Source organism: Rhodococcus sp. SMB37, assembly GCF_004345605.1.
Classification (GTDB): domain Bacteria; phylum Actinomycetota; class Actinomycetes; order Mycobacteriales; family Mycobacteriaceae; genus Rhodococcus.
The window spans coordinates 1-57479 of record NZ_SLVY01000010.1 but is presented as its reverse complement, the minus strand read 5'-3'; the positions used below and the strand labels follow the sequence as shown (position 1 = coordinate 57479).

Below are 57479 nucleotides of genomic sequence, written 5' to 3'. Positions count from 1 at the left end.
CCGCGTCGGGCGCTGCGCTTGCACGAGTGCGCCGGGGTCCTCGCCGCCGAGCACGACGACCGGGTTCCCGACGACGTCGACGTCCTGCTGTCGCTGCCGGGGATCGGCGCGTACACGGCGCGGGCAGTCGCATGTTTCGCGTACGGGCAGCGTGTTCCCGTGGTCGACACCAATGTGCGGCGCGTCGTCGCGCGCGCTGTCCACGGCAACGCCGAACCCGGGAACCCTTCCACCCGAAGGGACCTCGCAGACGTCGAGGGTCTGCTCCCTCGCACCCGCGCGCGCGCCGCAACGTTCTCGGCCGCGCTGATGGAACTCGGCGCAACCGTGTGTACCGCGCGCAACCCGGATTGCGATCGGTGTCCACTCCCCGAATGCGCCTGGGTGCAGGCCGGTCGTCCGGCCCATGACGGCCCGGCCCGGCGCGTGCAGAAGTTCGCCGGAACCGACCGTCAGGTGCGCGGAAAACTGATGGCCGTCCTCCGCGACAGCGACACACCCGTCGAGCGCCCGGCACTCGATCAGGTGTGGCTCACGGACCCGGGGCAGCGCGACCGGGCGCTACATTCGTTGCTCGTCGACGGACTGGTCGAACAGACCGACGACGGGCGCTTCGCCCTCGCCGGGGAGGGCGCTCGCTAGCCGCGTGACTCCGGTCGGTCGAGAGCTCTCAGGAACCGCTCCACTTCCGTGCGGTACTCGTCGGGCCTGTCATCGTGAACGAGATGTCCGGCGCCGGCGATACGTACATATTCGGTGCCGGGCCGGTCTTTCATCCGACGCATCTGCCCTTCCGGGGTGATGGTGAACTCGCCCTCGATGAGCAGCGCGGGCACCCGGATCGAGTACCACTCGTCCCAGAAGGCGCGAGTGCCCCATTCCTCCGAGATATCACGAAAAGTCGCGACCTCGCCGTGCAGATGCCAGCCGTCGTCGCGGCGTTCGAACGAGTCCAGGAAGTACTGTCCTGCCACCGGCCCGAAGAAGTCGATCATCGCCTGCTCGGTGGGGAACGGCTGCGGCCACTGCTCGATCATCGCGGCCCAGTTCGCTGCCGTACGCCCCCGGAAGTCCGGGGCCATGTCCTCGAGCACCAGAGCCGCCACACGGTCGGGATGTGCCGCGGCCAGGCACCACGCGTGCAGTGCGCCCATCGAGTGCCCGATGACCACGAGCGGATCGTCGAACCCGCCGAGATGGGACGCCAGGTCCGCGACGAACGCGTCGGTGGTCAATTCCGGGGGCATGGGGCGTCCATGGCCCGCCGCATCGAACGTGTGGACGTGGCCGTGCTCACGTAGCCACGGCACGTGACTTCGCCATGTGCGCGCGCTTCCCATCAATCCGTGCAACAGCAGGATCGGACGTCCGCTACCACCCTCGTCGTGCAACACAATCGCCCAAGGTAACGGAGTACGCTCGCGCGCATGGCAGTCGTGAAGATCAACGCAATCGAAATCCCCGAGGGTGCTGGCCCCGAACTGGAGAAGCGGTTCGCCAATCGCGCGCACACCGTCGACAATTCCAAGGGCTTCCTCGGATTCCAGCTCCTCCGCCCGACCGCGGGCGAGACCCGCTACTTCGTTGTCACCCAGTGGGAGACCGAAGAGGACTTCGCTGCGTGGCGGGACGGTGATGCCCGCGCAGCCCATGCCGGCGAGGCCAAGAAGCCTGTTGCGTCGGGCGCGTCGCTGCTCGAGTTCGAGGTCGTCCTCGACGTCAAGAAGTCCTGATGCCCGTGCCCGGCGGATCCGGGCGCGAGTTCAACTATCCCGATGTGGGCACCGGCCGGGGAGATGTTCCCCCGGCCGGCTACCGGTCGTTGGAGATGATGCGTGAACTGGGCACCGGCGACCAGATTTTCGATGTCGCAGCCGGCCGGTTGTTCGGCTGGCAGATGCATCGCGCCGCCGGTATCCGGGTGGCTCGCGGAACCCCGCCACCTGCTCCCGGAGTCGATGTACGTCTCGCATGGGGCGTCGGACCGATCCGTGGGTCGGCCTGGTGCCGGGTGGTCGACGTCGTCGACGAGCCCGACCGCCGAGGTTTCGCCTACGGCACGCTGGCCGGGCACCCAGAGAGCGGCGAGGAGACTTTTCTCGTCGAACGCGACGCCGACGGCCGCGTCACCGCGCGCATCACTGCGTTCTCCCGCCCGGCACGCTGGTACACCCGGATCGCGGGCCCGCTCGGTCGCCTGGTGCAACGCAGAATCACGCAGCGCTACCTCGACGGGATCGCCGGCGATCAGTGGTGAGCGTGCGGATCGACACCGTCGGGAGCACGGTCCAGAAACGTCGTCACACCGCGTACCCGGCCCCGATCGTCCATGACGAGAATGTCGGTTCCCGTCGCGAACGGATCCGCATCGGGGGTGATCAGCTCCCAGACCACCCGCGCCCGATCGTGATGCACATCGGGCTCACCGCGAAGTCTGAATTCGTAGCCCCTCATGTGTTCACCGAACTGCTTCCGGAAGTCGACGAGCGCGCCCGGACCGCCGAGTACCCCCACCGGTGCGCAATATTCGACGTCGTCGGACCACGTGTCGCGGATGAGCAACTCGTTGTCGCCGGAATTCCAGAACCGCACGTACCGCTCGATCGCGGCCGCAACGTCGGTTCCCTCGAGGTTCGTCGTATCGGTCATGTCGTCCTCCTGTCGGATCGTGGTCGCGAAGTACTGCGACCGACTCGAGCCTGATCCATCCGGAGACCGCAAGTCGATGACGTCGGAGGTCATTGCTGCACCGCACGCCATCACGGATCGTGGAGACATGGCCGGTCACCCCGCGACACGTACAGACCCCGCCACACGTACAGACGATGTCGGACGGCTTCTGAAGTCGTGGCGGGAGCAACGCGGACGCTCCCAACTCGAACTGTCGATCGCTGCAGACCTGTCCACCCGGCACCTCAGCTACATCGAGACCGGCCGATCCGTTCCCGGCCGCGGTGTGATCGAACGACTGTCGGAAGAGCTCGGGATCCCGCTCCGCGAACGTAATCGGCTGTACCTCGCGGCGGGTTACGCGCCTGCCCATCCCGAGCATCCGCTCGAGGATCTGGGGGCCGCGCGGGATGCGGTGGAGGCGGTACTCAGGGGACACGAGCCGAATCCGTCGATGGCCGTGAACGCACGCTGGGAACTACTCGCGGCGAACGGGCCTGCGAGCGGCCTGCTCGCGGGCATCGCGCCCCATCTGCTCGAACCGCCCGTCAACATCCTCCGGGCGACGCTCCACCCAGAGGGCCTGGCGCCGGCCATCCGCAACTTCGTGCCATGGCGCGCCCACGTCCTCCGGAGGGTCGAGCGCCAACTGTCGCACACCGCGATGCCGGAGCTCACGCAGTTGCGCGATGAACTCGCGGAGTATCCGGTGCCAGAGGGACAGCGCGACGCCCACACGGTGCCGAACGATCTCGCGATGCCTCTCGTGTTCGCAACGGCTCACGGCGATCTCGCCCTGCTCTATACGACGACGGTGTTCGGGTCCCCGCACGATGTGACACTCGACGAGATCGCGGTCGAGACGTTCTTCCCCGCCGACGCCTCGACCGCAAAGATCCTCCGGTCGATGTGACCTGCGCTCACACGACGCAGTTGTCTCCCGCGCATCCGTCAGCGTCATCGGCAACCGGATCTACCACGGGCTCGGCACTGTCGGCGTCGGCGATCGCACGTTCGAGCAATACGAGGAACACGTCTTCCGGCTGGGCACCCGACACCGCGACCGCGCGGTTGGCGACGAAGAACGGCACTCCCGTGACACCCAGCTGCCGGGCTTCGAGGAGGTCGGCACGCACAGCATCCGCAGCGGCGTCGGAGTCGAGATCCGCACGGATCTGATCCGCATCGAGCCCTATCGAGGCGGCGATGCGCACAAGCGCCTCACGATCGTCCACGATCTCACCGCCGACGAAATGCGCACGGAACAATGCCTCGAGCAGCTCGTCGCGCTTGTCGCCGGCGAGGTGCAGGAGCCGGTGCGCGTCGAAGGTGTTCGCCGCGATCACCGTGTCGAAGTCGATGTCCAACCCGACCTGCGCGGCGGTGGCAGACACCTGGGAGAACATCTGCCGCACCTGCTCGGCGGGCATGCCCTTCATCTCGACCAGCGCGTCGATCTCGGGCTTGTTCAGGCCCGCTGGGGTGTCGGGCGCGAGCTGATACGACCGCCACGTCACCGCGACCCGATCACGCTGCGGGAATCCGGCGAGGGCGTCGGTGAATCGGCGCTTGCCGATGTAACACCACGGGCACGCGATGTCCGACCAGATCTCGATATGGGCGGTGGGAAGGGCGACGTCGGCAGGTGTGCTCACGAGTCGAACAACAGCATCGTGGTCGCGAATTGTTCCCCCATCAAGGGAGTCGCGCGGGCCCCTGCAGTTTGGTTATCCTTCCCTCTCCATAGTTTGCAGGCCGGCGCGCCCGTCGGCGTCGATGCTCTCGCCGATTCGGCTCGTGCATGTCCCACAGAGAACAGGAAGTTCGATGAGAATGTCCGGGAGGTACTGGCGTCGAGCCGGAATCGTGATGATTGCGGCAACAGCGCTGTTCGCGGGTGCCTGCGGCAGCGAGTCGAGTTCCGACTCGACCGGCGCAGCGGAATCCACCACTGGGCAGGCCGACGCATCCGCCTTCCCCGTGTCGATTCCGTCGGCGCTCGGTACAGCCGAGATCCCGGAGACCCCGGAGCGGGTCGTCACGCTCGGCTGGGGCAGCGAGGACGCAGCACTGGCGCTCGGCGTCGTACCCGTCGGTGTGCAGAACATGCAGTCGGACTCGGGAACCGACGACGGCCTGCTGCCGTGGTCGCGAGCGAAGCTCGAAGAGCTCGACCCCGACGCGGAACCCACGCTACTGACGGCATCCAGTCAGGAGATGCCGTACGAGCAGATCGCGGCACTCACCCCCGACGTGATCCTGGCTGTGCATTCCGGCCTGAGCCAGGAACAGTTCGACCAGCTCTCCGAGATCGCGCCTACCGTGGCGTACCCGGAGCGTCGCTGGGCAACCGGCTGGGAAGACCAGATCACCACCGTCGGCAAGGCTCTCGGTCGGTCGGCAGAGGCCGAAGCGCTGGTAACGCACACCGAGGACACCATCGCGGAAGCGAAGTCGCAGCACCCCGAGTTCACCGGCAAGACGGTGGCATTCGGTAGTGCCACCGAGGCGGCGTCGTACAACTTCTACTTCGACACCGATCCTCGCCTGAAGCTGCTGGCAAGCCTCGGTTTCACGGTCGACCCGCTCGCTCAGCAGCTACGCGAGAGCAGTGACCGGACGAAGTTCGCGGCTCCGGTGAGCCTGGAACTGCTGCCGACGTACAACCCCGACGTGCTTCTCGCCTGGTACCTGACGCCCGATCTGCAGAGCGAGGTCGAGTCGAACCCGCTGTTCACCGGCATCAAGGCGGTGCGCGACGACGCCTACACGGCTCTGACCGCCCCGCCGCTGGTGTATGCGTCGAGCACACCGAACGTACTCAGCATGCCGTGGCTGCTGAACGAGTTGCTCCCACAGCTGTCGCAGGCCGCCGACAACGCCCAAGTCGGCTAGTTCGACCTGGCAGAGTCCCAGTTCGACGTGACAGAGTCACCGTGCCGCTGCCGAGAGCTTCTCCATGCTCGGCAGCGGCATTCTGGTCAGGACTCGAGCGCGGCGTCGAGCGTGATGTCGACACCGGTCAGCGCGCGGCTCACCGGGCAGGTCTCTTTGGCGTTCTGTGCCGCCGCCGCGAAACCGTTGGCGTCGAGGCCTGTGACTTCCCCGCGGACCGTCAGCTTGATACCCGTGAGCCGGAACCCGGATTCCGGGTGCGGCCCGAGTGACACGTCGGCCTTGACCTCGAGACTCTGCGGGGTACCACCGGCTTCGGCGAGGACCGCCGACAACTGCATTGCGAAACACGCCGAGTGGGCTGCAGCGATCAGCTCTTCGGGGCTCGTCGTGCCGTCGGCGTCGTCGGCCGCCCGCTTCGGGAACGACACATCGAATGTGCCGCGCCCCGAGCTGGTCAGTTCGACCTGACCCGACCCGTCTTCGAGTCCACCGTTCCATGCGGTCCGCGCACTCCGTGTCGGCATGGTTTCTCCCTCCATATGGCCCGGAACAACAGTCTGGCCCGAACCTACGCCGCCGAACGCGCCACGGTCTCCGGTTCGCCGACAATCGGCGAAAGCTTCACCGCCCGGTCATCCGTGGCGGGCCGAAAGCGTCAGCGCTCGCGCGCGGATCTCGTCGCGCAGGGCCGAGGGCGCCAGAAGTTCGGCGTCGCCGGCGAGTTGCCACATCACCGCCCCGGCGTGGCTCGACCCTCCGAACTCCACCTCGGCGCGACACCATCCGTTCCCGTCCGAATGACAGCCGTCCGCATGACACTCGGCTACGGAGATCACGAGCGCAGCGAGTTCGTCTCGGCGACTTTCACGTATCTTCACGGTCGCGGAGACGGTGGACATGCCCGCGCGGAATCGTGTCCTCCTGCGATGCCAGATCTCGGCGAGATCGACCTCGGCGGGTCGTTCGGCCGGGACATCCAGTACCTTCACCTCGTCGATACGCGATAGCCGGTACGTGCGTTCGTCGCCGCGGTGCAGAGCCACCAGATACCACCGTCCGGCAGCACTGACGACACCGATCGGGTCGACGGTCCGCCACGCGGCGTCCCGGTCGCGTGGGCAATACCGGATTCGTAGGCGTACGCCGTCGAACACAGCCTGCTGCACCGCGCCGAGGTGCGGATCGACCGATGCCTCCGTGATCCATCCGGACCCGGTGACCAGGATCCGTTCCGATGCCCGGATCGCCGCCGTGCGCCCCGCCTCGGGCAATGCATCGGTGACCTTCCGCATCGCGGCTGCGAATGCAGGGGCCATGCCGAGGACAGCGGTGTCGGCGGAGGTGCTCGAGGCGAGCAGCGCGGTGGCCTCGTCGACCGTCAGCCCGGTGAGGTCGGTGGTGAATCCGGGCAACAACGCAAATCCTCCGTCACGCCCTCGTTCCGCGTACACAGGGATACCGACAGACGACAGTGCCTCGACATCGCGCAGGACCGTCCGCACCGACACCTCGAGTTCGCGAGCAATCGCCGGGGCGGTCATCCGGCCCCGGTTCCTGAGCATCAGCACCAGCGACAGCAACCGTTCAGCGCGCATCAGCGAATCATCGCACCGATACCTGACAGGGAGTGTCGTGTTCGATGCCCGGATCAGGACCGTTCACTTGCGCTGCGGTGCCGGTACGACGACGGAGACTGACCGCAGAAGTCGCTGAATGCCCGGGCGAACGAACTGCCGTTGTCGAATCCGACGGCACGGGCGGTTTCCTGAACAGATTGCTCGGGCGACGCGAGGAGCGCCATCGCGCGCAGCATCCGGGCCTGGAGCAGGTAGGTACGCCAAGGCATCCCCACGTGCTCGTCGAACAGTCGACGCAGGGTGCGTTCGGATACCGACACTGCCCTGCCGACCTCACCGATTGTGACGTCGTGGAGATTCTCCTTCGTGAATGCCATCGCGTTGTGCACCACGGGATGGTCCGACATCGGAAGGCTGAGCATCGCTTCGTCGGAGTCGATCGCTTCGAGGACGAGACCGCCGAGGGTCGCGAAGAAGCGCTCTGCCGTGGCGTCGTCGGAGAGCCTGCCGACCGGCCACCGCTGCGCGTAGATGATCATTTCCCGGATCAGCGGAGAGACATCGAGGACAGCGGCGCGTTCGCCGTGGAACTGCACCAGTTCCGGATCGAACATCACGGCGATCGAGCGCACCCGGGGACTCATGGTCGCTTGATGCCGCAGTCCCGCCGGTATCCACACGGCTTGCTGAGGCGGCAGCAGATAGTGAGTGGTCGCGGTCTCCACTTCGACCACGCCGCCCACGGCGTACTCGATCTGATGCATGTCGTGACTGTGCCAGTCCGTCACGAGGCTCCCGCCCTCGTAGAGGTAACTCCCGGCGGTTACTGCTGCACTGCGACGCAGACTCTTGAGGTTGTCCGATTTTGCACGATGCATGGCCGATTGTGTGGAGACGGTCATGACTATGAACGGTACAACAGGAGTAAGCACTATGTGATGAGCAGCACTCAGGAGTGAATATGCACCTCGACGACATGATTCTCGTGAGCATCGATGACCACGTAGTCGAACCACCCGACATGTTCGCCCGCCACGTTCCGGCGAAGTACAGGGACGAGGCACCCAAGGTCATCGTCACCGAGCAAGGCATCGACCAGTGGGTCTACCAGGGGAAGCCGACCGGAGTCAGTGGGCTCAACGCGGTGGTCTCGTGGCCCGCAGAAGAATGGGGCCGCGACCCCGCCCGCTTCGCCGAGATGCGTCCCGGCGTGTACGACATCCACGAACGCGTCCGCGACATGGACCGCAACGGCATCGTCGGTTCCATGTGCTTCCCCACCTTCACCGGATTCTCGGCCCGCCACCTGAACCAGCACCAGGCCGAGGTGACCGTCGTGATGGTGCAGGCCTACAACGACTGGCACATCGACGAATGGTGCGGTGCCTACCCCCACCGGTTCTTGCCGCTCGCCCTCCTGCCCACATGGAACGTGCCGGCGATGTGCGAGGAGATCCGACGTGTCGCGGCGAAGGGCTGCCGCGCTGTCACCATGCCGGAACTCCCCCACCTCGAGGGACTACCCAGTTATCACGACATCGAATACTGGGGCCCTGTGTTCCAGACCCTGTCCGACGAGGGCGTCGTGATGTGCCTGCACATCGGTTCGGGGTTCGGTGCGATCTCCATGGCGAAGGACGCGCCGATCGACAACCTGATCGTCCTCGCCACCCAGATCTCTGCCATCGCAGCACAGGATCTCCTGTGGGGCCCGGCCATGCGTTCCTATCCCGATCTGAAGTTCGCCTTCTCCGAAGGCGGAATCGGCTGGATCCCGTTCTTCCTGGACCGCTGCGACCGGCACTACACGAATCAGCGCTGGCTCCGCCGCGACTTCGGTGGCAAGCTGCCCAGCGAGGTCTTCAAAGAGCATTCGCTGGCCTGCTACGTCACCGATCCCACCGCGCTGAAGCTGCGTCACGAGATCGGCATCGACATCATCGCGTGGGAGTGCGACTACCCCCACTCCGACTGCTTCTGGCCCGATGCGCCGGAGAAGGTGCTCGGCGAGCTCGACGCCGCCGGTGCGACCGATGCGGAAATCGACAAGATCACCTGGCAGAACTCCTGCCGCTTCTTCAACTGGGACCCGTTCTCGAAGATCAAGCGCGAGGACGCGACCGTCGGAGCGTTGCGAGCCAAGGCGACCGACGTGGACGTGTCGATCCGGTCCCGCGCCGAGTGGGCGAAGCTCTACGAGGCCAAGCACAAGGATTCTGTGACGGCGGGCTGATCCGCACTTCCGAATCGCGCTGCCACGCAGGTGGCATCGACGACGCCGAAATACATGACAGAGGGTGTCGTGTTTCGGGCGCATGCTGGTGTCATGACGACGATGCAGACAGACCCACGCCCCCTCTTCCGTGACGCCCTCGACTGGGTGGCCGGACTCATCGACGGAGTCCGGCCGGACCAGTTCACCGATCCGACACCGTGCCCGGAGTTCGACGTGAGCTCCCTCATCGGACACCTCGTGTCCACCATCGACCGGGGCCGCGTCATCGGCGCCGGCGGCGACCCTCTGACCGTCCCCGAAACAGTCACCGAACCGGATGACGGATGGGTCGCGGCACTGCGCACGAGCGCCGACCGCTACTGGGAGGTGTGGAACGACGACGCAATGCTCGACACCGTGGTCACCGCACCCTGGGGCACCTTCCCGGGACGCGCCTCGGTGCTCATCGCACTCAACGAAGCACTCGTGCACGGTTGGGACCTGGCGGCTGCAACGGGGCAGCCCGCGGAGGCCGACCCGGCTCTGGCGAACGCAGCGCTCGGCATCATGCAGCATGCACTCCCCGAGACCCCGCGTGGCGGACCCGTCCCATTCGGCCCGGTGGTGGAATCCGCTCCGACCGCGGGAGCGACCGAACGCCTCGCCAACTGGTCCGGGCGGCCGACCGCCCCGTGGAAGCACTGACACCTGGACGAACAACGCAGGGATCCACAACGCCGAGGGCGGCACTCCTTCCGGAGTGCCGCCCTCGGCGTATGCGTGTTGTTACTGGGCTTCTGCTTCGCCCTCGCCGCTCTTGGCGAGCGCGACCGCCGGGGTGTCGGGCACCTCGGCCGGCTTCTCGCTCGGCGTGAACGTGAACTTCGCGTTCTCGCCGGCGCCTTCGCCGTCCCAGCCCTCGACGTCGACCAGGATGATGTGGCCGGCACCGATCTCGCCGAAGAGGATCTTCTCGGAGAGCTGATCCTCGATCTCGCGCTGGATGGTGCGACGCAGCGGACGTGCACCGAGAACCGGATCGAATCCTCGCTTGGCCAGCAGCGACTTCGCCTTCTCGGTGAGCTCGATCCCCATGTCCTTGTTCTTGAGCTGGGTCTCGACGCGACCGATCATCAGGTCGACCATCTCGATGATCTGGTCCTGAGTGAGCTGGTGGAACACGATGATGTCGTCGATACGGTTGAGGAACTCAGGTCGGAAGTGCTTCTTGAGCTCGTCGTTGACCTTGTTCTTCATCCGCTCGTAGTTGGACTCGGCGCCGGTGCCCTTGGTGAAGCCCAGGCCGACAGCCTTCGAGATGTCCGACGTACCGAGGTTCGACGTGAAGATCAGCACCGTGTTCTTGAAGTCCACCGTGCGGCCCTGACCGTCGGTCAGGCGACCGTCTTCGAGGACCTGCAGGAGCGTGTTGTAGATCTCCTGGTGGGCCTTCTCGATCTCGTCGAACAGCACGACGGAGAACGGCTTGCGGCGGACCTTCTCGGTGAGCTGGCCGCCCTCTTCGTATCCGACGTATCCGGGAGGTGCACCGAACAGACGCGACGCAGTGAACCGGTCGTGGAACTCGCCCATGTCGATCTGGATGAGCGCGTCATCTTCGCCGAACAGGAAGTTCGCGAGCGCCTTGGACAGCTCGGTCTTACCGACACCGGACGGGCCGGCGAAGATGAACGAGCCCGAGGGACGCTTCGGATCCTTGAGGCCGGCACGCGTACGACGGATCGCCTTCGCGACCGCCTTGACGGCGTCCTCCTGGCCGATGATCCGCTTGTGTAGCTCGTCCTCCATGCGGAGCAGACGGGTGGTCTCCTCCTCGGTGAGCTTGAACACCGGAATACCGGTCCAGTTCGCGAGAACCTCCGCGATCTGCTCTTCGTCGACCTCGGCGACCACATCGAGATCGCCTGCTCGCCACTGCTTCTCCCGCTCGGAGCGCTGAGCGACGAGCTGCTTCTCCTTGTCGCGCAGGCTCGCGGCCTTCTCGAAGTCCTGCGCGTCGATCGCGGATTCCTTCTCGCGACGGGCATCGGCGATCTTGTCGTCGAACTCGCGCAGGTCCGGCGGCGCGGTCATCCGGCGGATGCGCATACGGGCACCCGCCTCGTCGATGAGGTCGATCGCCTTGTCCGGCAGGAAGCGGTCGTTGATGTAGCGGTCGGCGAGGGTTGCCGCAGCCACGAGCGCCTTGTCGGAAATCGACACGCGGTGGTGCGCCTCGTAGCGGTCGCGCAGGCCCTTGAGGATCTCGATGGTGTGCTCGACCGTCGGCTCACCGACCTGGACGGGCTGGAAGCGGCGTTCGAGCGCGGCATCCTTCTCGATGTACTTGCGGTACTCGTCGAGGGTGGTCGCGCCGATCGTCTGAAGCTCACCGCGAGCGAGCTTCGGCTTGAGGATCGACGCAGCGTCGATCGCGCCCTCGGCTGCACCCGCGCCGACGAGCGTGTGCAGCTCGTCGATGAACAGGATGATGTCGCCGCGGCTGTTGATCTCCTTGAGGACCTTCTTCAGGCGTTCCTCGAAGTCGCCGCGGTACCGGCTGCCGGCCACGAGGGAACCCAGGTCGAGCGTGTAGAGCTGCTTGTCCTTGAGGGTTTCCGGAACCTCGCCGTTGACGATTGCCTGAGCCAGGCCCTCGACCACAGCAGTCTTACCGACGCCGGGCTCACCGATCAGCACCGGGTTGTTCTTGGTACGACGGGACAGCACCTGCATGACCCGCTCGATTTCCTTCGCACGACCGATGACCGGATCGAGCTTGCCTTCGAGAGCGGCCTGCGTGAGGTTCCGGCCGAACTGGTCGAGCACGAGGGACGTCGACGGGGTGCCGGCCTCGCCGCGGCTGGTGCCGGCTTCCTGCGGTTCCTTGCCCTGGTAACCCGAGAGCAGCTGGATGACCTGCTGACGGACCCGGTTCAGGTCGGCGCCGAGTTTGACGAGCACCTGAGCGGCCACGCCTTCGCCCTCACGAATGAGGCCGAGGAGAATGTGCTCGGTGCCGATGTAGTTGTGACCGAGCTGCAGCGCCTCACGGAGGCTGAGCTCGAGCACCTTCTTGGCACGTGGAGTGAACGGGATGTGCCCGGACGGGGCCTGCTGTCCCTGGCCGATGATTTCCTCGACCTGACTGCGGACGCCTTCCAGGGAGATCCCCAACGACTCGAGCGACTTCGCCGCCACGCCCTCACCCTCGTGGATGAGGCCCAGGAGGATGTGCTCCGTGCCGATGTAGTTGTGGTTGAGCATCCTGGCTTCTTCTTGAGCCAGGACAACGACGCGCCGCGCGCGATCGGTGAACCTTTCGAACATCGCACTCCCTCACACTCTCGGCCGACGGATCCGGTACGAGGTTGTCCCGGACCCCGGCAGCCGCTCTTCGCTCCGGCACTCGAGTCGTTCACATCGAACCAGCGAAGGTTCCACGATCCCACTCGACACTCTAGTTGGCGTGCATTCCACCCGCTTCCCCTCCACCCCGGAAGGTGCTAGCGGAAAACACGACTACAAGAGGTAACGCTGCACGTGACGCATACGTTTCCGCAACCTGTACGCCAGAAGCGAACAGGCGGTCAGCGAGTGAGAACCTGTCGGATCCGCCGAGCGGCACTCTTCGGCGCCCGCTCCGGATCCATGAGCGCGTTCTCCGCGAGGGGACTGTCCTCATTCCCAACCGTACCCGGTTCGAACGGGCGCAGGGAACGACCCGAACCCCGCAGGCGCTCGATCGCCGCGAGCAACGAGCCCTCGTCGTCGACCGTCCGGTCCAACGTCTCCACACCGACGTCGAGGTGCTCGGCGAGAAGCCTGCTGCGCAGTTCGGCCGCTGCACGGGAGACGGGGTCGCCCGCGCGGGCGGACTCGAGTGCGAGGTCGCATTCGGTGTCGAAACCCATGGACCGGTTGTTGAGGTTCGACGATCCGATCCGCACCAGGGTGTCGTCCATGACGACGACCTTCGCGTGGACGTAGATCGGCTCCCCGGCCTCGGTCACTGGGTAATAGGCCTCGAACCTGCCGTGGACGTCGGCGTGCCACAGTATGTGCAGAAGAGAGCGGCGGGCACCGTCCATCGCCTTCTGTTCGAGCCAGCCGTCCGCGTTGCGGGGTATCACGAGCACGATCTCCGGACCGCTGTCCTCTCGTAGACGCGCGGCGATCGCCTCCGCGAGGGTGCGGGACGCCAGGTACTGGCTCTCGAGGTACAGGCTGTGCCGGGCGTTCTCGATCACCGCCAGATAGAGCGCCTCGATCTCGTGGACACCCTCGCGTCCGTCGTACTCCGGCAGAGTTCTGGCGATCGACACGTCGACGTCGGTGACCGTGGGGTCGAGCCCGTCGGGCCAGATCGCCTCGCGGGGGCCGACCGGGTCGAGGTCCGTCCCTGTGGCCGACTTCCACCGAGCACGCGCCTGCTCGCCGAGTGCTCGCGCGGCCGCACCGTCCACCGCGGTGGTGACGTCGTGCCACGGGCCGTAGCGTCGCCCACTCGGCTCGCGTCGATATCGGCTGCGGTCGGGATGGTCGGAGGTGTCCCAGCGGTCGACTGTCATATCGATTCCGCCGCAGAATGCAATGGCGTCGTCGATGACGATGATCTTCTGATGGTGGGCTGCGCCGATCGGGTGTGCGCCGTCGATCTCGAAATGCACACGTGGATCGCTGAGCCAGTCGAGGACGAACACCGGCGTCATTCCTCTGCCGATCGCCGTGAGTGCGCCGATGTTCCATTTGAGAAGGTGGATGTCGAGGTCGGGGTTCTGTTCCGGGAGCCATTTCAGAAACGCACCGAGCCGGTTGGGTCCGTCCAGGGTGCGGCCTTCGGGTTCGAACTTGATCCGGGTATCGAAATCCCACCCGATCAACATGATGCGTTCACGCGCCTGCAACATCGCCGATTTCGCGTGACGAAAATAGTCTGCCGCGTCGACGATGAAGCTGAGGCGGTCGGCGTGATCCGTCCGCCAGCATGTTTTTCCCGGCACCAGCACACGTTCGACCATGAGCAGAGATGTTACGCCGGAAGATACCCCGAAACAGTGCACGCCAACGGAATACGACAGCACCGTCGGCGTCCGCAGTTGCGGACGGCGACGGTGCGGGTCGGCTGAGGTGGGAAGAAACTCAGTGCGCGTTGTTGTACTGCTCGATGATGTCGGCGGAGATACGTCCACGCGCCGAGACCTGGAGATCGTTGTTTCGCGCCCATTCACGGATAGCCGCGGTTTGCTCGCGATCCGTAGTTCCCCGCGACGACTTGCTTGCCGCCGGTACACTTTGAACGGCCTTGCTGCGCTTACGGCCGCCGACCTTGCGCGCGTGCTGAATCCAGTAATCCAACTGTTCCCGCAACGCTGTCGCATTGTCTTCCGACAGATCGATCTCGTAGGTCACGCCGTCGAGACCGAACTCTACCGACTCATCTGCCGCCGATTCCTGGTCGACATCGTCGATAAGTGTGACGGTGACCTTCTTTGCCATGTGCTGGAAACCCTCTCGATCAAGAAATGCGCTTTCCCCCCACGGGACGAGACCACAATACCTCGCAATTAACGCATGTCTATACCGAAAGCTTTCCTGCCTATTCAGCGAGTGGTCGGGCGAACAATCGGGAAGAGGATAGTTTCCCTGATTCCCAGGCCGGTCAGCGCCATCAACAACCGGTCGATTCCCATCCCGGTTCCTGTGGTAGGCGGCATTCCCTGTTCCATAGCGGCAAGGAAATCCTCGTCGAGGGCCATTGCCTCGTCATCACCCTCGGCCGCGAGACGCGCCTGATCCATGAACCGCTCACGCTGGATGACAGGATCGACGAGTTCCGAATAACCGGTAGCAAGCTCGAACCCTCGCACGTAGAGGTCCCACTTCTCGGTGACGCCGCGCACAGTGCGGTGATCGCGGGTGAGCGGCGATGTCTCGACCGGAAAATCACGGACGAAAGTCGGCTCGTTCAGCTGGTCACTGCACATGTGCTCCCACAGCTCCTCGACGAGCTTGCCGTGGCCCCACCCCTTACCTTCGGGAATTTCGAGCCCGACCTTGCCGGCCAGGGCGGTCAATTCCTCGATCGTGGAATCGGGTGTGACTTCGGTTCCGATCGCCTGCGACAACGACGGATACATTTCGAGGACTTTCCATTCCCCGCCGAAGTCGTATTCGGTGCCGTCCGCGAGAGTGACGACATGGCTGCCGAAAACCGCGAACGCAATCTCCTGGATCATCTCGCGAGTCATCCTCGCGGAATCGTCGTACGTGCCGTAGGCCTCGTAGGTCTCGAGCATCGCGAATTCCGGCGAATGGGTCGAGTCGGCGCCCTCGTTACGGAAATTTCGGTTGATTTCGAAGACCTTGTCGATGCCTCCGACGACGCAACGCTTGAGGAACAGTTCGGGCGCGATACGCAGATACAGATCGATGTCGAGCGCATTCGAATGCGTCACGAAGGGACGCGCCGCAGCACCCCCGTGCAGCGTCTGCAGCATCGGCGTCTCGACCTCGAGAAAACCGCGACGTTCGAGCGCGTTACGCAGCTCACGCACCACCTCGACCCGCATACGGGCATTCTTGCGAGCCTCCGGGCGGACGATCAGGTCGACGTAGCGCTGCCGAACGCGGGATTCCTCGTTCATCTCCTTGTGCGCGACAGGGAGCGGGCGCAGAGCCTTGGACGCCATCGTCCAGGAATCGGCCATGACGCTGAGCTCGCCGCGTCGTGAGCTGATCACCTCGCCGTGCACGAACACGAAATCACCCAGGTCGACGAGCGCCTTCCACTCGGCGAGGGACTCCTCCCCCACGGCAGCGAGACTGACCATCACCTGCAGCTGCGTTCCGTCGCCCTCCTGCAGCGTGGCGAAGCACAGCTTGCCGGTGTTACGCATGAAGATCACACGTCCGACCACACCGACCTGCGCACCGGTCGCCGTGTCGGGTTCGAGGCCGGGGTACTCCGCACGGATCTCCGCGAGCGTGTGCGTGCGCGGCACGATGACGGGGTACGCATCCTTGCCTTCGGCGAGGAGTCGTTCGCGCTTGTCGCGGCGGACCCGGATCTGCTCGGGGGTATCGTCGGGCTGCTGAACGCTGGCATCACTCACGGGTAACCAGACTATCCGAGAGCTCCGCGCCACAACGTCGCAGCCGTGCAGTTACTTCTGTGACGATGCGCTCCACGTAAGTCAGTGCGCGGTGACCCGCTCCACATCGGCGAGAATGTGCTGAGCCTGTGTGACGGCCCGAACCATGTGCGCCGACTTGATCGCGTCGTACCCGCCCACCATGTGGGTCACACGACGCAACCCCTGCTGCTGCAGGCCCGTGACGAGGCGGTGTGAGTCGGCGCCCTCGGCGGACACCAGGATCCATTCGACATCCTGGTCGACGGCGACGGCCAGGCGACCCGGATTCGAGGGGTCGAGCCGGTCTGCGACCAACTCCGCGGAAATCGCGAGGGCGCCCGGCAGGGTGCCCTGAACATCGCGCTGAGCGTTGGTGCGGACATCGACGACCACCGCACCGCGAGCAACGGCCGCAGCCAGCTCGGTGGGGTAGGTGCGCTCGACAGCAAGCGGAAGAAGCGAAACCGGAGCGGAGACAGATGCAGAGACAGACGAAACAAGCGCAGCGCGCATGAGAGAACTCCCAGGAATGTGTTATCGGTCGAGGCGGACGTCAGCCTCGACAACACTCCTGGGCACACATGCGGCGGATCACGGAAGACATTCTTACACAGAATCACGCCGCGCGGAAGCCTCGACCGTTCCCCGCCGCGACGCACGCCGTTCCTGATTCCGCTCGTAGACCAACCTCAGCCCTTCGAGGGTCAAGTCCGGTTCATGATGCTCGAGCAGACGCGATTCCTCCATGATCAACGGCGCACTGTCGCCGGTGGCGATCACCACGACGTCGTCACCGCCGAATCCGGGGACCTCCGCGCAGACACGGCCGACGAGTCCGTCGACCATACCGGCGAAGCCGAAAACCGCTCCGGATTGCATGCATTCGACGGTGTTCTTGCCGAGCACCGCACGCGGCCGGACGAGTTCGACCATGCGTAACGCCGCCGATTGCGACGCCAATGCATCCATCGAGATCTCCACGCCCGGGGCGATGCACCCACCGAGGAACTCACCCTTGGCGGACACGACATCGACACAGGTCGACGTACCGAAGTCCACGACAACGCAGGGCCCACCATAAAAGTGATGGGCGGCAAGGCTGTTGACGATCCGGTCGGCGCCGACCTCCTTCGGATTGTCGACGAGCAGCGGAACACCTGTACGCACACCGGGTTCGACCACCACATGGGGAACCCGATCCCAGTACCGGGCGAGCATCACCCTCAACTCTCGCAGCACCGACGGGACCGTCGACAGCGCAGCGACACCTGTGATCTGCTCCACGTGATCACCCAGCAACCCCCGGAAGGCGAATGCGAGTTCGTCCGCGGTCATCCGCGAGTCGGTACGAATACGCCAATCCCGCAGCAGTTTTGCGTGCGAACCGCTGCCGGTGAACAGGCCCAGAACAACGTTGGAGTTCCGGACATCGACAGCCAGGAGCACCGCTACACCATCGAAGCGTCGAGAGTCGACAGCATCCGCGGGGTGATCAGGCCGGATCCCTCGGGTGCATGCGCCGGGTCGCTGCCGAGTTCGACCTGACGGTTCTCCGCATCGACGAACACGACGCGCGGCGCGTAGTCCTTGCATTCCTGCTCGTTCATCACACCGTAGGCGATGAGAATGACCAGGTCGCCAGGATTCACGAGATGCGCTGCCGCGCCGTTGATCCCGATGACACCCGAACCGCGCTCACCGGCGATGACGTACGTCTCGAGACGATTTCCGTTGTCGATGTCGACGATGCACACCTGCTCACCTTCGAGCAGATCCGCCGCATCCATCAGATCCTGGTCGACCGTCACCGAACCGACGTAATGCAGGTCGGCGTGCGTCACCGTTGCGCGGTGGATCTTCGACTTCATCATGGTGCGAAACATGTCGGTCCTCAGTTTCTTTCTTCTCGTCGTGAACTCGCGTCAGCGAGCGAGCAGGTCGTCTTCGACGTCGGAATCGACCGGGCCGGTCGCGCGTTCCAGGAAGCCGGTTCCCACCGCAACACCGACGTTGTCGATCAAACGGGTGGAGCCCAAGCGTGCAGCCACCAGCAGCCGGCCGTCGCCACGCTCGGGCGCTTCGCCGAGGTCGGCTCCGCGCAACTCCAGGTAGTCCACGTCGATTGCGGGTGCCGCAGCCAGCACTGCGCGCGCCGCCGACAGGATCGCGTCGGCACCGCCGGCGGCGGCATGCGCGCCCGCGACGAGCGCCGCGGACAGGACCGTGGCGATCTCGCGTTGCTCGGCGTCCAGGTAGCGGTTGCGCGACGACAACGCCAGACCGTCGGATTCACGGACGGTGGGCACACCGATGACCCGAACATCGAAGTTCAGGTCGATCACCATCTGGCGGATCAGCGTGAGCTGCTGGTAGTCCTTCTCCCCGAAGAAGGCACTGTTCGGTCCGACGATCTGCAGCAGCTTCGCAACGACCGTGAGCATGCCTGCGAAATGCGTCGGGCGGGATGCGCCTTCGAGCTCGGCGCCGAGCGGGCCCGGATGGATCATGGTGCGGCGCCCGGCCGGGTACATCGCGGCGACGGACGGGACGAACACGAGTTCCACGCCGGCCTCGCGCAGCAGCTCGAGGTCCGCATCGACGGTGCGTGGGTAGGCGTCGAGGTCTTCGTTCGCACCGAACTGCAGGGGATTGACGAAGATCGACACCACGACGACCGCACCGGTCAGCTTCGCCTGCCGCACGAGTTCGAGGTGCCCGGTGTGAAGCGCACCCATCGTCGGGACCAGGGCGACGGTACGACCGACACCGCGCAGCGCCTTGGTCACCTTCGTCAAGGCAGCGGGGTCGTGGTGCACGATCAGTTCGCCGCGCACGTATCCGCGCTGTTCCGTGTCACTCACCATGATCAGCCCCTTCGAGGATTTCCATCAGTTCCGGCTTCGAACCGGTGCGCTGCGCCGATCGCAGCGACAGTGCGCGGTATCCGGCGGCGATCTTCGGATCGATCTCCTCCAGCACACGCAGGTGTGTGGCCACCGCGTCGGCATCACCGCGCGCGACCGGTCCGGTCAGGGCCGACGGTCCGCGCCGCAGCACGTTGTCGAGAGCTGCGGTGAGCAACGGGGCGATCACGCGCTCGGCGACTCCACCGGGATCGGCGTCGACGAGTTGCTGGCCGAGGAGTTCGTCGCCTGTGAGCGCGACACGGAGTGCTTCGACGGCGTCGGATACCAGCGTGACCAGATGGTTGCTGCCGTGGGCGAGAGCCGCGTGGTAGAGCGGGCGCATCTCCTCGGAGACGCGGACCGGTTCCCCACCGATCTCGATGACGAGTGCCTGCGCGATCGCGTAACCGACCTCGTCGGCGGCAGTGATCCCGAAACACGTCGACGACAGGCGCGCCGTGTCCTCGTCGTGGCCGGTGAAGGTCATCGCGGGATGGATCGCGAGCGGAGTTGCGCAGGCTGCAGTGAGCGGCGCGAGGATCTCGATGCCGTGGGCACCGGAACAATGCACGACCAGCGTTCCGCGGCGCACGACTCCGGTGGCCGCGAGACCCGCGACCAGGCCGGCGAGCTCCGAATCCGGCACCGCGAGCAGGAGCAGGTCGCACTTGCCTGCGACTTCGTCGACGGGCAGGATCTGTGAGTCCGGCAGTCGCGTGTGGGCGCGATGTTTGGATGCTTCGGACACTGCCGAACACGCGACGACGACGTGGCCGACGCGTTCGAGCGCCGCTCCGAGTGCGGTTCCGACACGTCCTGCGGAGACGATGCCCACGGACAATCGGGCAGGTGCAGGCGCGTTTGTGATCCCGAAGGAAGTCACGGGGGTCCTCTCGTTCGTTCCAGTCCCGCTCGGCGGGTACCAGACGTTCTGCACGAGAATAGCGCGGCGCCTTTGTGACAGGCCATGTCGGACGAGGGTGATCTACACCTCACCTACCCGGCCCGACAGGGTCTGGTCTCAGCGATCCGACGAGAGATTCGCCAAGATTTCGGCGACGGAACGTCCCTGCGTGTGGCTGCCCGATGCCTCCGCATCGAGGCGACGACGGGCCCGGCGACCTGCAGGTACACCCGGAGTGTCCGACTTCCCGTCCGCTGCTTCGGTGTCGTCGACCTCGGCGTCGACCGCTGTGTCCGCATCCGACTGCTCGGCAACGGAAGTCACGATTTCCGTCTCCGCGGTCAGCGGCTCGTCGCCGGGCGATGCGAACGCCGGACCCGAGGGACTGGGCGCGTTCACCCGGGGCGTGCTGTCGAGTTCGCGGACGGATGCCCCCTTCAATGCGGGGGCGTCGTCGGGGAGCTTCCCGTCGAACAATGCTTCGAGACTGCGGCGTAGCGCTGCAAGTTCGGTGCGCAGGGCCGTCATCTCGTCGGCGTCGATCCGGAGTTCGGAGCGGACCTTCTCCTCGACCCCCAGCTCGTATTCGCGGCGCGCCGAGATCTCTCGCTCGAGCTGCAACTCGTACACGGTCTTGAGGTCTTCCGCCTTGGCTTTGTCGAGTGCCGACTCGCGGCGATACTTCGTCATCGCGATGGCCCCGACCACCGCGCACCACAGAGCCACGACGACGGCGATCCGGAGCAATTGAACGCTGTCGCTGAACACGAGAAGCAACGAGGCGACCATGGCCAGCGCAAGCAGTCCGGCAACGATGACCGAGCCGGAACTGCGCCACGGCCGGCGATCCTTACTCTCCCGCCCCCGAAACACCATGGCTACCAGCGTACTGGTCGGCGGCCGACGCGGGCAGACCTCTCAGAGACATGGTCGCGATTGCATAGGCGATCAGCGACGATGCCCGAACACGCCGTCAGGTGGCGGGCTCGGACGGGTCGTCCGGATCCTCCGGTGTCCGACAACAGTGTTCGAGCCACAGCGCCGCAGCGACGAGCGCGACGCCCGCGATCGCCCCGACGATCACGCCCGTGGAGTCCTCCGACGCCGCCTGCACCGTGCCCCGCTGCGGCAGGAGGTACAGGAGAAAACCCACCCACACTCCGGTGCTCGCCGCGCCGACGAGCGCAGACGCCTTTGCGAGCGCCACCGAGCGGGCCGCAGTGATCGGATGCAACTGGCGGGGGCCGTCGCCGAGCTGATGATTCTGCACACGTGAGCGGATCATGAATGCGAGCACCACTTCGAGCGCAGCCACCGGATACAACGACGCGCCGGCATAGACCGGGATCGGCGGCAGCGAACCGTACATCGTGCGGATCAGCAACCACGCGATGACCGCGGCGAGCAGTGCAAGAGCGAGCAGGTCGCGGATCCGGGTCGCGTTCATCACGGGTGGTCCCCGGCGTCGCCCTCCGCGCCCGGCATGTGATCGACGAGCGTGAGGTCGGTGCGGTGTACCCCACCGCGTTCGGCCTCGTCGAGGTCCGCGAGCCAGTCCGAGATCGGTCGGGTGTGTCCGTTCGCAGTGAGGCGTGCATCCGGCTCGACGTCGAGCCAGGGCACCAGCACGAAGGCACGCTCGTGTGCGCGAGGATGCGGCAGGAGCAACTCGGGGTCGTCACTGCATACCTCCCCCGCACCCGTCCGGCAGACGACGACGTCGACGTCCAGGCTGCGCGGCCCCCAATGTTGGACTCGCACGCGTGCGGCAGCAGATTCGAGTTCACGGCCCAGGGCCAGCCAGTCGTACTCGCCGAAACTCTCGTCCTCGGCCACCACGACGGCGTTGAGGAAATCCTGTTGCTCGACACCGCCCCACGGCGCCGTGGAATACACGCTCGACACCGCGCGCACGCGCGACCCGAGCGCGTCGACGACGGATTTCAGATGCGCGAGCCGGTCTCCGAGATTGGAGCCGATCGACAGCACCGCACGACTCATTCGGCGCTCCGGGTCCGGTCGACCACCACCGCCACGTCGGCGAACGTCAGGGGAATCGGCGCCGACGGCTTGTGCACGGTCACCTCCACCCGCGACACCCGGTCATCGACCAGGACGCTGTCTGCGATCCGGTCGGCGACGGTCTCGATGAGGTCGTGTGCAGGACCGGCGACGATCGCGGCAGCCCGCTCGGCGAGCCCCCCGTAGTCGAGCGTGTCGGCCAGGTCGTCGCTGGCTCCGGCGGGCGCCAGAGCTAGCCACGCGACGATGTCGATGAGGAAGTCCTGTCCGTCACGCTTCTCGTGGTCGAACACCCCGTGGTTGCCCCGGACCTTCAGCCCGCGCAGCTCGATGCGATCACCCATCGTGCACACCTTCCGCACTACCTCGTTGCCATGCTCGGACCACGGCGAGTGCATCGCGACTCGCCTGCACATCGTGTACCCGCACACCCCACGCACCGTGTGTCGCGGCGAGGGCCGAAACCACTGCGGTGGCGACCTCCCGCCCGTCCGGCGAGCGCACGGTTCCGTCGGGTGCGGCGAGCAGCGATCCCAGGAATCGTTTACGGGACGCACCGATCAGCACCGGGAATCCGAGTTCGGTGAGTTCGGGTAGCCGCTGCAGGAGTTCCCAGTTGTGATCGGGGTCCTTCACGAATCCCAGCCCGGGATCGAGGATGAGGTTCTCGCGGGCGACTCCCGCTGTGAGTGCAGCATCGACCTGGGTGAGGAGTTCGTGGCGAACCTCGCGCACCACATCGTCGTAGTGGGCGCTCCCACCGGCGTGCACGAACTCGCCGGTGGGTCGCCAATGCATCAGGATCCATGGGACCTGCGCCGATGCCACCACCGACGCCATGTTCGGGTCCGCCCGGCCACCCGATACGTCGTTGACGATCGTCACCCCCGCCTCGATGGCAGCTTCGGCGACTGACGCACGCATGGTGTCGACGCTGGTGGCGATTCCGGCCGTGCCGAGCGCCTCGATGACCGGTGCGACGCGCGCGGCCTCGACCTCGGGATCGACCCGTACCGCACCCGGCCGCGTCGATTCTCCGCCGACGTCGACGATGTCGACTCCGAGCTCGCGGAGTTCGAGTCCGCGGGCGATCGCGGTGTCACGATCGAGGTAGCGTCCTCCGTCGGAGAAGGAGTCGCTGGTGACGTTGAGTACGCCCATCACGATGGGCGACTGTGTGCCCGGGAGAATGCTCACCGGCGCAGGATGAGATCCAGGGCTTCTGCGCGAGATGCCGAGCTCGTCTGGAACAACCCGCGCACCGCGGACGTCGTGGTGCTCGCTCCGGGCTTCCGGATACCGCGCATCGCCATGCAGAGGTGTTCGGCCTCGACGACGACGATGGCGCCGCGCGGCTCGAGCTTGCGCATGAGCGCGTCGGCGATCTGGCTCGTCAGGCGTTCCTGCACCTGCGGCCGCTTCGCGTAGAGGTCGACGAGCCGTGCGAGCTTGGACAGCCCTGTCACGCGCCCGGTGGGCCCGGGGATGTAGCCGACATGGGCGACGCCGTGGAACGAGACCAGGTGGTGCTCACACGTCGAGTACATCGGGATATCGCGCATCAGGACGAGTTCCTGATGGCCTTCGTCGAAGGTGGTGTTGAGCACCTCGTCGGGAACGGTGAACAACCCGCTGAACACCTCGCGGTAAGCCCGTGCGACACGAGACGGGGTGTCGCGCAGACCTTCCCGCTCGGGGTCCTCGCCGACAGCGATGAGCAGTTCCCGCACGGCTGCTTCGGCGCGGGCCTGATCGAATGGTCGACCCGTCGACAGACTCAACGACTCAGCGCCGTCATGGCTGTCCGAGGCAGAACTCGCCTCCGTATTGAGGTGATTCACCGACACCCGACGTCCTCCACTTTCTGATGTGAACAGGGAACTACGCTGCTAGCAACGATCTCAGCGGTGGCCTGCCGGGCCGTCCCACGGTTGGGTGGGGGGCGGCTCGGGTGGGGTCCGGTCTTCGTCGTCACGTTGTGAGCCGGTGTCACCGCCTGCACCGTTCACGCCTTCCGTGCTGCCCTGCTGCGTCCAGTCGGGGTATCCCCGCTGATAGACGCTGCCGGATTGGTCCTGCGGCGGCCATCCAGGAGCCGACCACCCCGCGGGGGCGCCGTAATCGGGCCGGGTCGCGTGTCGTGGTCCGCCCGTGTACTGGTCGGGGGCCGACGGGAAGCCCGGCATGGGCTCCGACGCGGGCACCGGCTGCGGAGCCTGGTAGCCGCTGCCCGGACCGGACGACTGGTGCTGCTGGTGCTGCTGGTGCTGCGGTGCGGGACCGGACGACTGCGGAGCCTGACCCGCAGGCGGCTGCCCGAACATCTGCTGTGTCGGGGCCGGGCCGACAGGCTGCGGCGCCTGACCTGCAGGCTGCTGGTACGGCTGCTGTTGCTGCGGCGGGAACTGCTGCTGTGGCTGCGGCGCGGGCTTGGTCAGCGACGGCGGCTCCGGCGGCCACGGCTCGCCGCGTTCCTTTGCGAGTTCGCCGGGAGTCTTGATCGGCGGCTTGTCCGACGGAACACGGTCGCCGAAATCGTTGAACGCCGTGATCCGGGGACGTTTCTCCACCGAAGCGAGGATCCGCTCGAGGTCCTTGCGGGTGAGTGTCTCATGCTCGAGCAGTTCACCTGCGATCAGGTCGAGCGCATCGCGGTGCTGGTTGAGAATCGACCAGGCCTCCGTGTGCGCCGCCTCGATCAGGTTGCGCACCTCCTCGTCGATCTCACGCGCGACCTCGTGCGAATAGTCGGACTGCACGCCCATGGACCGGCCCAGGAAAGGATCGCCCTGCTCCTGGCCGTAGCGGACGGCGCCGAGCTTGGCACTCATGCCGTACTCGGTGACCATCGCGCGCGCGATCTTGGTCGCCTGATCGATATCGGACGACGCTCCGGTGGTGGGCTCGCGGAACACCAACTCTTCCGCCGCGCGACCGCCCATGGCCATGACGAGCCGGGCGATCATCTCGGAGCGGGTCATCAGACCCTTGTCGTCCTCGGGCACCGTCATCGCATGTCCGCCGGTGCGACCGCGCGCGAGGATCGTGACCTTGTAGACGGGTTCGATATCGGGCATCGCCCATGCCGCGAGGGTGTGTCCGCCCTCGTGGTACGCGGTGATCTTCTTCTCGTGCTCGCTGATGATCCGGCTCTTGCGACGCGGGCCGCCGATGACCCGGTCGACGGATTCCTCGAGGATCGCCTCGGTGATCACGGTGCCGTTCTCACGGGCGGTCAGCAGCGCTGCCTCGTTGACGACGTTTGCAAGGTCCGCGCCGGACATGCCGACGGTGCGCTTCGCCAGGCCTTCGAGATCGGCGTGCTGATCGATCGGCTTGCCCTTGGAATGCACCTGGAGGATCGCACGGCGACCGGCCAGGTCGGGGTTGCTGACGGGGATCTGCCGGTCGAAACGACCGGGACGCAACAGAGCGGGATCGAGGATGTCGGGGCGGTTCGTGGCAGCGATGAGGATGATGCCCTGGCGGTCGCCGAAACCGTCCATCTCCACCAGCAACTGGTTGAGGGTCTGCTCGCGCTCGTCGTGTCCGCCGCCGAGTCCTGCGCCGCGCTGGCGGCCCACCGCGTCGATCTCGTCGACGAAGATGATGCACGGCGAATTCTGCTTCGCCTGCTCGAAGAGGTCGCGCACGCGGGAGGCGCCGACACCGACGAACATCTCGACGAAATCGGAACCGGAGATGGTGAAGAACGGGACGCCCGCTTCACCCGCGACAGCGCGAGCGAGCAGAGTCTTGCCGGTGCCGGGCGGTCCGTACAGGAGCACGCCCTTGGGGATCTTCGCGCCCAGCGCCTGGTAACGGGCGGGGTTCTGCAGGAAGTCCTTGATCTCGTAGAGCTCTTCGACGGCTTCGTTCGCACCTGCGACGTCGGCGAATGTCGTCTTCGGCATGTCCTTGGAAAGCTGCTTGGCCTTCGACTTGCCGAAGCCCATCATGCCGCCGCGGCCGCCGCCCTGCATCCTGCTCATCACGAAGATGAAGACGCCGAGAAGGATGATCATCGGCAGCACGAACAGGAGAATCGACGACAGCCAGCTCTCCTGAGTGACCTGCGTGTCGAACGATTCGGCATCGGACGCAGCGACCTTGTCGAAGATCTGTTCGGACGCCGACGCCGGATACTTCGCGAGGATCTCGGTCGAGCCCTCCGTCGCGTCGCTACCGTTGTCGAGCCACAATCGAACCTGCTGCTCACGGTCGTCGATCTGTGCTTCGTTGACGTTGCCCGCGTCGAGTTGCGCGATCGCGACGGACGTATCGACCTTCGTGAAGCCGCGCGTGTCGTCGCCGAAGTAACTGAAGGCATAGATGACCAACAGGATGCCGAGGACTATCCCCAGATTACGAAACACTGTCTTGCGGTTCATACAGGTTCGGCCGGGCCGGCCGGTCCTTTCGATAGTGACGTCAGCAACGTGGTCGTTGTGGCTCTTCCCATACCCGTGACCAATCGGGCACCGCAAGGTTACCGCGTGGTGCTGCCATGACGCCCCTGCGTGGGTGGCCTGCTATGACAACGCGCAGAATCGTGCCAGGGTTCCCTCACTGTCCGGCAGTACGTTGTGCCGCATCCGATGCAGCGGCATGTGGGAAGATCGAGCATGGCCACGCGGGACCCGGAACCGCCCCGGACGGCCGGGATCACCCCGGTTTCCGACACCACAGTTCCCGGCACCACAGCTCGCGATACCACGCAGGTTTCCGACAGGACACAACCCGCGGAGACCACCCGTGCGGCCGAAACCCGACCCGTCGACCTCACCGTCACAGCACAGACGCGCCCCGACATCCTGGACTCCGGCGACCCCATCACCCTCGACGACGTCGAGGCCGGGCAACGCATCGACGACTTCGATCTACTCACGACTCTGGGAACCGGGGCATTCGGCCGCGTGTTCCTCGCACGGCAGCAGTCGATGCAGCGCCTCGTCGCGGTGAAGGTCTCGCGGAACAGCGGAAACGAAGCGCAGACCCTCGCCCAGCTCGACCACGACTACATCGTGCGGGTCTTCGACCAGCGAATCCTTCCCGATCACGGGCTGCGACTGCTCTACATGCAGTACATGCCGGGCGGAACACTGCAGCGCGTACTGCACAAGGTGCTTCGGACACCGTCCGAGCAGCGGTCCGGCCGGCTGCTGCTCGACTCGGTCGACGAGGCCCTCCAGGCCAAGGGCGAGATCAGACCGTCCGAATCCCCCGTTCGGGCTCGTATCGCGGACCTGACATGGCCCGAGACCGTGGCATGGCTGGGTCGACGTCTCGCCGAAGCACTCCATTACGCCGAGAGCCGCGGTGTGCTGCACCGCGACATCAAACCGGCGAACGTACTGCTCACCGCCGAAGGTGTGCCCAAGCTGGCCGATTTCAACATCAGCTTCGCCGAATCGGTGGACGACAGCTCACCGGTCGCCTATCTCGGCGGTTCGCTCGCGTACATGTCCCCCGAACAAATCGAGGCATGCCACCCCCATCGGCCCCGCAGTGCCGCCGACCTCGACACCCGCAGCGACATCTACGCGCTCGGCGTGATGCTGTGGGAGTTGCTCACCGGAAACCGGCCCGGCGCCGACCACGCCGACCACGTCGCGGAAGCGCCCACGATGGACGCGCTCGACGCGATGCTGCGCACCCGGCGCGCGCCTCCGGACGGCGACGCTCTCACCCGGTTGCCGAGCGATTGCCCGCAGACCCTGCGGCGTGTGCTCACACGGTGCCTCGCACCCGAGCCCACCGACCGGTGGGCATCCGGCGCCGAACTCGCGCAGCAGTTCGACCTGTGCCTCGACGCACGCGCCCGCGAACTCGTGGACCCGCCACCCGAGAGCTGGCGGGCGCGGTTGCGCCGGCCCGTCATCCCGTTGATGATCGCAGCGGTCGGCCTGCCCAATGTGCTGGGGGCGCTCTACAACTACCAGCACAATCGGAATCTGATCGTCGGACAATTGTCGCCGGACGCGCAGCTCCAGTTCCAGACCATCGCGCTGATCATCAACGCCACCGTGTTTCCTCTCGGCGCGCTGGTGATCGTCTACCTCGCGCGGAGACTGATCACTGTGCCCCACGGACTGCGCCGCGGACGGCAGTACGACGCCGCCGAGCTCGCGCGTGCCCGGCACGACGCCCTGCTCATCGCCGATCGCATCACCGCGGTGGTGATGCTGCTCTGGGTGCTGTCGGGAATTCTGTTCCCGGTGATCATGGAGTCCGTATCGGGAGCGCTCGACAGCAGGGCGATCACCCATTTCGTCACGTCGATCGTCGTGTGCGGAACGATCGCCGTGGCATACCCGTTCTTCTTCGTCTCGTTCTACATGGTGCGATCGATCTACCCGGCGTTTCTGCCCCACGGAGCAACCGACACCACCGATGCCCGTGAACTCGAGGGGCTGCACCGCCGCAGCGTCCGCTATCTCGCCGTCGCGGCGGCAGTGCCCCTCGTCGCAGTCGCGGGGTCGACGTTCCTCACGGTCGACGAGATCGCCCAAGTCCAGCCCGCGGTACGTGTGCTCTCTGTGGGCAGCATCGGCGCGTTCGTGTTCGTCTACTGGCTGTTCCGGCTCATGGAGCAGGATCTCGAGGCACTGCAGCGATCCGTGGCGGTCCGTCCGGACCACCCGCTGCACTAGCCCGCTCAGTGCCCGCTGCTGTACACCTTCGGATCGAGCGTTCCGATGTACGGCAGGTCGCGGTACCGCTCGTCGTAGTCCAGGCCGTAGCCGACGACGAACTCGTTGGGGATGTCGAAGCCGACGTCCGCGACCTCGACGTCGATCTTGATGGCATCGGGCTTACGCAACAGTGTGACGACATCGAGCGAGGCGGGGTTGCGGCTCTTGAGGTTGCGGAGCAGCCACGACAGGGTCAGGCCCGAATCGATGATGTCCTCGACGATCAGCACGTGACGACCCGCGATGTCCTTGTCGAGGTCCTTGAGGATGCGCACCACGCCGGAGGACGACGTCGACGAACCGTACGAGCTGACGGCCATGAACTCCATCTGCGTCGGGATCGGCAACGCGCGAGCGAAGTCGGTCATGAAGAAGATCGCGCCCTTGAGCACGCCGATGAGGAGCAGATCGCCTTCGGGAGCACCCGGCGGATACCGCTTGGCGACCGACTCTGCCAGTTCTGCGGTGCGCGTCTCGATCTCTGCCTGCGAGATCAGCACCGACGCAATATCGCCTTCGTACACCGGGTCCTACCTACCTTCCGTCAGTCGTCCGCACACCGTTGCTGGTCGACGAACTCCACGCTCAGCCTGCCACGCCGTCGTGCCACCACCAACCTGGTCCCTCGTTCCGGGCCCCGGCCGACCGCCACCGGCCCCTGCCCGTGCCACTCGCCCACCAGGGCATCCACCGCCCGCAGGGTTCGGTCGGGAGGTGACGAGGCTCCCATTCCGATCAACCACGCCCGCACTGCACGACGCCGGACCGCCGGTGGTGCCGACGCGAGCGCCGCAGTATCGAGTTGCTGCGGTCCGATCGGAGTGTCCGACGTCCCGAGTGCGTCCGCGAGCACGCGCGCCGCGGCCGCGTCGAGGACCTCGCCGTCTTCGCGCAACTGCGCCGCGGTTCGCGCGAGTGCCGCAGCCGCACCGCCCCCGAGAACGTCCTCGAGGAGCGGTAGAACCTCGCTCCGCAGTCGCACCCGGGTGAATCGCGGGTCCGAGTTGTGCGGATCCTCGTAGGGTCGGTAGCCGAGTTCCTCGCACGCCAGCCGGGTGGTGTCGCGGCGGACACCCAGGAGGGGACGTCCCCACGGGTCGTCGAACGGCGCCATGCCACGAATCGACCGCAGACCGGACCCACGGCCGAGGCCCAGCAGGACGGTCTCGGCTTGATCGTCGAGAGTGTGGCCGAGCAGCACCGGATTGCCGCACCGCGCGTCGTCGAGAGCCCGATAACGCGCGTGCCGCGCAGCGGCTTCGAGGCCACCCCGGCCGCTCACATCGACCACCTGCACCCGCGCCGAAGCGCATCCGACCGACTCCGCGAACTCGACAGCCCGCGCGGCGACCATGTCGGATCCGGCCTGCAGACGGTGGTCCACCACCACCGCGTGTACTGCAGCGGCCTCCGCGACGGCGGCAGCGGTCAGAGCTGCCGAGTCGGCACCACCGGAGAGCCCGACGACGACGGCGGTCGCGTCGTATTCGGTGAGCCATGCGCGCACTGCCCGGCGGATCTCGTGGATCGCGGGGGCCTCGGGAAGCAGGGGTCGCGATGCCGCAGCCACCGTCAGCCCAGCACTCGCGCGATCCAGGCTTCGGGCTTGTCGATCTCGCCGAGCGTCGGCAACGCATCCGGCCCGGACCAGACCGTGTTGAACTGCTCCATCCCCACCTTCGCCACGACAGCGTCGACGAACTTCTTGCCGTGGACGTACTGCGCGATCTTCGCGTCCATCCCGAGCAGTACACGGATGACGCGGTGCACAGGATTGCTGCTGCGTCGTCGGCGGCTGTCGAACGCGCGCCGGATGCGTACGACCGAGGGAACCACCGACGGCCCGACCGCGTCCATGACGTGGTCGGCGTGCCCCTCGAGGAGCGTGCCGAGAGCGAGCATGCGGTCGAGACTGTCGCGTTGGGGTTCGGCCTGCAGCGCACGCATCAGGCCGAGCATGCCGCGCTGCGACATCGGTTTGCCCTCTGGTTCGCGCAGGTTGCGGACTGCCGAGACGAGGCGACCGGCGATGTCACCGATCGGTTCGTCGACGGCGGCCGACAATTGCCCGGCGGCGTCGCGCATGAGGTCGGCCATCCAAGGCGCTTCCGCGAACTGCACCCGATGCGTGACCTCGTGCAGGCACACCCACAGCCGGAAGTCGGAGGTGGGTACCTTCAGCGCACGTTCGACGGCCACGACGTTCGGGGTGACCAGCAGCAGCGTCCGGGAGAACGGGTCGTACTGCCCGAGCACCGCCGAGGACAGGTAGGCGAGCATCGCACCGGCCTGCGCGCCTGCGGGCTTCGCGGCCCACGATCGGCGCTCTCCGGCTCCCACCAGTTCGGACATCGAAGCGGCCGCCGCGTGGACCCACCCCGGACGATCGACGACGAGCGCCGGCGGCGGCCCGGCACTGTCGCCGAGGCCGGTCAGATCCCGCACCGGTGCTTCTGCCCGGTCCGAGGCCGACACGAGTTCGGCGGCCGCGGTGTCGTAGGTGTAGCGCGACATCGCCGGCGCCGGACGCGCCAGGCGCGCACCGACGCCCGCGGCGAACGACCAGTCGATCGCGTCGCCGAGTGCACGTTCGGTGCCACTCATCGGCATCCACATTCGCGGAGCACCGCGGCCACCGCATCGAGCGCGGGCCTGGCCTCGCCGGGAGAACGATCGTTGGACAACAACGCGAACGAGAGCACACGACCGTCCGTGTCGACGACATAACCCGAAAGTCCGCTCACCAGATCCAGTGTGCCCGTCTTGGCGCGAACCCACCCGGCTCCGGCGCGATTCACCGTGCCGTAACGATCTGCGAGTGTGCCGGTGCCACCGGCGACAGGAAGGTGGTCGAGTATGGGGCGCAGTTCCTCACGGTCCGGTGACGCTGCGGCCGCCATGATGGAGTCGAGCAGGCCGGCGGGGATCCTGTCGTCGACCGACAGACCGCTGAGGTCTGCCAGCGTCACACCGGACGTGTCGAAGCCCGCCCCCTGCAGCACGCGCAGGACGGCACCGACAGCGTCGGAGAAGGACGCCCCAGCTCCGGCATCGATGGAGACCTCGCGGCCGATGGCCTCGGCGAGCACATTGTCGGATCGGCTCACCATCTGTCCGAGCCGGTCGCGCAGCGGTGCCGATTGCACCGACGCCATGGGGGTCGCGTCCGGTGCGGCAGACCCGAGGGCGACGGCCGCGGGATCGGCGCCGAGCGCAACGGCCAGTGCCCGTCCCGCATCCAGGGCCGGGGTCGCGCTGCGCGGCGATTCGTCTTCGAGAGGGTCGGATCGCCCACCGTCGAGCATCACCGGCTCCATTGGGGCAACGAACCCGGCGGGGACGTCTTCGGGGAACCACCCGGGTGCGAGAGGGTCGCCGCTGTAGACGCCGATGTCGACGAGCACGGTATCGACGGCAGTTCCGGAACGTGAGATCTGATCGGCGAGGTCGGCGATGCGCGGCGCTCCGGGATAGAAGCCGTCCTGACCGACGGGCTGCGCCGTCAGTGTCGGGTCTCCCCCGGCGACCAGCACGACCTCACCGGGCCGGGATCCGGATACCACCTCTGTCGTGATCCGATGGTCGCTCGGCAGCGCGATCAGGGCGGCCGCCGCCGTGAGCAGTTTCGTGGTGGACGCCGGAGTCATCGGGCGTTCGGGCTCGTGTGACCAGAGCACCGTGCCCGTCGCGGCATCGGTGACCGATCCGGTGAACGCACCGAGCCCGGGGTTCGTCACGGCGGGGCCGAGTGCAGTGGCGAGCCCGATGGGGGTGGGAGCGGGAGCCGACTCGGTGACGGCCGCGACCTGCGGGGCAGCGATGACCGGAGCCGGGGCGGGAACCACCGCGGCAGATGCGGTGCTGCGCACGTCGTACACCGCGAATGCACCCCCGACCACGAGCGCGAGGAATCCCACGATCCAGATGCCGAGCAGGATCCGAAAGCTCCGACGCTTGCGAGTCTCGAGCCCGCCCTGCTTCTTGCTCTTACCTTGCCCCGCCAACACGCCTCCGCTGTGTCCAACAAACTCGGTCGACACACTCGCGCCCCTGGTGGTCGCGTGGTGGTCGGGTACCTGCACCTACAGCGTAGCGTCGGGACGGTTATCCTCACTCCGGACCATCGCCGCAGATACGGACGTCGTATCGACTGGCAAAACATCGACGAAGTGAGGCAAGGCGTGGAGTTCGAGGTCACCATCGAGATCCCCAAGGGGCAGCGCAACAAGTACGAGGTCGATCACGAGACCGGCCGCGTCAAGCTCGACCGCTACCTCTACACCTCTTTCGGTTACCCCGCCGATTACGGCTACATCGAGAACACGCTCGGTGAGGACGGCGATCCGCTCGACTGCCTGGTTCTGCTGCCAGAGTCCGTGTACCCCGGGGTGATCGTCGATGCACGCCCGGTCGGCATGTTCAAGATGGTCGACGAGGCCGGCGGCGACGACAAGGTCCTGGCAGTTCCGGCCGGCGATCCGCGTTGGGACCACATTCAGGACATCAGCGATGTGCCGCAGTTCGAACTCGACGCGATCAAGCACTTCTTCGTGCACTACAAGGACCTCGAGCCGGGCAAGCATGTCGAGGCTGCCGATTGGACCGGCCGGGCCGACGCCGAGGCCGAGGTCACTGCATCGATCGCGCGGCTGAAGGACAACGGCGCGCACTGAGCTTCGCAGGACACCGAGTCCCGAAGCCGAGACCTCCCGGCCGATCATGGAATCGGCCGGGAGGTTTTCTCTTGCTGGAAGCTTGTGTACCAGCGGCCCGTGAACGACCTAGCGGCCCTTGAACACAGGCGTGCGCTTCTGCATCACGGCGGTGATCGCCTCGGTGAGGTCCTCGGACGGCAGGAACGCCGCGTTCCACGCGGCGACGTAGCGGAGGCTGTCGTCGACCTGCGCGGAGCGCGTGTGGTCGAGGACGTCCTTGATGCCGTGGACGACGAGCGGCGGGTTGGCTGCGATCTCCGCGGCGGTCGCATGCGCCGCGGCGAGTGCAGCAGCGGCGTCGTCGAAGACGTCGCTCACGAGGCCGATCTTCTCGGCGCGTGCGGCGTCGATGTCCTTGCCGGTCAGCGCGAGTTCACGCACGTGTCCGTCGCCGATGATCAGGGGAAGGCGAGCGAGGCTACCGACGTCGGCGACCATCCCGACCTTGACCTCGCGGACGCTGAACTGGGCGTCGGCACTCGCATAGCGGATGTCGGACGCCGAGATGAGGTCGACACCGCCGCCGATGCACCAGCCCGAGATCGCAGCGACAACGGGTTTGCGGCAGTCGGCGACCGCCGTGATGGCGCCCTGCATGCGCTTGACCATCGCGTGGAAGTCGGTGCGGGGCTTCGCCTGCGCCTTGTCGGCCAGCACCGGCCCGAGATCGCCGGCCATGGCCGGGAGGTCGAGACCGTACGAGAAGTGCTTGCCCGAGCCGGTAAGGACGACGGCGCGGACCTCGCGGTCTGCGTCGAGTTGCGCGAAAATCTGTGGCAGTTCCGACCAGAAGTCCGGTCCCATCGCGTTACCCTTGCCCGGGCCGATGAGCGTGACCTGGGCTACGTGTTCGGTGCGCTCGACGGTGAACGCCTTCCAGCTGGATGAATCAGTCATTACCCGAGAGTAATATCTTGGCGCGCAAACCGCACCGAGCTTCCGATCACGTCGATCCTTGTGGATCCGGTCACAGCGGTCACCGGTTTTCATAGGGTGGCATCATGCCCAGGCCATTGCACCCAAATGCTGCCCGAGTCGCCGACACGCTCATTGCCCGAGGACATCACGGCCTGATCACCACGCAGTCGGCTCCGGTGCACACCGCGGAGCAGGCGGCAGCGGCCGTGCGGGTCGACGTCGGGGCCATCGTCGAATCCCTCGTGTTCCTCCTCGACGACGAGCCGATCCTGATTCTCGCCTCGGGCGCGCACCGGGTGTCCCTCGAACGCACCGGCACCCAGTTGGGTGGCACCCTCGTTCCTGCGCCCGAAGACCTGGTCGCCGAGGTCACCGGGCAACAGCTCGGCGGCGTGGCTCCACTCGGGCACCCCACCAACCTGCCGACCTACGTCGACAGTGCGCTGGCGGGGTACCCCGAGCTGTGGGCATCGGGAGGGAGCCCGGGCACCCTCTTCCGCACCTCGTATACCGAGCTCCTACGGGTGACCGCGGGGGTCGACGTCGTGGTCGACTGATCCCCGCGACCGGCCGTTCGGGCCGGTCAGGATGCCAGGGCGACGCCGGGGCCGTCGGCGAACCTGCGCGCGAACTCCACCGACGACGACGAAACCTCGATAAGACCGCGGGAGCCGAGCCACGGCAACGTTCCGTCGATGACGTTGTCGACGGTGACGCCGCCGCCCACCGGGATCAACGTGACACCGTCGGCAACCTTCACAGCATGAATATCGGCGATCAGGCCGGCCAGTCCACTCGGAGTGCCGACGTAGGACAGGCCTGTCGCTCCCCCACCGTCCTTGCGCCACGCATCCTGAGCGCGGCGACGAGCCAGACGCGCTTCGACGTCGACGATCACTTCGAGGTCGACCAACACGGTGAGGGTGTCAGGATCGCGGCCCTCCGCGGAGGCATCGGCTCGCACCCGATCACGGATCTTGCGTGCTTCCCGAAGATCGGCAGCACGCACCCGCACGACGGCGGGCGGAGCAGCACTGAGGTCCAGCGGGCCCCCGCCGTCACGATCGACGGTGAGGTCGGCCCACACATCGGGGCCGGGTCCCTCTACGAACTCGACCGCGACACGCAGGGATTCGGCCGAAGAGATGTTGCTGTGGGACATGGAGAATTCCTCTCGAATTGCCGAGTACGGCATCGAAAAATGGGAACGGGAACCTCGTCAGTCCGAACAGATACAGGAGGCTGTGCGGCACAGATCGACGTGGCGGCGGCACCACTGCACCGCTGCCTCAGCCGAACTCCACACTGCCATGGCGTAAATCCTACTGATCTTGTGGGGAATTGTCGATCGCAACGGTGATCGTCAGACGCACTCCGCAGCACCGTCGCCCGACTGCGTGAGACCGGGACGGGTCTCCGGCGACGGGCTCCAGGCTCCGTCCGCGTTGGCGTACGACCACGACGGGCCATCCGCCACCAGCTGCCGAAGCGCCGCGAGCAGACGGTCGACGTCCGCCGAGGAGCTTCCCAGCCCCAGGGATGCACGCACCGCACCACCGGGAAGGCCGACACGGGAGAGCAACGGGTGGGCGCAGAAGCGGCCGTCGCGAACCCCGATGCCGTGTTCGGCCGAGAGATATGCGGCGATCTCACCGGGCTCGTAACCGTCGATGCCGAAGGTGACGATTCCGACGCAGTCCGTCGAATCATCCCACAGGCGAAGAATTTCCACGCCGTAGATGTCGCGCAGGCCGTCGACGAGCTGCGCGCACAACAGCTCCTCGTGACGCGCTGCCGCCTCTGCGTCGTGCGATGCGAGAGTGTCGCACGCGGCGGCGATCGCCGCGACCCCCAACACGTTCGGGGATCCGGCCTCATGACGGGCCGGTGCGCACGCCCACTCGGTGTGGTCGAGGGCGACCTCACGCACCGCGCCGCCACCGGCGAGGTACGGCTCTGCCTCATCGAGCCAGTCACGACGCCCGACAAGCACTCCGGCACCGAACGGTGCATACAGCTTGTGTCCCGAGAACGCGAGGTAGTCGACGCCCAGCTCAGCGAGATCGACGCGACGATGCGGAACCAGCTGGGCACCGTCGACGAAGATCCGCGCACCGCACGCGTGGGCGAGATCCGCGAGTTCGGCGATCGGAAGCACCTCGCCGGTCACATTGGAGGCTCCCGTGATGGCAAGCAGTGCCGCCGGCGCACGCTCGAGCTCGACGGCGATCCGCCAGACGGTCTCCGAGACCGAATCCGCAGCTTCGACCACACGAGTGTTCTTCCACGGCAACAGGTTCGCGTGATGTTCGATGTCGAGGACCACGACCTCGCCGGGGACCGCACCGGCCAGCAGGTTGATCGAATCCGTGGTGTTGCGGGTGAAGACCACGACCTGGTCCTCGTCGGCGCCGACGAACCGGGAAACCGACTCGCGTGAATCCTCGTAGCTCGTGGTGCTGATACGCGATGCGTAACCCGCGCCGCGGTGCACGCTGGCGTAGAACGGCAACAGTTTGGAAATCCGGTCGGTCACGCTCGCGAGAGCCGGTGCGCTGGCCGCATAATCGAAGTTCGCGTAGGTGCAGGTCCCGCCCTGCACGAGAGGAACCTGCACGTCACAGCCCGACACGCGAGCAAAGGGGGCGATACAGGTGGTGGTGGCAACAGTCATGACGAATTTCCCTCGTGTATCAGGGACCCGTCGGTGATCGCCACGACGATGGTGAATCGTTCGCCGGCGGAGTCCGCGCTTGCTGCGCCCAGGTTCGGTACGTCAGCCAGGTCGTCACCCGGAGCACCCCACCGCGGCGGAGGGTTGCCGACCAGCGAGCCGGGGCTTGACGCTGGTACTCATGACCTGCCGAAGACAATGACACCGGGCACACTTCGTGTCAAGTCGATACCCGGTCGAGGCCCGTCCCCCAATCTCGCGCGGAAGTGAATTTCTCCTTCTGACCTGCAAAGAAGCCGCCGCCGTGCTTTGCTCTCATGCGTGATGCAACACCGCACGACCCCTGATTCGAACGCACCGGAAATTCATCTGCCGTCCACCTTCACGTGAGATAAACCGGATCGCCCAACCGAGTAGAAGGACAGCGGATTGTCTGCTCAACACCCGCCCGCAGCCGACGACACGTCGCTCGTGCCGGAAATCTTCCTGCGCGGATCGCATGCACCCGCGCCACGCACACTCGTCGACGTACTGCACGCCACCGCCGACTCGCACCCACACGCTCCCGCGATCGACGACGGCACCACGATGGTCGAGTACTCAGAACTGATCGACCTGGTGGTTGCGGGAGCCCGCGGACTCGCGGAGGCCGGTGTGGGCGCCGGCGATCGTGTCGGGGTGCGCATGTCGTCCGGGTCCAAGGACCTCTACGTCACGATCCTGTCCATTCTCGAGGCGGGTGCCGCCTACGTCCCGGTGGACGCCGACGATCCCGACGAACGCGCCGAGCTGGTCTTCTCCGAGGCGAAGGTCACAGCGATCGTCACGGACGCGGGAATCGGTCCCGGCACCGCACCACCGGCCGACGAACCGGACGTGCGCACGCCGACCCTCGACGACGACGCGTGGATCATCTTCACCTCCGGTTCCACCGGCACCCCCAAGGGCGTCGCCGTCACACACCGGAACGCCGCAGCCTTCGTCGACGCCGAAGCGAACCTGTTCTGCCAGGACGAACCCCTCGGCCCCCGCGACCGAGTGCTCGCCGGTCTGTCCGTCGCCTTCGACGCGTCGTGTGAGGAGATGTGGCTGGCCTGGCGGCACGGCGCGTGCCTCGTGCCGGCGCCGCGTTCACTGGTGCGCTCCGGTATGGACCTCGGCCCCTGGCTGGTTTCGCGCAACATCAACGTCGTCTCCACTGTCCCGACCCTCGCAGCGATGTGGCCCGGCGAGGCGCTCGAAGCGGTGCGTCTGCTGATTTTCGGCGGAGAGGCATGCCCGCCCGACCTCGCCGAGCGGCTCGCGGTACCGGGGCGCGAGGTGTGGAACACCTACGGCCCCACCGAAGCCACCGTGGTCGCGTGCGCGGCCATCATGGACGGCACCGGTCCGATCCGTATCGGTCTGCCACTCGACGGCTGGGATCTCGCGGTCGTCGATGCCGAGGGCAACCCCGTTGCCGAAGGACAGGCCGGTGAGCTCGTGATCGGCGGTGTCGGGCTTGCCCGCTACCTGGACCCGGCGAAGGACGCCGAGAAATACGCGCCCATGCCGACCCTCGGCTGGGACCGCGCTTACCGCAGCGGCGACCTCGTCGTACTCGACAGCGCGGGACTCCTCTTCCAGGGCCGCGCCGACGACCAGGTCAAGATCGGCGGGCGCCGCATCGAGCTCGGCGAGGTCGACAATGCCCTGCAGAATCTGCCCGGAGTCGCCGGTGGTGCGTGCGCGGTCCGTAAGACCTCGGCCGGAAGTTCGATCCTCGTCGGCTATATCGCCTCGACCGACCCCGACTTCGACGTGGCATCAGCACACGACCTGCTGTCCGAACAGCTTCCCGCCGCACTCGTGCCGCGTCTCGCGCTCGTCGACGAACTGCCCACTCGCACGTCCGGGAAGGTCGATCGGAACGCCCTGCCGTGGCCGCTGCCCGGCGCCGATGCCGACTCGGTCGAAGCGCTCGGGCTCCCCCCGACCGCCGAATGGGTCGCAGCACTGTGGTCGTCCCTGCTCGGCGCCCGCATCGAAGGGCTCGACGACGACTTCTTCGAACTCGGCGGAGGTTCCCTGTCTGCCGCGCAGCTCGTCACCGCACTGCGTGAGCGCTATCCCGAGATGACGGTCGCCGAGCTCTACGACCGACCTCGGCTCGGGTCCCTCGCCGCCTATCTCGACGAACTCGCCCCGACGGAGACCGCGATACCGCGCGAGGTCGCCCCTGTGTCGCGATGGGCGCAGTTCCTCCAGCTCGCCGCGACAGTGCCCCTCACGACGCTGACCGGCCTCCAATGGATCACGTGGCTCGCGATTCTGAACAACATCATCGCGATGGCCATCGATGTGCCGTGGACGGTGACGTTGTCGTGGTGGTGGGTCGCGGCCGGCGTACTCGTGTTTCTTTCGCCGCTCGGCCGGATGACCACCGCGGTCCTGGGAGCCCGGCTACTCCTGCGCGGGCTGAAGCCGGGTAGCTACCCCCGCGGCGGCTCAACCCACCTGCGTTTGTGGACCGCGCAGCGGCTGTCGGAGGCGTCCGGCGCGACCAACCTGTCGGTTGCGCCGTGGATGCGCCAGTACGCGCGGGCGCTCGGCGCGAAGATCGGCCAGGGCGTCGACCTGCACACCCTTCCCCCGGTCACCGGGATGCTCGAACTCGGCGACGGCTGCTCGATCGAACCCGAGGTGGACCTCTCCGGGTACTGGGTGGATGGCGACGTCGTCCACATCGGGAGCATCCGCATCGGCGCGGGTGCCTCGATCGGTGCGCGTTCGTTCCTCGCTCCGGGTTCACGCGTGGGCAAGAACGCCGAGGTCGCTGCAGGTTCGGCCGTGTTCGGCCGCGTCAAGGCGGCGCAGCAATGGGCCGGTTCGCCCGCACAGAAGACCGGAAAGGCCGAGCCGCAATGGCCGTCCGAGGATCCGCCGCGCGGAGCCCGCTGGGTTCCCATCTTCGGCGTGACGTCGATCCTCCTCGCAGGACTTCCGATCATGTCGATCGCCGCGGGTGTGGCGTTGCTCGTCTGGTGGGTGAAGGACACCGTGAGCGTGTCCGACGCCGTGGTCCGCTCCCTTGCGATGCTCCCGGCCGGCGGAATCGTCACCATGGCCGTGTTCGCGGTACTGACCTTGATCACCGTGCGACTGCTGTCGATCGGCATGACCGAAGGCTGGCACCCGGTCCGAAGCCGCGTCGGATGGCAGGTGTGGGCCACCGAACGGCTGATGGATTCCTCGCGCACCTTCCTGTTCCCGCTCTACGCCTCGATGCTCACCCCGATCTGGCTGCGGCTGCTCGGCGCCGACATCGGCAAGGACGTAGAGGCCTCCACGGTCCTCATGGTTCCCAAGTTCACCAAGGTCGCGGACGGCGCGTTCCTCGCCGACGACACCATGGTCGCCTCATACGAACTCGGCGGCGGCTGGCTGTACATTTCTCGCGCCAAGGTCGGCAAGCGGGCCTTCCTCGGAAACTCGGGCATGGCCGCACCCGGTCGTCGTGTGCCGAAGCACGGTCTGGTCGCGGTCCTCTCGGCCGCGCCGGAGAAGGCGAAGTCGGGTTCGTCGTGGCTCGGCAGTCCCCCGGTGCGATTGCGCCGCGCCTCCGGCGAGTCCGATGCGAGTCGCACGTTCGAGCCGCCGCTGAAGTTGAAGATCGCGCGCGGGGTCGTCGAGACCTTCCGTCTCGTTCCGATGATGGTCACGTTCGGGATCGGGCTGTTGGCCCTGTTCTCACTGAATTCCATTGCCGTCCACATCGGCTACTTGGCCGCGGCGCTGGTCAGTGGACTCGTGCTGATGGCCGCCGGTGCGGTCGCGTGCATCATCACCATCGCAGCGAAGTGGGTCATCGTCGGGCGTATCGGGAACGAGGAACACCCGCTGTGGAGTTCGTTCGTGTGGCGCAACGAGGTGTCCGATACCTTCGTCGAGATGGTCGCCGCGCCGTGGTTCGGTCAGGCGACTCCCGGTACCGCCGTGATGAACCTGTGGTTGCGTGGCCTCGGCGCGACGATCGGCCGTGGTGTGTGGTGCGAAAGCTACTGGTTACCGGAGGCCGACCTCGTCACTTTGGGACCCGGCGCGACCGTGGAGAGGGGGTGCGTGGTTCAAACCCACCTGTTCCATGATCGGATCATGTCCATGGACACCGTGACCCTCGAAGCCGGCGCCACGCTCGGCCCGCAATGTGTCGCGTTGCCCGCATCGGGGATCGGTGCCGGCGCCACAGTCGGGCCTGCGTCCCTCGTGATGCGCGGCGACGTGGTTCCCCCCGCCAGCCGCTGGCAGGGCAATCCCATCGCACCGTGGTCCCGACCTGGTGATTGGTCGCCGCGGTGAAGCCCCTCAAGCCGGCGAAACCCGTAGCGCCCACCGGGCCCGATCGCCCCCTCGACCCGTATCTCCCCCAAAGCGGGAACCGTGGGTATCTCGTGTCGCGGTACGAACTGGACCTGACGTACAAGGTGATCGCCAACCGGCTCGACGGTCGCGCCACCATCATCGCCACCACCACCGATGTGCGCGCCAAGTACACACTCGACCTCGCGCAGGCGATGCGCGTGACCAAGGTGGCGCTGAACGGACGCCGCCCCTCGAAGTTCACCCACCGCAACGACAAGCTGACGGTTACGTCGTCGCAGACCGTCCCCGTCGGAGCGATTCTCACGTTCACGATCCAGTACTCCGGAACCCCTACCCCTCGGCACACCATGTGGGGTGAGGTCGGCTGGGAGGAACTCGACGAGGGTTCGCTGGTCGCAAGCCAGCCGAACGGTGCACCGACGTGGTTTCCGTGCGACGATCATCCGGGCTCGAAGGCCACCTACCGCGTCTCGATCACCACGGATGCACCGTTCCATGCGATCTCCAACGGTACGTTGCTTCGCAAGACGACGAAGGCCAGTCGCACCACCTGGGTGTACGAGCAACCCGAACCGATGTCGACCTATCTCGCGAGCGTGCAGATCGGGAACTACGAGGTCCGCAAGGTCGCGTCGTCGCCGGTACCGCAGTTCGCAGTGCATCCGCCCCGGCTGCGCGCCAAGTTCGACAAGGACTTCGGACGTCAGCCGCAGATGATCGAGGTGTTCACGCGGCTGTTCGGACCGTATCCGTTTTCGCACTACACGGCCCTCGTCACCGACGACGACCTCGAGATCCCGATCGAGTCCCAGGGAATGTCGGTCTTCGGCGCGAACTTCTGTAGTGGCAATCGCCACGAGGAACGGTTGGTCGCGCATGAGCTCGCACACCAGTGGTTCGGCAACAGCCTGACCTTGAAGCGATGGAAGGACATCTGGCTGCACGAAGGCTTCGCATGTTACGCGGAGTGGTTGTGGGCGGAGAACTCCGGAGGACCATCGGCGCACGAACTCGCGCGGCATGCGCACACGAGACTTGCCCGCCTCCCGCAGGACATCCTTCTGGGCGACCCTGGCCCGAAGGACATGTTCGACGACCGGATCTACAAGCGCGGCGCCCTCACCTTGCACGTGTTGCGTCTGCGACTCGGCGACGAACGCTTCTTCACACTTCTGCGTACGTGGACCGCCGAGCACCGGCACTCCAACGTCACCACCGAGCAATTGACCGATCTGGCAACGCGATTCACCGATCAACCGTTGCGACCGCTGTGGGATGCATGGCTCGGCGCCACAGCACTGCCCTCGCTTCCGAACGGTCGGGTCTGCTAGATCAGGGAAGGTCCACCTGCGAGGCCAACCATCGACCGTCGACGAGTTCGAGTGTCATGATGACGCGGCTGCGATCGAGGCGCGGCTCCGGGACAACGGAGTTCGTCACCGTCTGATCGATGAACAGCAGCACCTCGACACGATCGGTCGTGGCCGACTTGATGCCCGCCTCGACCACCGTGCCTTCCGCCTGCGCGTTGTTGTCGACGAGGAGTTGACGCAGTTCCCCGCTCGACTGCGCGTACATCTCCTTGAACTCGCCGGTGGCGCCGTCGAGCACCGCGTCGAAGTTGCTGTCGAGTTCGCCCGGGCTGACCGAGGTCAGCGTCACCGCGTACTCCTGTGCGGTCGCCAGCGCCTCGGCAGCCGCCGCGTTGACGGACCTGACCTCGTGCGCCTTCCATGCGAAGAACGCCGCGCAGGCAACCGAGGCCACGGTGATCACCACGAGCACGGCGGTACGGATCCGGCGCAGTCGACGACCCGAATCGGCTTCGGGCCCGGTCCTGTTGCGTTCGGTCTTCTCGGCACCGGTGTCCTCGGGGGCATCCTGATTCGCCGGATCGACGGTGTCGGTCGTGGATTCGTCGGCCGCCAGGGTGGAACTGGACTTGCTCATGTGCGTTCTCCTTCCAGAGGGGTGGGTGTGCACGAACTCTTCGGTCACCTCGGGTGGAGGTATTCGGCAGGCGGGCCACCATAGGTCAAGGGAACCGACAGCGGTCCGATCGGAGTCGGGTCGGCGGTACGAGTCGGGTCGGCTCCCGACGGCAGCACGGCCTCACCTTCCTCGCCAGGCGGGCGAGGAGCATTCCGGGCACCGCGGATGAGAACCGACGGGTCCGGGTTGTTGCAGTAGGTGTAGAGATAGGGCTCGGGAAAATCGGGAACCGACGGTGGCCGGCGGGGAAGGTCGTAATCGCAGGTGTATCGCGGATACAGGTTGACGTACGCCCATACGCCGCCGTCCCGGAACGCGGTTCCGATAGCTTCGAGTGTCGAGCCGTCCCGCTCCGTCGGGAAGAAGAACTCCTGCAGAGCCGGAACCCGTACGTATGCCATCTGAGAGACCGTCGCAAGGTTCCCGAGCAGCTGCACCATCGTCGGGGAATTGTCTGCAATGATCGAGTCGATCGCACCGAGGGTCGCGGGAGCAGTGTCGACGAATGTCCGGAAGCCCGCATCCATCGACTCGACCCCCTGCAGCAATGTGGACAGGTTGGCCGAGGTGGTCTGCATCCCCGGACTTCCCTCCGCAAGCGTGTTCAGAACCACCTTACTCGTATTGAGAACCGAAACAGTCTGCAGTAAAACAGAATCGAGCGTCGAGATGAGGAACGTTCCTCCGTCGATGATGTCGGACAGCTTCTCGGGCGCCTCGGGGCTGACCCCCAATTCCTCGACGATCACCTGAACTTCGGCGGGATCGATCTGCGCGAGCATGCCATCCAGATTGTGCATGAGGTCGGACAGCGGGACCGGTGTCGAGGTATCTGCCGTCGAGATCACAGCACCATCTGTCAGGTACGGCCCGTCGTCGGTGCTCGGACGGAAGTCGAGATACTGTTCCCCGGCAAGCGACAAGCCCGCGACACGAACCTCCGCCCCTTGGGGAATCTTGGTCTGTGAATCGATCGAAGCAACCGCAACAACACCGTCGTCCGTGAGGTCCACCGCCGTCACACGGCCCACCGGAACCCCGCGTAGGGTGACGTCGCGATCGGGGAGAATGCCGCCGGACTGATCGAAATGCACCTGCACCTGGATCTTTCGGTCTGCAGGATTGAGTTCGAAGACACCGAACACCAGATAGGCGATTCCTAGCACGAGAGTCGTTGCGAGCGCCGTCAAGGACAATCCGAGACGATGCCGATACCCCGTCCGGACCGCACCGACAACCGGTGCTGCCATCCGGTCTGTCACACTCACCTTCTCGGTCACCCGCCCGCTCCTGTCAACCTGCCCTGCAGACGCAGCAAGGAATGGGTGATGGCACCTACCATCGTGTCGATGTCCGACACCTCCGGCAACCGGCTTCCTGGATCCCCGGAATGTCCGGGTGACGGAATCGCTCCGAGGATGAGCTGTTGCCAGTCTGCGTCAGCGCTCGCCGACGTCGAGTTCGTCGTCTTCATGATCGGAGCGAAAAGACTGTTGACCGCTTCGAGTGAGGCATCGGGCGAGATCGCCGCGTTGTTGAGCTCGGCCGCGATCCGGTTGATATCGGCGACCATCGACCGCGTATCGGTACCGTTGACCGACGGCAGCTTCGCCATCTGCGTACTGATCCGATCCACCTGCGTCACGAGGTCGAGTATCTCCGCCGTGTCGCCGGCAACGACCTCGAGCGCTGGACCCGCCGCGGCAACCACCTCGCGGATCGTCGATTTCCGTTCCGCCAATGTGGCAATGAGCATGTCGGTCTGAACCAGTGAGTGTTCGATCTCGGCAGACCGCGCACCGAGTTGCATAACCAGGCGAGCAGACTCGTCGAGAAGGCTCTCGATGTTTGCGCCCCGTCCGTCGACAGCGTGACCGAGCCCGTTCACGATCTTGGTGAGGTTACGCACTGCACCTCCATTGACGAGGACCGACGCGGTCGAGAGCAACTCCTCGATTGTTGCGGCAGCCGACGTGTCTGCGATCGGAATTGCGTCGCCGTCGCCGAGTGGAGGTCCGGTCACAGCTTCCCCTTCGGGTGCCTGTAGCGCAACGAAGACATCTCCCAGCGGGGTCGCCGAGCGCAATTCGGCACCGCTGCCGGCAGGCACCACGACCCCCTCAGCAACGCGCATGGTCACGATCGCCTGATATCCCTCCACGGCCATCGATTCGACCTCGCCCACATCGACGCCGTCGAGCTTGACCTTGGCCTTCGTCGGGAGGTTCAACGCGTTCTCGAATGTTGCCGTGAGAGTGTACGAGTCACCACTCAAACCCGGAGCCGGCAGCGGAAGCTGCTCCAAGCCCACCGAGCAGGCCGCGGTCGACGACACCGCAGCCATCACGCAGGCAGCGCCTACGCCTCGTCTGATACTGAGCCTCACTGGTGCATCCCCGCTAGTCCTTCGAGCATCCCCGACATCCCGAAATCCGGGCCGAGGTCGCTGACTGTGCCGGTGTCACAACCCAGATCTCGCATTCCCATGAGATTGCAGACCTCCTTGACCAATAGCCCATCGAGCGCCACCCGTTCGAGCAGACCGTGCACGCGGGCTCCGCCGTTCTCCCGGTCCATGACGTGGTAAGCGTTGTTCAGCAGGAGGGGGGCCAAGTCCAGGAACTCTCCGATCTCTCGCTGATAGTCGGCGAGCGCACGGGTGAGCGTCTCGGCGTTCGTCGCCGTCGCCTGCACCGCACCGCGGTTGGCTGTCAGCAGATCATTCGTCTGCAGCAGAATGTCATTGATCATGAATCCGGTGTCGCCGAGGCCTATACCGGATTCGGCGAGCACAGCACTGAGTTGGTTCGTCACTGCACCGAACTCACGAATGTCCTGATCGTTGACTGCCGCAGCCTCGGACAGCACTGCGAGATTGTCGACGATCGCAGTCAGCTCGTTGCGCGTCTGGGCACCCCCGTCGGGCCCGATCTTCAAAGCCTCCGACAATGTTCCGAGCGCAGATCGGATACTGCTACCCTGCCCGTCGGTCATCGATGCGCCCGCGCTGAGGAGTTCGGCGACGGCTCCGTTGCCCTCGCCGTCGCCTTGGAGTTCGAGCGCCATGGTATCGGCCATGGCGATAAGCCGGTCGAACTCGATGGGGGTGCGAGTCCGGTCGAGTCCGATCACGGCATCATCCTCGAGGGTGTCGCCGCCGCGATACACCGGGGTCAGTTCCACGTGCCTGTCGGTGAGTACCGATGTCGAGACCGCAACTGCTTGCGCATCGGACGGAATCTCCATGTCACCGTCGATATTCATCGTCACCGCCACGTGGGTCCCCTGTGGTTCGATGGCGGTCACACGGCCGACCTTGATTCCCAGCACCGCCACAGTGTTCCCGACGTAGAGCCCCGCGCCGTTGTCGAACTTCGCGGTGACGGTGATCTCGTCGTTGCCGGCGAACCACGATCGAAACCCGATGAACGCGAGCCCCGCCACAACGGCAATCACCGCCACGATCGACAGCCATCTACGCGTCCTCATTGGCAATCCTCGAAGTACGTTGGGAGCGAATGTAGTTCGGCATTCCCGCTGATCGCGCACATCCACGAGTCGATAAACGGGCCGGCAACGGAAGTGAAATCCAGTTCGGGTCCGGTGCCGGTCGCGTTCGTGAAGTTACGGATGGGTACCGGGAGAATCTGAAGAATGTTGCGGAGCAGTGCATCCTGATTTCCCAGGCTCTGCAGCATCGAGTCGAGATCCGCGATCAACGCATCGAGTGACTCGCGATCGTCGACGACGATCGTATGCAACTCTTGCACAAGGCCCGTGGTGGACGACAACAACCGTTCGACCAGATTCTGCCGAAGAGCCAGCTCGTTCACCATGTCACTGCCGTCTCGTACCAACGAACCGAGGTCGCCCTGCTGGGCACGGATGATCTCCGTGAGTTCGTAGGTTGCGGTTACGAGAGATCCGACCTGATCGCGACGGTCCGCTACGACCCTCGACAGGCTCTCGACGTTCTCCAGGGCCTGCGGCATCAGAGCTGGAAGATCGTCCAACTCCCCGGCGAGTTCGGTCAGTGTCACACCCAATCTTTCCGCGTCGACTTGCTCGAAGGTCGTTGTCGCGTCGGCGAGAACAGCTTGGAGATCATAGGGGACCACGGTATTGGACAGCCTTATCCTCTTGTCCGGAATACTGCCCTCGCCTGCCGGGCGCAACTCCACATAACGCGACCCGAGCAGCGTGGTGAGTTTGATCGACGCGACTGTGTCGGCACCCAAGTTCACACCGTTGTCGATCTTCATCTCGACAACCACGTGATCACCCTCGAGTCGCGCGCCTTCGACCGTACCCACCTGGATTCCCGCCACCGTCACCCCATCCCCCGGCGCGATCTGAGCTGCCTGCACGAATTCCGCTTCATAGGTCGACTTTCCGATCCCCAGGTTTGCAACCCCTACCATCGCGACCAATACTGCGACAATCATCGCGACCGTCAAGATGCCGAGGGAGACGCTACGGTACGACTCAACCGGTCGCAGCCGGAATTTCCGAGCGGATGTGGTTCCTGTCCGTGTCATGGCCGTCACCTACAGATCGGGGATTGCTTGATTTCGCCGCCGGGCGTGGCACCTGCCACGATCGACGGGATGACATGGCTCAACTCGGGAACGAGCGTTGCGTTGATGTTGCACAGGTAGGCGTTCAGGTAAGAACCGTCCTCGCTCACACGGGCCAACCCTTTGAGTAGGCCGGGGAGATTGAATCCGAAGTACTCCCACGATGGTTTGGTGTCGACGAAGTGTCCGGTGAAGCCCGGTTGCCTGCGCAGGAGTTCTTGCAGGTCCGGCTGCACTTCGCCGGTGAGTGCCGCAAGACTGTCTGTGGTGGTCGCAATCCTGTCGAGCGAACCGACCAGTTCCGGGCGCCTGGCGTTCAACTCCGCGAAGATCGAATGGGCACCGGTGATCACCGAGTCGATCTCACCACTCTGCGACGCGAGATCGGAGATGATGCCGTCCAGGTTGACGATGATGTCGCCGAGAATGCGGTCCGGTTCGACCATCGACTCCGCAAGCCTCGATGTCTCTGCCACCAGGGTGGTTACGGATCCGCTGTCGCCCTGGAGCGCGGCGATCACCGAGGCCGTAATATTGTCTACCTGCTCCGGGTCGAGCACGCTGAACAGCGGCTCGAAACCATTGAGTAACACCGAGATATCGAATGACGGTTCCGTTCGCTCGAGCGGGATCTCGGCGCCGGCTTCGAGGATCGCGGTATCCGGGTTCTGCCCCAGGGAAAGCCCGAGATAGCGCTGGCCGATGATGCTCTGATAGGTGATCGCAGCCTCCGTGTTAGCGAACACCTGCTGGGACGAGTCGATGCTGAACCCGACCCGCGCAACCGTCTCATCGAGTGAGATCGAGTCGACCCGGCCCACTCGCACGCCGGCCATCCGAACGTCGTCGCCCACACGCAAACCGGAAACGTCGCTGAACACTGCAGAATAGGAACTCGTAGAGCCCTGCACTCCTCGCTGCAGGGTGACCACGACCGGCCAGGTCAATCCCGCCGAGATCAGCAGGAACACGATGAGCCCGATCAGCGGTTTGCGTATCGTCATCGTGGCCCTCCGCCCGTCTCGGGGGTCACTCGGATGTCGACGCCGCGTGTGATGGGCCCGAGTAGGAGGTCGGCCGCCCCGCCGAAGTCACCGCCGAGGATCTGATCGACAATGTCCTTTTCTGCGGGTGCACCGACCTGACCCACGTTGCCTCCTATCGGGGCTCGCTCGATCGTGCGTGTCGATCCGAGTCGTTCGGCCACAGGTGGAGCGCCCGTGTCCGGAGCTGTGGCGCAGCTGGGCCCGGCCAGATCTCCGTACCGGGGGCAGTCAGTGCGTGTGTACTCGATGTGGGGTGTCGCCTGGAATACGAACTTGCCCGTTCCGTTCTGCTGGCCTACCGGCCAGAACTCCGTCCACCACTTCCCCGAGATCCAATTCATCCTATTGACGATCGGAGTGAACTCGTGAGCACCGTCGGCGACCACTCCCAGCACGGGTTCGAGCTCAGTGGTGATACCGATGATCCGGTCGGTGTTGTTCTCGAGCGAGGTCGCCATCGTCGAAAGGGTGTTGGCGCTTCCGAAGAAGAACGTTGACAGCTGTTCCTGCTTCTCCGCGATGGTCCGCATGGGTACCACGGCGTGGTTCACGGCGTCGAGCAGATCCGGCGCCGACTGCTGCAGTCCCTCTACTGCATTCGCCAGCGCGGACAATGTCGACGGACTGCCGTCCGGGGTCACGACCGCCCCGATCTCGTGCACGATTCGCTGCAATTGCGCACCGGCCTGGACGATGTCGTCGCCCCGCCGATCGGTGGCCTGCGCGACTGTGGCGAGGACACCCAGTGTCTCCTGCGAGCTGAGACGCGCGGTCGCGGCGGTGAGGTCGCGAAGCTTCGTCAGTGCTGTCTGAAGCTGCACCGTGGAGAGGCTCTCGTCCTGCAGGATCGTCGCCCCCTCCTCGAGGTGAGGTGCCGGGCCGTTGTCGACCAACTGGACCGACGAAACGGCGAAGACGTTGCTCGGCACCACGCGCGCGGTCACCGTTGCCGGAATTCCGTCGAGATATTCGGGACGGATCGCGATGTTCACCAAATTGCGTCCGTCGCCCTCGGCCATGGCGACATCGTCTACCTGCCCGACCAGGACACCCCGGAACTTGACATCGGATCTCGCAGGTAGGCCGTCGCCGACGTCCGTGAGCGCCGCAGTGACGTGGTAACTCTTGTCGAACGCACCGTTCATCTTGGCGAGGATCCCGGCGACCAGCAGTACCGCCACCACGAGTGCGATCGTCCCGCGTAACACCAGCGCGCGCACTGTCAGCCGGTTCGGGTCGCTCTCCAGCAGAAACGACATCGGCTATCCCCCGAGCCTTGCTCCGGAACCGAGGCCCCAGAATAGAAGCGTCAGAAGCAGATTCATTACGATCATCGACGAGATACTCGCACGCATCGCTCGTCCGGCCGCAGTACCGACACCCTGGGGCCCTCCGGAGGCGTAGTAGCCGTAGTAACACTGAATGGTCGTCGTGATGATGACGAAGAGGATGGTCTTGAGCAATGAGTAGAAGACATCGGATCCGCTGAGCACCAAGGAGAAGTAATGGTCGTAGGTTCCGGACGAGACCCCACCGGCCATGCCGATCACGACCTGCACCGCGACGTAATTGACCGCCAAGCAGACGAGATACAGCGGTATCACCGCGACCACCGACGCCAAAAGTCGCGTGGTGACGAGGAAGGGTATGGAGCGGATCGCGAGCGTCTCCATCGCGTCGATCTCCTCGGAGATCCTCATCGCACCGAGTTGGGCGGTGAAACGGCAACCGGCCTGCGCCGCAAAAGCCAGCGACGCCATAATGGGCGCAAGTTCACGAGTCGTGGCCGTGGACGAGATCATCCCGGTCGCGGGTTCGAGACCGAGGAGGTGCAGCGCGTTGTATCCCTCGATCGCCACGATGGCACCGGCAGCTGCGCCGAGCACGATGATCACGCCGGCCGTACCACCACCGACGACGAGCGAGCCGTTCCCCCACGTCACGTCGGAGAGAATCCGAAGGAACTCTTTCCGGTAGTGCCGCAGTGTTGTGGGGATCGCCGCGAGTGCTCGTATCAGGAAGGTCACCATATGCCCGAGCCGGGCGATCACTGTCGCCTGACTTCTGAACGCGGTGACTATCGGCCTTACGCCCGGCGGGAAATAGCTGGAAGCCACTCAGAACCCCGTCCTCGGGAACAGCAATACATAGAGCTGTGTGAAGGCGACATTGACGACCATCAGGAGAAGGATCGACGCGACCACTGTGGCGTTCACCGAGTTCGCCACCCCCGCGGGGCCGCCACTGGTCGATAGCCCCTTCTGACATGCAACCACCGCGACGATCGCCCCGAACACCATGGCCTTGATCATCGTGAGAACGAAGTCGCCGACGGTCGCGAAGGAAGCAAAGGTGGCGACGAAGCTACCCGGCGTCCCGTTCATTACGAACGTGTTGAACAGGTACCCGGACAGGAATCCGACGAAGCAGACGAGTCCGGTCAATGCGAGACCCACCAGGATCGCCGCGGCGAACCGCGGAACCACCAGCCGCCTGATCACCGAGATCCCCATCACTTCGAGAGCGTCGATCTCGTCCCTGATCTTTCGCGAACCGAGATCCGCGCAGACGGCCGAGCCGGCCGCCGACGCCATCAACAACGCCGCGACCATCGGAGCACCCTGCTTGATCACGGCAAGACCACTTGCCGCCCCCGCCAGGGAGGTCGCTCCGACCTGTCCGGCGAGCAAGCCGAACTGGATCGAGAGAGTCACTCCGATCGGGATCGCAACGAACATCGTGGGCAGCGCGGACGCCGACGCCATGAATGCCGCCTGGCGGATGAACTCCGCGAAGGGAAACCGAAGGGTGGCTATGTCCACCACGAGGTGCTGGACCGTTCGGACTCCGAGCTTGCATTGTTCCCCCACGGTTGCGAGGGCGGCCACGGGGTGGCGTCGAACGTACCCTCGTGCCCATTCGTCGATCTCATCGGCGGCGGACTGCTCATGCATTGAAGTGGAACCCTCTTCTGCCACAGTCGATCCCCTTCGCGAGCGGAAGAATTCGAAGTGCGCAGCCGATATCAGATCGACCGTCGCTCATACTCTGTACGAAAGATGCTGTGCACGTGCGAAAATGGGCTTTATTCTCGCACCGAGGAACAATTTCGGTCCATCATGAAGAACCAGCAGACAGGAGGCGCCCGAAATCGGGCGCCCCGGCCGCACACCCCCGACGCCCGCGGCCGAACCGGTCACTCCACAAACGAGCATCTGACATGCATCAAAGTAGAAGAGAGTTCTCACAAATGCAATGATGCTTTACGGATTGGTGTCGAGGGCGCTTCGATAAGCGCTGCTATCTGCGCCCCTACCTGCAGAGATGGATATCAGTCGAACTTACTCAGGACCCACTCGACAAGTTCCGCCGTCTCCGCATGACCGCCGGTTACACCCAAGGACTCCTCCATGACCAGCACTCGCGACAAGCTGGTCATGAGCACCGAGACCACGACCGGATGGATCTTCTCGGAGAGGTTCACGCGGTCGAGGACCTCATCGAGCGCCTCTCGCTGGCCTGCGCGGAACCGTTCGGAATAATTCGCAATCTCCGCCCGCAATGCCTCACGGTGGCGCGACATGGCGATGAACTCCATGGTCACGGCGACTCCGGCGGGGTTCGTGCTGAACTCCCACAGCGACCGCAGCGGGTTGGGTGCGTTCATCAGCTCGGCCTGAACGGCCAAGCCCTCCTCGGCGCGGCGGCGGAAGATCTCCAGGAACAGGTCGTCCATCGTTCTGAAGTAGTAGTGCACCAACTGCGGCTTCAAACCGGCCTTATCAGCAACTCTCCTGGATGTTACTGCGGCGTATCCCTTTTCGATCATCAATGCCTCAGCCGCATCGAGCAGGACCGTTCGATTCTTCGCATCCGGTGCACCGAGCCTGCGCGACGACGCCATCCATCAACCTCCAATTCATCAGTTGCACGGCTGCAACTTTGCAACATCCTAACGCGGATAACTTATGTGATGTTGACCATATCCAGCGCCATGTGTTATCCATGACACCAACAATGCTAGGCAGGTGCACAGCGCTCGGAGGTCACACCCCTCAGCCCAGGCCCTCGCGCGCCAACTGTATCGAACCTAGTTGTGCTGCAATGTTTTATGCAATATCCAGGTCCTCCAGGAGGCTCGACTTGAACGACTTCGATACGAAGGACTACTTCACGGATCCGTCCTTCGTCGCCGACCCGCACCCGTTCTTCGACCATCACCGTTCGAAGTGCCCGGTACGACGACTGGAAGCCTCACAAAACGTCATCGCGGTCACCGGATACGACGAAGTCCTGGCAGTACTTCGCGATACAGCGAACTTCTCCAATATCGTCGCGCCGATCGGCCCCTTCCCGCCGCTACCGTTCACGGTGGACGGCGACGACATCAATGGGCAGATCGACGCACACCGCGAACAGTTTCCGATGTACGAGCATCTGGTCACCATGGATCCGCCGCAGCATTCGCGGACTCGACGGCTGGTGAGCGGCCTGTTCACACCGCGCAGGCTCGACGAGAACGAACACTTCATGTGGGAGCTCTCCGATCGACTGATCGATCAGTTCCACGCGTCCGGCAAGTTCGAGGCACTCTTCGGCTACGGGGTGCCGTTCGCCCTGTTGACGATCGCCGATCTCCTCGGTGTGCCCGCCGAACACCATGAGTCGTTCGCGCGACATCTCAACGCGCAGAAGGTCGGTTCGACCGAAGGCGAATCGCTGGGTACCAACCCTCTCGAGTTCCTGGACGAGAAGTTCACGGCCTTCCTCGAAGATCGCCGACGCGAACCGCGTGCCGACGCCCTCACGATTCTGGCCGATGCGAAGTACCCCGATGGGGAAGTCCCCGACGTGGTCGAACTCGTCCGGATCGCCACCTTCCTTTTCGGCGCCGGCCAGGACACCACGGCGCGGCTCATCACCTCGATGCTGCTCCAGATCGCCGAGAACCAAGATCTCCAGAAGCAGCTACGCGAAGACCGCAGCCTGATCCCTCCATTCATCGAAGAAATGCTTCGTATGGAGGGCCCCGTCAAGAGCGACTTCCGCCTGGCACGCAGGACGACGACGGTGGGCGACGTGCAGATCCCGGCCGGCACGGTGGTCATGGTGTCGCTTCCCGCAGCCAATCGAGACCCCGCGCGATTCGAGAATCCCCATGAGCTCCGGATCGATCGAGAGAACGCACGCGAACACGTCGCCTTCGGCCGAGGTGTTCATTCATGCCCCGGCGGACCATTGGCACGCGTCGAGGCACGCGTGACGATCGAGCGGATTCTCGACCGCATGCACGACATCCGGGTCTCGGAAGCCGAGCACGGTCCCGCACACGAGCGCGAGTTCAGGTACGAACCTACGTACATTCTCCGCGGACTCGCCGAACTCCACCTCGAATTCACTCCCGTCGGCTGAAAGGACGAATTCCCACATGGTCGACAACACCAACAGCATCGAGGCGACGAACAGGGTCGCGGTCGTCACCGGCGCAGGCTCCGGCATCGGACTCTCCGTCGCCCGGCAGCTCGGTGCACTGCACCACCCCGTCGCATTGCTCGACCGGAGTGGCGCTGCGGCACAGAAGGCCGCCGACGAGCTGAACGAACAGGGCGCGACCGCCCGCGCGTTCGAGGTCGACGTCGTCGATCGGCCCGGAGTGGACGCGGCCCTGGAGAAGGTGCGCGCTGAACTCGGTGCCGTGAAGATCATGGTCACGAGCGCCGGAATCGAAGCCACTGCTCCATTCGCCGACATCGATCTCGCCGACTGGAAACGCATCATCGACGTCAACCTCACCGGCACATTCAACAGCGTGCAGTCGGCGGTACCCGACATGATCGAGGCAGGGTGGGGTCGCATCATCACGATCTCGTCGTCCAGTGCGCAGTCCGGCGCCCCCGACCGTGCGCACTACGTCGCATCGAAGGGCGGAGTCATCGCGCTCACGAAGGCCCTGGCATACGAGTTGTCGCCGAAAGGGATCACTGCCAACACGATTCCACCGTCGATCATCGACACTCCGATGGCACGGGCAGCCGAGGAATCCGGCGAGATGCTGATCAACTTCGAAGCACTCGCCAGCATGACGCCGGTGCGACGGACGGGAACACCACACGACGTCGCAGCAGCGACCGCGTTCCTCTGCTCTGACGATGCCGGCTTCATCACCGGTCAGATCATCGGCGTCAACGGCGGTTGGTACCTCTGATCCGAAAGCGGGGAGGCACGTGGCGACCATGATGGGAGTCGTCACTCGGGGGATGGGAAAAATGTGTGGGGGACCCGCATCAGCAGGTCCCCCACACATTTTCATCGCACAGTTGTCGTAGGTCCGTCCTTCTCCAGCTGGGCGAGAAAGAAGGTGCGGATATCCTCGGCAAGCAACTCCGGCACTTCCATAGCGGGGAAATGACCACCGCGTTCGAACTCCGACCAGTGCGTGATGTCGTACAGACGGGCCGCCAGTGGCCTCACGGACTGCGTGATGTCGTGTGCGAACACCGCCACGCCGACAGGTACCGGGCACTGGTGAACCTGCCGGGGGGCATCACGGTGCAGCCGAGCCGATGAGGCCGCAGTCGCAGTGAACCAGTACAACGAGATGTTGGTGAGTATCCGATCATCACTGACCTGTGAGCGCGAATCTGTCCACTGCGCGAAGCGCTCGGCGATCCACACAAGTTGGCCGACCGGTGAGTCGGTCAGTGCGTAGCCGATCGTTTGTGGAGCGGTCGCCTGGAGAGCTTGGTACGGAGGACGATTCGCCATTATTTCCCTGGCCTTGTCCAGGCGCGCTTCATCCTCCTCCGACAGTGCGACATCGGCGTCCGGGTCAGGGCGGGCAGGTAGATAGTTCACATGTACCCCGACCACGTTTTCCGGCACGATCGCCCCCAGCGCCAACGAGATGCCCGAACCGAAGTCACCGCCCTGCGCTCCGTAACGCGAGTATCCGAGACGCCGCATCAACTCGGCCCAGGCTCGCGCGATCCGGATGACATCCCAGCCACGATCATGGGTCTGCCCGGAGAAGCCGAAACCTGGGATCGATGGAATCACCAGATGGAAGTCTCGGGACAGCGGCTCGATCACGTCGAGGAACTCCAGAAACGAACCGGGCCAACCGTGGGTGAGGACCAGTGCAAGGGCCTCCGGTTTCGACGATCGAACGTGGACGAAGTGGATGTTCTGCCCGTCGATCTCGGTGGTGAAGTGCGCGAACTCATTGAGCGCGGCTTCGTGGGCGCGCCAGTCGTAACCTGCCTGCCAGTAGTCGGCAAGATCCTGGAGTCGGGTCAGTGGGAAGCCGTAGTCCGTGCCGGCATCTGCGACCTCGTTGGGCCATCGAGTACGGGCGAGCCGGTCGGTGAGGTCATCGAGGTCGGCCTGAGGAACCTCGATACGAAACGGCGTGATCACAGTTCCCTCCTGAGGGTCAATCATTTGGAAACCAAACGTTTATTGACCGAACGATACACGACGATCGTTGGTCGACCAAACGATTGGCCTAGACTTGCGGGATGGAGAGCTCATCCGAGGAGACACCCGCCAAGTGGAAAGGTCTGGCCAGTTGGCTGATCACTCAGACGGGCCACCACGCGCATCGCGTGGTGGCAGATGGGTTCAGCTCCGTGCACTCGCACGGTTATCACTACCGCGTGCTGGCAACGTTGGAAGAGTTCGGGCCGGCCAGCCAAGCGACTCTGAGCCGACGCAGTTCGATCCACACCAGCGAGTTGGTCGCAACGATCAACGAACTGGCCGAACAAGAACTGGTCGAGCGAACCCCGGATCCCTTCGACCGGAGGCGCAACATCGTTTCGCTCACCTCCGCGGGTGAACGACATCTCCGACGGCTGGAGAAGCAAGTATCCGCTTCCCAGGACGAATTCCTGGCTCCATTGTCAGCCAAGGAACGAAAGCAATTGACCGCGCTACTTTCCAGATTGTTGAATCATCACGAAAAGCGGGCCGGTAGCTCCGAATAACCGGCGGCCGATATAGTCGGCGCGCGTTCAACAGAAACTTATCCGGTGGACTCCGGAAAACACGAAAGGGGACCCACAAATGGGTCCCCTTTCGCAAACGGGTGTTCGGCGGCGTCCTACTCTCCCACACCCTGTCGAGTGCAGTACCATCGGCGCAGACAGGCTTAGCTTCCGGGTTCGGAATGGG

The 57479-nt window shown here is 65.2% G+C and carries 55 protein-coding genes, 1 rRNA gene and 1 riboswitch (1 of these 57 running past the window's edge); of the genes, 15 read left to right on the top strand and 41 right to left on the bottom strand.

Annotated elements, in window-relative coordinates; all coding sequences use genetic code 11:
* Nucleotides 1–642 carry the 3' portion of an A/G-specific adenine glycosylase gene (locus EV641_RS16900; RefSeq protein WP_132473209.1) on the top strand. 240 nt of this gene lie to the left of the window's left edge, so the window shows 642 of its 882 coding nt (coding positions 241–882); the start codon falls outside the window, past its left edge; its stop codon occupies nt 640–642.
* Here the strand turns inward: EV641_RS16900 and EV641_RS16895 are convergent.
* Complete coding sequence (locus EV641_RS16895) at nt 639–1394, bottom strand: alpha/beta hydrolase (RefSeq protein ID WP_054713869.1); 756 nt, start codon at nt 1392–1394, stop codon at nt 639–641. The genes EV641_RS16900 and EV641_RS16895 overlap by 4 nt on opposite strands.
* Nucleotides 1395–1427: 33 nt before the next feature.
* Between EV641_RS16895 and EV641_RS16890 the strand changes: the two genes are divergently transcribed.
* Complete coding sequence (locus EV641_RS16890) at nt 1428–1733, top strand: antibiotic biosynthesis monooxygenase (protein WP_054713867.1); 306 nt, start codon at nt 1428–1430, stop codon at nt 1731–1733.
* A complete protein-coding gene (locus EV641_RS16885; protein ID WP_132473207.1) occupies nt 1733–2257 on the top strand; it encodes a DUF1990 domain-containing protein in 525 nt (174 codons plus the stop codon). Before EV641_RS16890 ends, EV641_RS16885 begins: the two co-directional genes overlap by 1 nt.
* On the opposite strand, the gene EV641_RS16880 is transcribed toward EV641_RS16885, so the two are convergent.
* Nucleotides 2248–2649: a nuclear transport factor 2 family protein gene (locus EV641_RS16880; RefSeq protein WP_054713874.1), complete on the bottom strand. Its 402-nt coding sequence runs from the start codon at nt 2647–2649 to the stop codon at nt 2248–2250. The two genes, EV641_RS16885 and EV641_RS16880, sit on opposite strands and share 10 nt — an antisense overlap.
* Between EV641_RS16880 and EV641_RS16875 the strand changes: the two genes are divergently transcribed.
* Nucleotides 2648–3583, top strand: coding sequence for a helix-turn-helix transcriptional regulator (locus tag EV641_RS16875; RefSeq protein WP_241997304.1), 936 nt, complete (start codon nt 2648–2650; stop codon nt 3581–3583). The two genes, EV641_RS16880 and EV641_RS16875, sit on opposite strands and share 2 nt — an antisense overlap.
* Nucleotides 3584–3590: 7 nt before the next feature.
* Here the strand turns inward: EV641_RS16875 and EV641_RS16870 are convergent, their stop codons facing one another.
* Nucleotides 3591–4325 (bottom strand): DsbA family oxidoreductase, encoded by a 735-nt coding sequence (locus EV641_RS16870; protein ID WP_132473205.1) that lies wholly within the window; start codon nt 4323–4325, stop codon nt 3591–3593.
* Between the two features lie 172 nt (nt 4326–4497).
* Between EV641_RS16870 and EV641_RS16865 the strand changes: the two genes are divergently transcribed.
* Complete coding sequence (locus EV641_RS16865; RefSeq protein ID WP_132473203.1) at nt 4498–5565, top strand: iron-siderophore ABC transporter substrate-binding protein; 1068 nt, start codon at nt 4498–4500, stop codon at nt 5563–5565.
* Nucleotides 5566–5651: 86 nt separating this feature from the next.
* Here EV641_RS16865 and EV641_RS16860 read toward each other — a convergent pair whose 3' ends face one another.
* The 3 genes from EV641_RS16860 to EV641_RS16850 all read right to left on the bottom strand — a co-directional run bounded on the left by EV641_RS16860 (nt 5652) and on the right by EV641_RS16850 (nt 8047).
* Entirely contained in the window at nt 5652–6092 is a 441-nt protein-coding gene (locus EV641_RS16860; RefSeq protein ID WP_054713873.1) for an OsmC family peroxiredoxin, read from the bottom strand.
* Nucleotides 6093–6200: 108 nt separating this feature from the next.
* Nucleotides 6201–7163 (bottom strand): YafY family protein, encoded by a 963-nt coding sequence (locus EV641_RS16855; protein WP_132473201.1) that lies wholly within the window; start codon nt 7161–7163, stop codon nt 6201–6203.
* A 53-nt stretch (nt 7164–7216) separates the two neighbouring features.
* Complete coding sequence (locus tag EV641_RS16850; protein ID WP_054713858.1) at nt 7217–8047, bottom strand: helix-turn-helix transcriptional regulator; 831 nt, start codon at nt 8045–8047, stop codon at nt 7217–7219.
* 59 nt (nt 8048–8106) lie between these two features.
* On the opposite strand from EV641_RS16850, the gene EV641_RS16845 reads away from it, so the two are divergent.
* Together EV641_RS16845 and EV641_RS16840 are read left to right on the top strand one after the other, a co-directional pair.
* Nucleotides 8107–9378, top strand: coding sequence for an amidohydrolase family protein (locus tag EV641_RS16845; protein ID WP_132473199.1), 1272 nt, complete (start codon nt 8107–8109; stop codon nt 9376–9378).
* Between the two features lie 93 nt (nt 9379–9471).
* Nucleotides 9472–10065, top strand: a complete 594-nt coding sequence (locus EV641_RS16840) for a TIGR03086 family metal-binding protein (protein ID WP_054713871.1) — start codon at nt 9472–9474, stop codon at nt 10063–10065.
* 81 nt (nt 10066–10146) lie between these two features.
* On the opposite strand, the gene EV641_RS16835 is transcribed toward EV641_RS16840, so the two are convergent.
* The 16 genes from EV641_RS16835 to ftsH form a co-directional block, all read right to left on the bottom strand.
* Nucleotides 10147–12690, bottom strand: coding sequence for an ATP-dependent Clp protease ATP-binding subunit (locus tag EV641_RS16835; protein WP_132473197.1), 2544 nt, complete (start codon nt 12688–12690; stop codon nt 10147–10149).
* A gap of 260 nt (nt 12691–12950) precedes the next feature.
* Nucleotides 12951–14381 (bottom strand): phospholipase D-like domain-containing protein, encoded by a 1431-nt coding sequence (locus EV641_RS16830; RefSeq protein WP_132473195.1) that lies wholly within the window; start codon nt 14379–14381, stop codon nt 12951–12953.
* A 121-nt stretch (nt 14382–14502) separates the two neighbouring features.
* Nucleotides 14503–14859, bottom strand: a complete 357-nt coding sequence (locus EV641_RS16825; RefSeq protein ID WP_054718678.1) for an Lsr2 family protein — start codon at nt 14857–14859, stop codon at nt 14503–14505.
* Between the two features lie 104 nt (nt 14860–14963).
* A complete protein-coding gene (gene lysS, locus EV641_RS16820) occupies nt 14964–16475 on the bottom strand; it encodes a lysine--tRNA ligase (protein ID WP_054718675.1) in 1512 nt (503 codons plus the stop codon).
* Nucleotides 16476–16556: 81 nt separating this feature from the next.
* Nucleotides 16557–17009: a rhodanese-like domain-containing protein gene (locus tag EV641_RS16815; RefSeq protein WP_054718672.1), complete on the bottom strand. Its 453-nt coding sequence runs from the start codon at nt 17007–17009 to the stop codon at nt 16557–16559.
* Nucleotides 17010–17102: 93 nt separating this feature from the next.
* On the bottom strand, nt 17103–17942 hold the full coding sequence (locus tag EV641_RS16810) for a type III pantothenate kinase (RefSeq protein ID WP_132473194.1): 840 nt from the start codon (nt 17940–17942) through the stop codon (nt 17103–17105).
* Between the two features lie 2 nt (nt 17943–17944).
* Complete coding sequence (gene panD / locus EV641_RS16805) at nt 17945–18379, bottom strand: aspartate 1-decarboxylase (protein ID WP_054718669.1); 435 nt, start codon at nt 18377–18379, stop codon at nt 17945–17947.
* A 39-nt stretch (nt 18380–18418) separates the two neighbouring features.
* Complete coding sequence (panC, locus tag EV641_RS16800; RefSeq protein ID WP_132473418.1) at nt 18419–19357, bottom strand: pantoate--beta-alanine ligase; 939 nt, start codon at nt 19355–19357, stop codon at nt 18419–18421.
* A complete protein-coding gene (locus EV641_RS16795) occupies nt 19350–20285 on the bottom strand; it encodes a DUF2520 domain-containing protein (protein ID WP_132473193.1) in 936 nt (311 codons plus the stop codon). The genes panC and EV641_RS16795 overlap by 8 nt, the downstream gene beginning before the upstream one ends.
* A 138-nt stretch (nt 20286–20423) precedes the next feature.
* Complete coding sequence (locus EV641_RS16790) at nt 20424–21182, bottom strand: DUF6779 domain-containing protein (RefSeq protein ID WP_132473192.1); 759 nt, start codon at nt 21180–21182, stop codon at nt 20424–20426.
* A gap of 97 nt (nt 21183–21279) precedes the next feature.
* Nucleotides 21280–21753 (bottom strand): DUF3180 domain-containing protein, encoded by a 474-nt coding sequence (locus EV641_RS16785; RefSeq protein ID WP_054717893.1) that lies wholly within the window; start codon nt 21751–21753, stop codon nt 21280–21282.
* On the bottom strand, nt 21753–22307 hold the full coding sequence (gene folK, locus EV641_RS16780; RefSeq protein WP_132473191.1) for a 2-amino-4-hydroxy-6-hydroxymethyldihydropteridine diphosphokinase: 555 nt from the start codon (nt 22305–22307) through the stop codon (nt 21753–21755). Before folK ends, EV641_RS16785 begins: the two co-directional genes overlap by 1 nt.
* Nucleotides 22304–22672 carry a dihydroneopterin aldolase gene (gene folB, locus EV641_RS16775; RefSeq protein ID WP_132473190.1) on the bottom strand — a complete coding sequence of 123 codons (369 nt, stop codon included), beginning with the start codon at nt 22670–22672 and terminating at the stop codon, nt 22304–22306. Before folB ends, folK begins: the two co-directional genes overlap by 4 nt.
* Nucleotides 22665–23525, bottom strand: coding sequence for a dihydropteroate synthase (folP, locus tag EV641_RS16770; RefSeq protein WP_132473189.1), 861 nt, complete (start codon nt 23523–23525; stop codon nt 22665–22667). The genes folB and folP overlap by 8 nt, the downstream gene beginning before the upstream one ends.
* Nucleotides 23522–24175, bottom strand: coding sequence for a GTP cyclohydrolase I FolE (gene folE, locus EV641_RS16765; RefSeq protein WP_132473188.1), 654 nt, complete (start codon nt 24173–24175; stop codon nt 23522–23524). The genes folP and folE overlap by 4 nt, the downstream gene beginning before the upstream one ends.
* 54 nt (nt 24176–24229) lie before the next feature.
* Nucleotides 24230–26719 carry an ATP-dependent zinc metalloprotease FtsH gene (gene ftsH / locus EV641_RS16760; RefSeq protein WP_132473187.1) on the bottom strand — a complete coding sequence of 830 codons (2490 nt, stop codon included), beginning with the start codon at nt 26717–26719 and terminating at the stop codon, nt 24230–24232.
* A gap of 234 nt (nt 26720–26953) precedes the next feature.
* On the opposite strand from ftsH, the gene EV641_RS16755 reads away from it, so the two are divergent.
* Nucleotides 26954–28981 carry a serine/threonine-protein kinase gene (locus tag EV641_RS16755; RefSeq protein WP_241997303.1) on the top strand — a complete coding sequence of 676 codons (2028 nt, stop codon included), beginning with the start codon at nt 26954–26956 and terminating at the stop codon, nt 28979–28981.
* 5 nt (nt 28982–28986) lie between these two features.
* On the opposite strand, the gene hpt is transcribed toward EV641_RS16755, so the two are convergent.
* Genes hpt through dacB form a run of 4 tightly spaced genes read right to left on the bottom strand, consistent with a single transcriptional unit; the run spans nt 28987 to nt 33030 of the window.
* Nucleotides 28987–29547, bottom strand: a complete 561-nt coding sequence (hpt, locus tag EV641_RS16750; protein WP_054720665.1) for a hypoxanthine phosphoribosyltransferase — start codon at nt 29545–29547, stop codon at nt 28987–28989.
* A gap of 20 nt (nt 29548–29567) precedes the next feature.
* On the bottom strand, nt 29568–30593 hold the full coding sequence (gene tilS, locus EV641_RS16745) for a tRNA lysidine(34) synthetase TilS (protein ID WP_241997302.1): 1026 nt from the start codon (nt 30591–30593) through the stop codon (nt 29568–29570).
* 2 nt (nt 30594–30595) lie between these two features.
* On the bottom strand, nt 30596–31633 hold the full coding sequence (locus EV641_RS16740) for a zinc-dependent metalloprotease (protein WP_241997326.1): 1038 nt from the start codon (nt 31631–31633) through the stop codon (nt 30596–30598).
* Nucleotides 31624–33030, bottom strand: coding sequence for a D-alanyl-D-alanine carboxypeptidase/D-alanyl-D-alanine-endopeptidase (gene dacB / locus EV641_RS16735; RefSeq protein WP_132473183.1), 1407 nt, complete (start codon nt 33028–33030; stop codon nt 31624–31626). The genes EV641_RS16740 and dacB overlap by 10 nt, the downstream gene beginning before the upstream one ends.
* 174 nt (nt 33031–33204) lie before the next feature.
* On the opposite strand from dacB, the gene EV641_RS16730 reads away from it, so the two are divergent.
* Nucleotides 33205–33696 carry an inorganic diphosphatase gene (locus tag EV641_RS16730; RefSeq protein WP_132473416.1) on the top strand — a complete coding sequence of 164 codons (492 nt, stop codon included), beginning with the start codon at nt 33205–33207 and terminating at the stop codon, nt 33694–33696.
* A gap of 108 nt (nt 33697–33804) precedes the next feature.
* Here EV641_RS16730 and EV641_RS16725 read toward each other — a convergent pair whose 3' ends face one another.
* Entirely contained in the window at nt 33805–34635 is an 831-nt protein-coding gene (locus tag EV641_RS16725; protein ID WP_132473182.1) for a crotonase/enoyl-CoA hydratase family protein, read from the bottom strand.
* 104 nt (nt 34636–34739) lie between these two features.
* On the opposite strand from EV641_RS16725, the gene EV641_RS16720 reads away from it, so the two are divergent.
* Nucleotides 34740–35213 carry a YbaK/EbsC family protein gene (locus EV641_RS16720; RefSeq protein ID WP_132473181.1) on the top strand — a complete coding sequence of 158 codons (474 nt, stop codon included), beginning with the start codon at nt 34740–34742 and terminating at the stop codon, nt 35211–35213.
* A gap of 26 nt (nt 35214–35239) precedes the next feature.
* Here the strand turns inward: EV641_RS16720 and EV641_RS16715 are convergent, their stop codons facing one another.
* Nucleotides 35240–35818, bottom strand: a complete 579-nt coding sequence (locus EV641_RS16715) for an LLM class flavin-dependent oxidoreductase (RefSeq protein WP_054713023.1) — start codon at nt 35816–35818, stop codon at nt 35240–35242.
* Nucleotides 35819–36019: 201 nt separating this feature from the next.
* Complete coding sequence (locus EV641_RS16710; RefSeq protein ID WP_132473180.1) at nt 36020–37330, bottom strand: aminotransferase class V-fold PLP-dependent enzyme; 1311 nt, start codon at nt 37328–37330, stop codon at nt 36020–36022.
* Between the two features lie 70 nt (nt 37331–37400).
* Nucleotides 37401–37517, bottom strand: a riboswitch (SAM riboswitch).
* A 242-nt stretch (nt 37518–37759) separates the two neighbouring features.
* Here EV641_RS16710 and EV641_RS16705 point away from each other — a divergent pair.
* Together EV641_RS16705 and EV641_RS16700 are read left to right on the top strand one after the other, a co-directional pair.
* Entirely contained in the window at nt 37760–41668 is a 3909-nt protein-coding gene (locus EV641_RS16705) for a Pls/PosA family non-ribosomal peptide synthetase (protein WP_132473179.1), read from the top strand.
* Nucleotides 41665–43023 (top strand): M1 family metallopeptidase, encoded by a 1359-nt coding sequence (locus EV641_RS16700; RefSeq protein ID WP_241997297.1) that lies wholly within the window; start codon nt 41665–41667, stop codon nt 43021–43023. Before EV641_RS16705 ends, EV641_RS16700 begins: the two co-directional genes overlap by 4 nt.
* A gap of 1 nt (nt 43024) precedes the next feature.
* On the opposite strand, the gene EV641_RS16695 is transcribed toward EV641_RS16700, so the two are convergent.
* The 10 genes from EV641_RS16695 to EV641_RS16650 form a co-directional block, all read right to left on the bottom strand.
* Nucleotides 43025–43642 (bottom strand): hypothetical protein, encoded by a 618-nt coding sequence (locus EV641_RS16695; protein ID WP_241997296.1) that lies wholly within the window; start codon nt 43640–43642, stop codon nt 43025–43027.
* Nucleotides 43643–43686: 44 nt separating this feature from the next.
* Complete coding sequence (locus tag EV641_RS16690; protein WP_347238239.1) at nt 43687–44964, bottom strand: MlaD family protein; 1278 nt, start codon at nt 44962–44964, stop codon at nt 43687–43689.
* Nucleotides 44961–46070: an MlaD family protein gene (locus tag EV641_RS16685; protein WP_241997293.1), complete on the bottom strand. Its 1110-nt coding sequence runs from the start codon at nt 46068–46070 to the stop codon at nt 44961–44963. Before EV641_RS16685 ends, EV641_RS16690 begins: the two co-directional genes overlap by 4 nt.
* The gene (locus EV641_RS16680) at nt 46067–47173 is read right to left on the bottom strand and encodes an MCE family protein (RefSeq protein WP_132473177.1); all 1107 of its coding nucleotides are present in this window, start codon (nt 47171–47173) and stop codon (nt 46067–46069) included. Before EV641_RS16680 ends, EV641_RS16685 begins: the two co-directional genes overlap by 4 nt.
* Complete coding sequence (locus EV641_RS16675; RefSeq protein WP_132473176.1) at nt 47170–48222, bottom strand: MCE family protein; 1053 nt, start codon at nt 48220–48222, stop codon at nt 47170–47172. Before EV641_RS16675 ends, EV641_RS16680 begins: the two co-directional genes overlap by 4 nt.
* Before the next feature lie 5 nt (nt 48223–48227).
* Nucleotides 48228–49265 carry an MlaD family protein gene (locus tag EV641_RS16670; RefSeq protein WP_132473175.1) on the bottom strand — a complete coding sequence of 346 codons (1038 nt, stop codon included), beginning with the start codon at nt 49263–49265 and terminating at the stop codon, nt 48228–48230.
* Nucleotides 49262–50566, bottom strand: coding sequence for an MCE family protein (locus tag EV641_RS16665; protein WP_132473174.1), 1305 nt, complete (start codon nt 50564–50566; stop codon nt 49262–49264). Before EV641_RS16665 ends, EV641_RS16670 begins: the two co-directional genes overlap by 4 nt.
* A gap of 3 nt (nt 50567–50569) precedes the next feature.
* Nucleotides 50570–51424 (bottom strand): ABC transporter permease, encoded by an 855-nt coding sequence (locus EV641_RS16660; RefSeq protein WP_054713021.1) that lies wholly within the window; start codon nt 51422–51424, stop codon nt 50570–50572.
* A complete protein-coding gene (locus EV641_RS16655; protein ID WP_054713020.1) occupies nt 51425–52261 on the bottom strand; it encodes an ABC transporter permease in 837 nt (278 codons plus the stop codon).
* A gap of 377 nt (nt 52262–52638) precedes the next feature.
* Complete coding sequence (locus tag EV641_RS16650) at nt 52639–53211, bottom strand: TetR/AcrR family transcriptional regulator (RefSeq protein WP_054713018.1); 573 nt, start codon at nt 53209–53211, stop codon at nt 52639–52641.
* A 239-nt stretch (nt 53212–53450) separates the two neighbouring features.
* Between EV641_RS16650 and EV641_RS16645 the strand changes: the two genes are divergently transcribed.
* Both EV641_RS16645 and EV641_RS16640 read left to right on the top strand, forming a co-directional pair.
* Complete coding sequence (locus EV641_RS16645; RefSeq protein ID WP_132473173.1) at nt 53451–54719, top strand: cytochrome P450; 1269 nt, start codon at nt 53451–53453, stop codon at nt 54717–54719.
* A 16-nt stretch (nt 54720–54735) separates the two neighbouring features.
* On the top strand, nt 54736–55512 hold the full coding sequence (locus EV641_RS16640) for an SDR family NAD(P)-dependent oxidoreductase (RefSeq protein WP_054713016.1): 777 nt from the start codon (nt 54736–54738) through the stop codon (nt 55510–55512).
* Nucleotides 55513–55613: 101 nt separating this feature from the next.
* Here the strand turns inward: EV641_RS16640 and EV641_RS16635 are convergent, their stop codons facing one another.
* A complete protein-coding gene (locus EV641_RS16635; RefSeq protein ID WP_132473172.1) occupies nt 55614–56723 on the bottom strand; it encodes an epoxide hydrolase family protein in 1110 nt (369 codons plus the stop codon).
* A 101-nt stretch (nt 56724–56824) separates the two neighbouring features.
* Here EV641_RS16635 and EV641_RS16630 point away from each other — a divergent pair, with 101 nt between their 5' ends.
* Nucleotides 56825–57292 carry a MarR family transcriptional regulator gene (locus tag EV641_RS16630; RefSeq protein ID WP_054713014.1) on the top strand — a complete coding sequence of 156 codons (468 nt, stop codon included), beginning with the start codon at nt 56825–56827 and terminating at the stop codon, nt 57290–57292.
* Nucleotides 57293–57395: 103 nt separating this feature from the next.
* On the opposite strand, the gene rrf is transcribed toward EV641_RS16630, so the two are convergent.
* A 5S ribosomal RNA gene (gene rrf, locus EV641_RS16625) occupies nt 57396–57479 on the bottom strand; the annotation flags it as partial.

What these genes read in the sequence shown, in the direction of transcription:
- EV641_RS16890 (WP_054713867.1), top strand. Translation starts at nt 1,428, where the DNA reads ATGGCAGTCGTGAAGATCAACGCAATCGAAATCCCCGAGGGTGCTGGC.
- EV641_RS16885 (WP_132473207.1), top strand. Translation starts at nt 1,733, where the DNA reads ATGCCCGTGCCCGGCGGATCCGGGCGCGAGTTCAACTATCCCGATGTG.
- EV641_RS16875 (WP_241997304.1), top strand. Translation starts at nt 2,648, where the DNA reads ATGTCGTCCTCCTGTCGGATCGTGGTCGCGAAGTACTGCGACCGACTC.
- EV641_RS16880 (WP_054713874.1), bottom strand. Translation starts at nt 2,649, where the DNA reads ATGACCGATACGACGAACCTCGAGGGAACCGACGTTGCGGCCGCGATC.
- EV641_RS16865 (WP_132473203.1), top strand. Translation starts at nt 4,498, where the DNA reads ATGAGAATGTCCGGGAGGTACTGGCGTCGAGCCGGAATCGTGATGATT.
- EV641_RS16860 (WP_054713873.1), bottom strand. Translation starts at nt 6,092, where the DNA reads ATGCCGACACGGAGTGCGCGGACCGCATGGAACGGTGGACTCGAAGAC.
- EV641_RS16855 (WP_132473201.1), bottom strand. Translation starts at nt 7,163, where the DNA reads ATGCGCGCTGAACGGTTGCTGTCGCTGGTGCTGATGCTCAGGAACCGG.
- EV641_RS16850 (WP_054713858.1), bottom strand. Translation starts at nt 8,047, where the DNA reads ATGACCGTCTCCACACAATCGGCCATGCATCGTGCAAAATCGGACAAC.
- EV641_RS16845 (WP_132473199.1), top strand. Translation starts at nt 8,107, where the DNA reads ATGCACCTCGACGACATGATTCTCGTGAGCATCGATGACCACGTAGTC.
- EV641_RS16840 (WP_054713871.1), top strand. Translation starts at nt 9,472, where the DNA reads ATGACGACGATGCAGACAGACCCACGCCCCCTCTTCCGTGACGCCCTC.
- EV641_RS16835 (WP_132473197.1), bottom strand. Translation starts at nt 12,690, where the DNA reads ATGTTCGAAAGGTTCACCGATCGCGCGCGGCGCGTCGTTGTCCTGGCT.
- EV641_RS16830 (WP_132473195.1), bottom strand. Translation starts at nt 14,381, where the DNA reads ATGGTCGAACGTGTGCTGGTGCCGGGAAAAACATGCTGGCGGACGGAT.
- EV641_RS16825 (WP_054718678.1), bottom strand. Translation starts at nt 14,859, where the DNA reads ATGGCAAAGAAGGTCACCGTCACACTTATCGACGATGTCGACCAGGAA.
- EV641_RS16815 (WP_054718672.1), bottom strand. Translation starts at nt 17,009, where the DNA reads ATGCGCGCTGCGCTTGTTTCGTCTGTCTCTGCATCTGTCTCCGCTCCG.
- panD (WP_054718669.1), bottom strand. Translation starts at nt 18,379, where the DNA reads ATGTTTCGCACCATGATGAAGTCGAAGATCCACCGCGCAACGGTGACG.
- EV641_RS16790 (WP_132473192.1), bottom strand. Translation starts at nt 21,182, where the DNA reads ATGGTGTTTCGGGGGCGGGAGAGTAAGGATCGCCGGCCGTGGCGCAGT.
- EV641_RS16785 (WP_054717893.1), bottom strand. Translation starts at nt 21,753, where the DNA reads ATGAACGCGACCCGGATCCGCGACCTGCTCGCTCTTGCACTGCTCGCC.
- folK (WP_132473191.1), bottom strand. Translation starts at nt 22,307, where the DNA reads ATGAGTCGTGCGGTGCTGTCGATCGGCTCCAATCTCGGAGACCGGCTC.
- folB (WP_132473190.1), bottom strand. Translation starts at nt 22,672, where the DNA reads ATGGGTGATCGCATCGAGCTGCGCGGGCTGAAGGTCCGGGGCAACCAC.
- ftsH (WP_132473187.1), bottom strand. Translation starts at nt 26,719, where the DNA reads ATGAACCGCAAGACAGTGTTTCGTAATCTGGGGATAGTCCTCGGCATC.
- EV641_RS16755 (WP_241997303.1), top strand. Translation starts at nt 26,954, where the DNA reads ATGGCCACGCGGGACCCGGAACCGCCCCGGACGGCCGGGATCACCCCG.
- EV641_RS16740 (WP_241997326.1), bottom strand. Translation starts at nt 31,633, where the DNA reads ATGCCGATGAGTGGCACCGAACGTGCACTCGGCGACGCGATCGACTGG.
- EV641_RS16725 (WP_132473182.1), bottom strand. Translation starts at nt 34,635, where the DNA reads ATGACTGATTCATCCAGCTGGAAGGCGTTCACCGTCGAGCGCACCGAA.
- EV641_RS16720 (WP_132473181.1), top strand. Translation starts at nt 34,740, where the DNA reads ATGCCCAGGCCATTGCACCCAAATGCTGCCCGAGTCGCCGACACGCTC.
- EV641_RS16715 (WP_054713023.1), bottom strand. Translation starts at nt 35,818, where the DNA reads ATGTCCCACAGCAACATCTCTTCGGCCGAATCCCTGCGTGTCGCGGTC.
- EV641_RS16710 (WP_132473180.1), bottom strand. Translation starts at nt 37,330, where the DNA reads ATGACTGTTGCCACCACCACCTGTATCGCCCCCTTTGCTCGCGTGTCG.
- EV641_RS16695 (WP_241997296.1), bottom strand. Translation starts at nt 43,642, where the DNA reads ATGAGCAAGTCCAGTTCCACCCTGGCGGCCGACGAATCCACGACCGAC.
- EV641_RS16680 (WP_132473177.1), bottom strand. Translation starts at nt 47,173, where the DNA reads ATGAGGACGCGTAGATGGCTGTCGATCGTGGCGGTGATTGCCGTTGTG.
- EV641_RS16675 (WP_132473176.1), bottom strand. Translation starts at nt 48,222, where the DNA reads ATGACACGGACAGGAACCACATCCGCTCGGAAATTCCGGCTGCGACCG.
- EV641_RS16670 (WP_132473175.1), bottom strand. Translation starts at nt 49,265, where the DNA reads ATGACGATACGCAAACCGCTGATCGGGCTCATCGTGTTCCTGCTGATC.
- EV641_RS16665 (WP_132473174.1), bottom strand. Translation starts at nt 50,566, where the DNA reads ATGTCGTTTCTGCTGGAGAGCGACCCGAACCGGCTGACAGTGCGCGCG.
- EV641_RS16655 (WP_054713020.1), bottom strand. Translation starts at nt 52,261, where the DNA reads ATGCATGAGCAGTCCGCCGCCGATGAGATCGACGAATGGGCACGAGGG.
- EV641_RS16650 (WP_054713018.1), bottom strand. Translation starts at nt 53,211, where the DNA reads ATGGCGTCGTCGCGCAGGCTCGGTGCACCGGATGCGAAGAATCGAACG.
- EV641_RS16640 (WP_054713016.1), top strand. Translation starts at nt 54,736, where the DNA reads ATGGTCGACAACACCAACAGCATCGAGGCGACGAACAGGGTCGCGGTC.
- EV641_RS16630 (WP_054713014.1), top strand. Translation starts at nt 56,825, where the DNA reads ATGGAGAGCTCATCCGAGGAGACACCCGCCAAGTGGAAAGGTCTGGCC.